Here is a 54,645-nt window from a genome sequence, read left to right on the forward strand (position 1 = left end):
CGCCGGATTCCGGCGGGCGGGGGGCCTCTTCGCGGCTCGGGGTTACTTCTTGCCCTGGTTCTTGACGGCCTCGATGGCGGCCGCGGCGGCGGTCGGGTCGAGGTAGGTGCCGCCCGGGGTGAGGGGCTTGAAGTCGGCGTCCAGCTCGTAGGAGAGCGGGATGCCGGTCGGGATGTTGAGGCCCGCGATGTCGGCGTCCGAGATGCCGTCCAGGTGCTTGACCAGGGCGCGCAGGGAGTTGCCGTGGGCGGCGACCAGGACGGTGCGCCCGGTCAGCAGGTCCGGGACGATGGCGTCGTACCAGTACGGGAGCATGCGGACGACGACGTCCTTGAGGCACTCCGTGCGCGGGCGCAGCTCCGGCGGGATCGTCGCGTAGCGCGGGTCGTCCGACTGCGAGAACTCCGTACCGTCCTCGAGGGGCGGCGGCGGGGTGTCGTACGAGCGGCGCCACAGCATGAACTGCTCCTCGCCGAACTCGGCGAGCGTCTGGGCCTTGTCCTTGCCCTGGAGCGCGCCGTAGTGGCGCTCGTTCAGGCGCCAGGAGCGGTGGACCGGGATCCAGTGGCGGTCGGCGGCCTCCAGCGCCAGCTGCGCGGTGCGGATCGCGCGCTTCTGGAGCGAGGTGTGCACGACATCGGGGAGCAGGCCTGCGTCCTTGAGCAGCTCACCGCCGCGGACCGCCTCCTTCTCGCCCTTCTCGTTGAGATTGACGTCCACCCAGCCGGTGAACAGGTTCTTCGCGTTCCACTCGCTCTCGCCGTGGCGGAGGAGGATCAGCTTGTACGGTGCGTCGGCCATGCGTACGAGCCTAATGGACGGCCCGGGGCGCCCGCGCTCGGTGTCCACGGCGGTCGCGGGCCCGTTCACGCCCTTGCCGGACCCCGGTCGATTGACGCTCGGCGTCAATTGGGTGGCGGGTCGGGGACGCCCGCTCGTACGGTGCGGAGAGCTGTAGGGGCACTTACCTTCCGGGGGGAATCCGTATGTCGGTGGGCCGTTTGACGCGGGGGGCGCGGGAGAGCGTGACGGGGCTGCCGCGGGCCTTCTGGTGGCTGTGGACGAGCACGCTGGTGAACCGGCTGGGGGCCTTCGTCGCCACCTTCATGACCCTGTACCTGACCATCGACCGGGGCTATTCGGCCTCGTTCGCCGGTCTCGTGCTGGCCCTGCACGGGCTGGGCGGCGTGCTCTCCTCGCTGGTCGCGGGGGTGCTGACCGACCGGCTGGGGCGGCGGCCGACGCTGCTCGCCGCGCAGCTCTCGACCGCGTTCTCGGTGGCGCTGCTGGGGTTCATGGAGCACCCGGGGGCGATCGCCGCGGTGGCGCTGCTGGTCGGCATGACCTCGAACGCCTCCCGCCCGGCGGTCACGGCGATGATGGCGGACATCGTGCGGCCGGAGGACCGGGTACGCGCGTTCGCGCTGAACTACTGGGCCATCAACCTCGGCTTCGGCGTGAGCGCGATGGCCGCCGGGCTGGTGGCGGAGTACAGCTACCTGGCCGGGTTCCTGGGCGAGGCGACGCTGACCCTGCTGTGCGCGGTGCTGGTGTTCGCGAAGCTGCCCGAGTCCCGGCCGGTCAGGGACGCGGCCGCGGGCGGGGACGACGAGCCGGAGACCGGGCTGGGGACGGTGCTGCGCGACGGGCGGTTCATGGGGGTCGTCGGACTGTCCTTCCTGATCTCGCTGATCTTCACCCAGGGCTCGGTGGGACTGCCGGTGGCGATGGGCGCAGCCGGGTTCTCGGCCGGTGACTACGGGCTGGTCATCGCGGCGAACGGGCTGCTGATCGTGCTGCTCCAGATCCCGGTCACCCGGTTCATCGAGCACCGGGACCCGCAGCGGCTGCTGGTGGTCTCGGCGCTGCTCGCGGGCTACGGGTTCGCGTTGACCGCCTTCGCGGGGTCGCTGTGGGCGTACGCGCTGACGGTGTGCGTGTGGACGCTGGCCGAGATCGTGAACTCGCCGACGCAGATGGGGCTCGTGGCGCGGCTGTCACCGGTGCACGGTCGGGGGCGCTACCAGGGGATGTACACGCTGTCGTGGGCGGTGGCCTCGCTGGTGGCTCCGCTGATGGCCGGCTACGTGATCGACCGCCTGGGGGCCGGGTGGCTGTGGGGGGCGACCGGGGTGCTGGGGACGGTGGCCGGGCTCGGTTACTGGCTGCTGATGCGGCGGCTGCCGGCGGAGGCTCCGGCGCCCGTGGCAACGGCGGCCCCCGTTCAGTCCCGGCCGGACCCGGCCGTCGCCTGAAACGGGAAGACGGCCGTCAGGCGGGGCGTGTCAGGTGCCGGAAGGCGTCCAGGTTCCGGGTGGACTCGCCGCGCGCGACGCGCCACTCGTACTCGCGCCGGATCGCGCTCGCGAAGCCCAGCTCCAGCAGCGTGTTGAACGCTCCGTCCGCCGCCTCCAGGACCGTGCCGAGGAGGCGGTCCAGGTCGGCGGGGGTGACCACGCTCAGCGGGAGCCGCGCCGTCAGGTAGACGTCGCCGAGGCCGTCGACCGCGTACGCCATCCCGTACAGCTTGAGGTTGCGCTCCAGCAGCCAGCGGTGGACGCCCGCCTCGTTCTCGTCGGGGTGGCGGATGACGAAGGCGTTCACCGACAGGGAGTGCTTGCCGACCCGCAGCGAGCAGGTGGTGCTCAGCTTGCGGGTGCCGGGCAGCTGGACGACGTACGAGCCCGGTGACGGGCTCTCCCAGTCCAGACCGGCCTCGGACAGGGTGCTCTCGACGATCGCGGCGGTGTCAGCGTCAGCCATGGTGGGAGCGTACGCGACGGCGATGATCATGCATCGCCGCGGTGTAGACGTCCGCCGTGCCGCTCGCCGCCGTGTCCCAGCCGAAGAACTGCGCGTGCCGTGCGGCCTCGCCGCCCATGCGGCCGGTGAGCTCCGGTTCGTCCAGGAAGCGGCGCAGCTCCCGCGCGTAGTCGACCGGATCGTGTCCGGGTACGAGGATGCCCGTCACGCCGTCGTTGACGGCGACCGGCAGCCCGCCGACCGCTGCGGCGAGCACCGGGGTGCCGGTGGCCTGCGCCTCTATCGCGACGAGCCCGAAGGATTCGTTGTACGAGGGCATGACCAGCACCGACGCCGCCCGGAACCAGTCGGCGAGCCGGTCCTGCGCCACCGGCGGGTGGAAGTGGACCACGTCCGCGATGCCGAGCTTCGCGGCGAGCTTCTGCAGCCCCTCGGGCTTGGCGAGGCCGCTGCCGCTGGGGCCGCCGACGACGGGTACGAAGAGCCGCGCGCGCAGCGACGGATCCCGGTCGACCAGCTCCGCGACCGCCCGGAGCAGGATGTCGGGGGCCTTGAGCGGCTGGATCCGGCCCGCGAAGAGGGGGATCACGGCGTCCTGCGGGAGTCCGAGGCGGGCGCGGGCGGCGGCCCGGCCGTCGCCGACGGTGAAGCGGTCGAGGTTCACGCCGGGGTGGACGACGGCGACCTTGCCCGGGTCGGCGTCGTAGTGCCGGACGAGTTCGTCGGCCTCCTCGGCGGTGTTCGCGATGAGCCGGTCGGCGGCCGCGACGATCTGGGTCTCGCCGATGACGCGGGCGGCGGGCTCGGGGGTGTCGCCCTCGGCGAGCGCCGCATTCTTGACCTTGGCCATGGTGTGCATGGCGTGCACGAGCGGGACGCCCCAGCGTTCGGCGGCGAGCCAGCCGACGTGGCCGGAGAGCCAGTAGTGGGAGTGGACGAGGTCGTAGTAGCCGGGGCGGTGCCCGGCCCAGGCCTGCATCACGCCGTGCGTGAAGGCGCACAGCTGGGCCGGCAGCTCCTCCTTGGCCAGGCCTTCGTACGGGCCGGCGTCCACGTGCCGGACGAGGACACCGGGCGCCAGCTCGACCCGGGGCGGCAGGCCGCCGGTGGTGGCACGGGTGAAGATCTCGACCTCGACGTTGATCGCGGCCAGCCGCTTGGCCAGCTCGACGATGTACACGTTCATGCCGCCGGCGTCGCCGGTGCCGGGCTGGTGCAGCGGTGAGGTGTGCACGCTGAGCATGGCGACGCGGCGGGGCTTGCGGGAGTGGCCCACGGCCGGGAGCCGCAGCCGGGGCGACTCGTGGCGGGTCGAGCGGGCAGCGGCGAGGCGGCCGCTGATACTGCCGCCGAGGCGGGACACGTACTGGCTCAAGGGAGCAGTTCCTCTCGCTCGGACGGCGCGCTGGGGCTTGACGTAGGGCATGGCTCGTAGAGCGCGGTCAGCGCCCTGCTAGGAGTGCAACCCGGACGGACGCGTCCCGCATTCCGGGGTGGACGGATTTCCTGCGGGTCTTTTCGGGGACGGCGGAACCGGCCGGCGGGTCGGCAGGTCAGCGGCGGGGCGCCCGGCGGGTCGGCAGGGGTGCCCCGCGGGTTTTCCGCTCCCGCGCCCGCTCCGCATACGCTCGGCGCATGGCTTCCCGCAGCGCCCCACCGCCCCCCAGACGCCCCGTGGGCACGGTCACGCGCGGGACCACCAACCCGAACCGGCTGCGCCGGATGGACCGCTGGATCGCGGCCACGCACGGGGCCGCCCTGCGGCGCGTGCAGGCGCCGGTCGCGGTGGACCTCGGCTACGGGGCCGCGCCCTGGACGGCGGTCGAGCTGCTGGCCCGGCTGCGGGAGGCGGCGCCGGCGGTACGGGTGGTCGGGATCGAGATCGAGCCGGCCCGGGTGGCGGGGGCGAAGCCGTACGAACGGGACGGGCTCAGCTTCCGGCACGGCGGCTTCGAGGTCCCGCTGGACGGCGGGGCCGCCCCGATGCTGATCCGCGCGGCGAACGTACTGCGCCAGTACGACGAGGAGCAGGTCGAGGCGGTGTGGCGGCGGCTGTGCGGCCGGCTGGCCCCGGGCGGGCTGCTCGTCGAGGGGACGTGCGACGAGATCGGGCGGCGCCACGTATGGGTCGCACTCGGCCCGGAGGGGGCGCGCACGGTGACCTTCGCGACCCGGCTGGGCTCCCTGGAGCGCCCCTCGGACCTGGCGGAGCGACTGCCGAAGGCGCTGATCCACCGGAACGTGCCGGGCGAGCCGGTGCACTCCTTCCTGCGCGACTTCGACCGCGCGTGGGCGGCGGCGGCTCCGTACGCCTCGTACGGGGCCCGGCAGCGCTGGATCCGCACGGCGCGCGCGCTGGCCGTCGACTGGCCGCTCGCGGACGGCCCGGTGCGGTGGCGGCAGGGGGAACTGACCGTGCGCTGGGAGGCGTTGCGCCCGACGGGGTGAACATCGCCCACCGGGGAACCGGTGTTGGGGACCGGCCGTTGAGCCGTGAGGGGTGAGGGTGCCGCGGCGCGGTACGGCCGGGGCGGTCGCAGGTGGTGCGGGGGTTGTCCACAGAGGGTGTCGGAATCCGCGCACTCGTGGCACCATCCCGAAGGCGGCAATAAGTTACTGATGGATAGTCAGATGTGATGTCGAGAGATGTCCCGTCTGTCTCGGGGTGCGTGGGGGGAACCATGGGGACCGTGAAGCGAGCGCGCCGATGGGGCGCATCCGCTCTCACGCTGCTGTGCGCGATGGCGGTACTGGCGAGCGCGCCGGTCCTCGGCCTTTCGGGGACCGCCTCCGCGGCGCCGGTCGCGCCGGCGGCGCCCACGGCGCCCACCGCGCCGGAGCCCGGGACCAAGTCCCTGGAGCAGGTCCGCAAGGAGATCGACGACCTTTACCGCCAGGCCGGATCGGCCACGGACGCCTACAACCAGGCGGAGAGCGAGGCCAAGGCCCAGTCCGAACGGGTCGTGGAGCTCGCCAAGCTGATCGCGGCCGGCCGGGAGCGGATCGCCTCGCTGAAGGACCGCGCGGGGGCCGCCGCCCGCGCGCAGTACCGCTCCAGCGGCCTGCCGCCGGGCGCGCGCCTCGCGCTGAGCGGCAGTCCGAGCCAGTACCTGGACGGCGCGGACCGGTTGCGCCAGGGCGAGAAGGCCACCGCGGACCTGCTCGCCGGCCTGAACCGCACGCAGAACGACCTCCAGCGGTACGCCAAGGACGCGAGCGCGCTGTGGCAGACGCTGGAGGCGAACCGGATCAAGCAGGAGACCGCCAAGAAGCAGGTCGAGGAGAAGATCAAGGCGGCTCAGGAGCTGGAGAGCAAGCTGGAGGCCGAGGAGAAGGCCCGGCTGCTCCAGCTGGAACAGGACGCGCAGCGCCAGGCGCAGACGGCCTGGCTGTCGTCGGGCGTCCTGAAGGAGATCAACGGCACGGCGTCGGAGGCGGGGAAGAAGGCGATCCAGTTCGCCACCGCCCAGATGGGCAAGCCGTACGTGTGGGGCGCCGTGGGGCCGCTCTCGTACGACTGCTCCGGACTGACCTCGCAGGCGTGGCTGGCGGCGGGCCGCGGCATTCCGCGGACTTCGCAGGAGCAGCTGCGGCTGCTGCCGAAGGTGGCGATCAAGGACATGCGTCCGGGCGATCTGATCATCTACTTCGACGACGCCAGCCATGTCGCCCTGTACGTGGGCGACGGCGCGATCATCCACGCCCCGCGCCCGGGACGCAACGTCACGCTGGCGGGCGCGGGCTCGATGCCGATCAAGGCGGTGGTCCGCCCGGACGCGTGACGGACGGGCGCGGGCCGGGCCGGCACCTGCCGTCCCGGCATCCCCGTGTACCCGCCTACCCGCGTCCCGGCGTCCCCGTGTACCCGCGTCCCGGCGTCTCGGTGGGCGGGACGCCGGCCGGTCGCGTCGTGACGTTGGTCATCCCGGCGTCCGGGCTTTCCCCGCGATAACGGCATATGACGCGGGCTCCTCTCCGCGCCGCCGTTCCCCCGCCCGCACCGGCCCGCTAGGGTCGACCGCATGAGCGCACCCTCGGGGGGAGCGAAGGAACCGGAGACGATGCCCGCACCCGTACCGCGGCAGCGGGACACCCTTGTCACACCGGCCGGCCGGCCGGTCCGGCCCGCCGCCCCGGCGGCCCAGGCGGCCCCCGCGCCCTCCCTGACCCTGCTGGTCATCGAGGACGACCCCACCGGCGACCTCACCGTCCCGGAGATCCTCCACGGCGACGGCCACCGCATCCGGCTCCGCACCGCCCGCAACCTCACCGAGGCGGCCCGGCTCCTCACGCCCGACGTGCACTGCGTCCTGCTCGACCTCTCCCTGCCCCAGCCCGGCGGCGCCAAGGACGACCCGCTCGCCACGCTCCGCGAGGTGCTGCGCATCGCCCCGCGCCACGCCGTGCTCGTCCTCACCGCGGAAGCGGACGCCGAGCGCGCCGCCGAAGCCGTCCGCGTGGGCGCCCAGGACTTCCTCTTCCGCGACGAACTCGACGGCCGTCTCCTCAGCCGCGCGATCCGCTACGCCGTGGAACGCAAGCGGGCCGACATCGCCCAGTACAAGCTTGCAGAATCGAAACTGCGCGCCCAGGAGAACGCCCGTCTGGAACGCGGGCTGCTGCCCAACCCGCTGCTCGACGGCTCCGACCTGCGCTTCGCCGCCCGCTACCGGCCGGGCCGCAGCCGCGCCCTGCTCGGCGGGGACTTCTACGACACCGTCCGCACCCCCGACGGCACCGTGCACGCCATGATCGGCGACGTCTGCGGCCACGGCCCCGACGAGGCGGCCCTCGGCGTGGAGCTGCGCATCGCCTGGCGCGCGCTGACCCTGGCCGGCATGTGCGGGGACGACCTGCTGGCCACCCTCCAGCAGGTCCTGGAGGTGGAGCGCCCCTGTGACGAGATCTTCGCGACGCTGTGCACGGTGGACATCTCCCCCGACGGCCGCCACGCCGGTCTGTGCCTGGCCGGCCACCCGGCGCCGCTGATCGTCCGGGCGGACGGCCCGGCCCGGCTCCTGCCGTACGAGAGCAGCGGTCCGGCGCTCGGCCTGCTTCCCAAGGCCCGCTGGCCGCGCCGACAGGTGGAGCTGGGCGGCGCGTGGAGCCTGATGCTCTACACCGACGGCCTGATCGAAGGCCGCGTCGGCGAGGGCAGGGAACGCCTCGGCCAGGACGGCATGATCGAGATGATCAACCGGCACCTCGATGCCGGCCTGAGCGGCGAGAGCCTGCTGGAAGCCTCCGTCACGGAAGCCCGCCGGCTCAACGGCGGCGAGCTGACCGACGACGTCGCGGTGGTGCTGCTCTCGCGCGACGGCGGCTGACGAACGGGCGGCCGGCTACCGGCCGCCGTTGTACGGGCCGTACGGCCCGTCGCTGCTGCTGCCGCCACGGCGCCGGCCGCCGCCGCCCGAGACCTGCTTGAGGGCCGGCCGGACGTCGACGAAGAAGACGATGGTGGCCACCAGTCCGGCGATCTCCAGGAACAGCATCCCGAGGAAGAAGTCCACGAGGACGGTGATGCCGAGGATGACCAGCCAGAAGGTCTTGGTCTGCTTCTCCGCGGCCCGGTAGGCGTCCTCGCGCGCGATCAGCGCGAGGACGAACGCCACCACGGCGAGCGCCAGCATGGCGAACCCGAGCAGCGGGAGCACCCCGTTGTCGAAACCGTTCATCAACATCGCCCGACCGCCTCTTCCCGCGTACGCCGTCTGATACCGCCCGATACCGCCTGCCTCCACGCTACTGGCAGGGCCGCCCTCACAGCGGACAACGGACCGGGCACCTTCCAGGTGCCCGGTCCGTCATCACCCCACTCGTCCCGCGATCAGCTCTCGTCGCCGGGCGTGGCGGCGGTCTTCTTCGTCGGCGCCTTACGGACGCCGGGCTTCCGCGCGCCGGACTTCTCCTCGTCGGCGGAGGCCGAGGGGGAGGCGGACTCCGACGCGGACGACGCCTGCGCGTCGGTTCCGGCGCCGGGACCGGCCTGCGCCGGGACGTCCGGCTCCACGGCGGCGGCGATGTCGACGATCTCCTCGGAAACCTCGCCGCGCCAGGCGCGGACGGCCTGCTCACCGTGCTCGGCGACCTTGTCGTAGGTCTCCTTCGCCCGCACCGCGTACTCGGCGGCCACGCCCACGCCGCGCAGCGCCAGGTCCTGCGCGGTCTCGCCCAGCTTCTTCGGGTCGATCGCGCCGAGGACCTCGGCGAACTTGGCGGCGACGACCTCCTGCGCCTTGTTGGCCTTCTCCTGCACGATCTTCGTGTCGGTGTTCCGGACGGCCTCGATGCGCGCGGGGGCCTCGGTGCGCAGCTGCTCGATCAGTCCGGGCACCTTCTTGGCCTGCTGCACGGCGAGGTCGGCGGTGCCGGCGGCGAAGTAGAGGGGGGTCGGGTCGGTGAGGGTCTTCTTCAGGTCATCGGCGATGGCCATGTGCTTGGTCCTCCCGGATCACAGTCAGTTCGTGTGGGGCTTCTCGTCGTCGGCACCGGCCGGATCGGCCTCGAAGGCGTTCTCCTTGCGGAACGACTCGTAGATCTGCAGCAGCACCTGTTTCTGCCGCTCGTTTATCGAGGGGTCGGCGAGGATGACGGACCGCGTCTCCACCTCGTCGCGATCCCGCTCGTCCAGGATCCCGGCCTGCACGTACAGCGTCTCCGCGGAGATCCGCAGCGCCTTGGCCAGCTGCTGGAGGATGTCCGCGCTCGGCTTGCGCAGCCCGCGCTCGATCTGGCTCAGGTACGGATTCGACACCCCCGCCGCCTCGGCCAGCTGCCGCAGCGAGAGCTGCGCCTGCCGCCGTTGCTCACGGAGGTACTCGCCGAGGTTTCCGACGTTGAGCGATGCCATGCCCCCATGCTGCCGCAGCCCGCTAACTATTGCAAGCAGGCGCTTGCAATAGCTCCCAGTGATACCTTCGGGAGATGGATCCCCAGGAGCTCGCCAACCTCGCGCACCTGCGCCGGGCGCGGGACCTGATCGACCGGGAGTACGCCCGCCCGCTCGACGTGCCCACCATGGCGCGCCACGCGCTGATGTCGCCGGCGCACTTCTCCCGCCGGTTCCGGGCGGTCTACGGCGAGACCCCGTACAGCTACCTCATGACCCGCCGGATCGAGCGGGCGATGGCGCTGCTGCGCGGTGGCATGAGCGTCACCGACGCGTGCATGACCGTCGGCTGTACCTCGCTCGGCTCGTTCAGCTCGCGGTTCACCGAAATCGTGGGCGAGACCCCCAGCGCCTACCGCAGCGGGGAGCACAGCGCGGTGTCGGCGATGCCCGCCTGCGTGGCCAAGGTGTACACGCGCCCCACCAGGGAAACGCCGAGCAGGATCCGAGAAGCGGGCCCTTCGGCCGCCCCCTAGCGTGGGCGGCATGAACATCTCTCTCCAGTACTGCCACATCACCGTCAACGACGTGGACGAGGCGCTCGGCTTCTACCGCGACGCGCTCGGCCTCGAGGTCCGCAACGACGTCGCCTCGGGCGACCACCGCTGGGTCACCCTCGGCAACGCCGCGCAGCCGGGTCTCGAAATCGTCATCTCCGACCCGCACGCGGGCCGTTCCCCGGCCGACGGCGACGCGCTCCAGGAGCTGCTCACCAAGGGCGTCCTGCCGATGGTCGTCTTCCGCAGCGACGACCTCGACGCGACGTTCGAGAAGGTCCGGGCATCCGGCGCCGAGGTGCTCCAGGAACCCATCGACCAGCCGTGGGGACCGCGCGACTGCGCGTTCCGCGACCCGTCGGGCAACCTCGTACGCATCAACCAGGCGCCGGCCGCGGCCTAGCGGGCCGGCTGGCCGACCGCCTGACCGCCCGCCCGACCGGCCGCAGGGGCGGTGCCGATCAGCACCGTCGCGTGGAACTCGTCCGAGCTGACCGCGCGCACCGCGAGGCCGCCCGAGGTCAGGGCCGACGCCGTCAGCGGGGACTGGCGGGCACTCGTCTCGATCAGCAGGAGGCCGCCCGGGGCCAGCCACCGGGCGGCCTGCGCCGCGACCCGCCGGTGGACGGCCACGCCGTCCGGGCCGCCGTCCAGCGTGGCGGCCGGCTCGTGGTCGCGGGCTTCCGCCGGGAGGAAGGCGATCTCCTCCGTCGGCACGTACGGGGCGTTGACCACAAGCACGTCCACCCGACCCCGCAGCGCGGCGGGCAGCGCCGCGTACAGGTCGCCCCGGTGCACCCGGCCCCCGTACGGCGCCACGTTGCGCCGCGCGTACACCAGCGCCCCCGCGTCGATGTCCGCCGCGTGCAGCTCGACCCCCGGGACCCGGGAGGCCACCGCCGCCCCGAGCGCGCCCACCCCGCAGCACAGGTCCACGACGACCGAGCCCGGACCGGTCCGTGCCACCGCCTGCCCCGCCAGGAACTCGCTGCGCCGGCGCGGTACGAAGACCCCCTCGCCCACCTCCATGCGCAGCCCGCAGAACTCCGCCCAGCCGACGACCGTTTCCAGCGGCTCGCCGGCCACCCGGCGCGCCAGCAGCTCCGCCAGGTGCCCCTCGTCCCGGGCGGCCGCCGTCAGCAGCTCCGCCTCCTCCTCCGCGAACACGCAGCCGGCCGCGCGCAGGAGTTCCACCAGTGTGGCCACGTACTCAGTCCTCAGTGTCGATGTCGTCGGCGACGATACGGGCGCCGCCCGCCCGCCCTGCCCGCCGGGAGCCGGTCAGAACATGTCCGGGCACCACGGCCTGCGTGCCGTGCGGAACACCGCGTCCGCCAGCGCCACCGCCCCCGGCCGCTCCTCCGCGACCAGGCCGAGCGCCGCCAGCCGGACCGCCGACTCGTCGCCGAGGTACAGCGATCCGAGCGCGGAGACGTCCAGCCGCAGATCGGCCGGCTCCCGGGTCCGGGCGCACTCGCCACTGCCCGCGTCCAGCCGGTAGCGCCCGTCGGCCAGGCCCGCCGGGTCGGTCACCTCCAGGACCAGCACCCCCGGCACGGCATACGTGCGCGCCGCCAGCGCCCGTACGACGTCCAGCACCCGCACCCACAGGAAGTCCGCGGCGGTGACCAGGCGGGCGGCGCGCGGGTCCGGCAGGAACCGCGCCAGCAGGTCGTCGGGGGCCCGGTAGCCCGTTCGCACCTTCTGCACCCAGTCGATCGAGCACAGGAAGTGCCACAGCGCCCGCTCCGCGGCCGGGGTCAGCGCGATCAGATCCTGTACCTGCAGGGTGTTCTGCGGGATCTTCGCGTCCGACCAGTGGTCGTCGACGCGGTAGGTGGCCAGGCCCGCCACTTCGCCCTCCGCAGTGCGGTGGACGGCGTGGAACTTCGGCCGGTACGGGCGGAAGGAGGTCTCCTGCACGCCGGTGAACAGGTCCCACCAGCGGTCCCCCCGGTCGACCGCGCCGGGCGTCGCCGCGCGCAGCCGCTCGTGCAGTTCGGGCCCCACCCGCCGCACCTCGGCGCCGTCCACGAGGTCGATCCGGCCGCCGTCCGCGGGCCCGGACAGGTGCGGGTCGAGCCCGCTGCGCGGTACGTCGACCTCCCACTCGGAGGTGTACGTCGCGGGCCCGAACCCGTAGCGCCCGTAGATCGGGAACTCGGCCGCGAGCAGGGTCGCCACGACGTCGCCCCGGTCCCGGGCGGCCGCCAGCTCGGCGGCCATCATCCGGGTCAGCAGGCCCTGGCGGCGGTGCGTCGCCAGCACGGTGACGTTCGTGACCGCGCTGGCGGGCACGGCCGCCCCGCCGGGCACCGTCAGCTGCTGGGCGAAGGAGCGGAAGGTGGCCACGCAGCGGCCGGTGCCGGTGTCGAAGCCGCCCTGGGTGCGGGCGAGGTCGCCGTACTTGGCGCGCTGGGCGACGTCCGAGTCGCTCACCCGGGCCGCCATCAGGAACCCGGTGTTCACGGTCTGGACCCACTCGCGGAGTTCCGCTTCGGCTATCGGCCGGATGTCAGCGCTCATAGCCGCCCACGCTAACCGGCCGCCCGGCCGGGGTCGCCCGATTTTCCGCGCGGTCGCCGCCCCTGCCCGAGCAGCGCGCCGCGCTACGCCAGCAGGTCGTCCACCTGCGCCTCGCCCTCCCGGTAGCGCCGGGTGATCTCCGCGATGGAGTCGTCCGCCATGCGCTGCAACTGCTGTCTGCGCCGCGAGACCTGCTGCTCGTAGCGGATCAGCCGGGCCATCGCCTCGTGCAGTTCGGCGTCCGTGCGGGCGCCCAGGTCCGACAGCTCCACGTCCGACAGCATCTCGGCCGCCAGCAGCCGGGACTCCTCGCTCTGCGGGGTGCCGAGCGTGACGTGCCGGGCCGAGGCGCTGCGGCTGGACGGGGCGTCCGCGAGGATCTCCGAGAGCCGGTCCACCACCGGCGCCTCGGGATCCGTACGCCGCGCCAGCTCGGCGCGCAGGATGTCGATGCGGCCGTGCAGGAGTCTGCGTACGTAGCTCAGATCGGCCTCGTCGCGCTGTGCGTCACGCCGCAGCGCGCGCAGCTCCGGCAGCCCGAGCGCGGTGGCCGGGATGGTCGGTCCCGGGTCGTCGCCGTTGCGCTGGACGGGCGGCCGGGCCGCCGATGACGCGGGTACAGGTACGGAGGTACCAGAGATGTTCATGCGTTGTGTGTCCGTCCCCTCGACCGGTGCTGGTGGCACCGCCTTCCAGCATCGTGCCACTGACCGCGGTGCCGACGCAGTCCCACGCCACCCGATCGGCCCCGGACGGGTGCACGCCTGGTACACAGGTGGTATGCGAGCAGTGGTGCAGAGGGTGGACGGCGCGAGCGTCGTGGTGGCCGGCGAGACCGTCGGGGAGATCGTGGGCGAGGGCCTGTGCGTCCTGGTGGGGGTGACGCACGACGACACGCCGGAGAAGGCGGCGCTGCTGGCCCGCAAGCTGTGGTCGGTGCGGATCCTGGAAGCGGAGAAGTCCTGCAGCGACGTGAACGCCCCGCTGCTGGTGATCTCCCAGTTCACGCTCTACGGGGACGCGCGCAAGGGCCGTCGGCCCACCTGGAACGCGGCCGCGCCCGGGCCGGTGGCCGAACCGCTGGTCGACGAGGTGGTGGCGCAGCTGCGCGCGCTGGGCGCGACGGTGGAGACGGGCCGGTTCGGGGCGGACATGCGCGTCTCGCTCACCAACCACGGCCCGTTCACCATCGTCATCGACATCTAGCGGACCGGACGGCTACGGCGCGACGACGACCTCCTGGGCGGCGGCCGTCGTACCGACCAGCAGCGGCGCGTCCACCGGCACGTTCCGCTTCACCAGCGCCAGCGCGATCGGCCCCAGCTCGTGGTGGCGGACGGCGGTGGTCACGAAGCCGAGCTGGCGGCCCTCCTCCCCGTCCGCGGCGAGCCGTACGGGCGTCCCGTGCGCCGGGAGCAGCACCTCGGAGCCGTCCAGGTGCAGGAAGACGAGACGGCGCGGGGGCTTCCCCAGGTTGTGGACGCGGGCCACCGTCTCCTGGCCCCGGTAGCAGCCCTTCTGGAGGTGCACGGCGGTGCCGATCCAGCCCAGCTCGTGCGGGATCGTCCGGTGGTCGGTCTCCTGGCCGAGCCGCGGCCGGTGCGCCTCGACGCGCAGCGCCTCGTACGCGAGCAGCCCGGCGGCCGGACCGTGCGATGCGTCGAAGGCCTCCAGCTCTCCGCGGGGCAGGAACACGTCGCGGCCGTGCGCGGTCTCGCGTACGGCGAGCTCCTTGGACACCTCGGCGATCGAGCCGGCCGGCAGGTGCACGACCGCGAAGTCCTCCGTCCGGTCGGCGACCTCGACCCGGTAGAAGAACTTCATCGACTCCAGGTAGCCGATCAGCGCCTCCTGCGTGCCGGGCTCGACGTGCGCCCACACCGTCTCGCCGTCGTCGACGAGGTACAGCGCGTGCTCGATGTGCCCGTTGGCGGAGAGGATCAGCGCCTCGGTGGCCTGCCCGGGCGGCAGGTCGGTGACGTGCTGGGTGAGCAGCAGGTGCAGCCAGCTCAGCCGGTCCGGCCCGGTGACGGTGACGACCCCGCGGTGGGAGAGGTCTACGAAGCCCCGGCCGTCCGCGAGGGCGCGCTGTTCGCCGTACAGCTCTCCGTAGTGGGCGGCGACGCCCTCGTCGCGGCCTTCGGCCGGTACGGCGCCGGGGAGATGGAGCAAGGGGCTGCTGGTCATGGCTCCAAGCGTACGGCCCCGTCAGGCGGAGCCGGAGCGGCGCTTGGCAGCGCAGTCGGCGCACAGCCCGAAGATCGCGAAGTGCTTCATGTCGGTCTCGAACCCGAAGGTGGTGCGGAGCTTCGCGGTGAACTCGGCGGCGACGTCCAGATCGGCCTCGATCACCTCGGTGCAGTCGCGGCAGACCAGGTGGATGTGGTGGTGCCGGTCCGCGAGGTGATAGGTGGGGGCGCCGTGCCCGAGGTGCGCGTGCGAGACCAGACCGAGCTCTTCGAGCAGCTCCAGCGTGCGGTAGACGGTGGAGATGTTGACCCCGGAGGCGGTCTTGCGCACCTGGGCGAGGATCTCGTCCGGGGTGGCGTGCTCCAGGGCGTCGACCGCTTCCAGCACCAGCTGGCGCTGCGGTGTCAGCCGGTAGCCGCGCCGGCGCAGGTCGGTCTTCCAGTCGGTGCCTTCGGTGCTCTCGGTGCTCACCACCCGGCCAGTGTAAGCGCGCGAAGGGGACCGCGGGCTCGGCCCGCGGTCCCCTTCTCGCACGGTCTGCGGCTGCCCGCTCAGCGGAAGAAGGCGATGCCGTCGTCCGGCATGTCCGGGAGGTTGCGCGCCATCTCGGCGACCTCCTCGGGCGTGACGACCTTCTTGAGCTGGGCCGACATGTACGGGCGCAGCTCGATGTCCGGGGTCGCCTTCTCGCCGACCCACATCAGGTCGCTCTTCACGTACCCGTAGAGCCGCTTGCCGCCGCTGTACGGGCCGGAGGCGGCGGTGCGGGCCACGGCGTCCGTCACCAGGTCGATCTGGGGCTTCTGGTCGGCGAGCTCGCCGTACCAGATCTCGACGACGCCCTGGTCCCGGACCATGACGACCTCCACCTTGCGGTCGGCGTCGATGCGCCAGTAGCCGCTCTCCGCCTCCAGCGGCCGCACCTTGTTGCCCTCGGCGTCGAGCACCCAGGTGCGCGAGCGGTACTCCAGGAAGTCCCGGCCGTCGTGGCCGAAGACGACTTCCTGGCCGAAGTTGCACTTCTCCTCGCCGGGGAAGTCGAAGACGCCCGCGCCCTCCCAGGTACCGAGGAGGAAGGCGAGGGGGACGAGGCCCGGGTTCAGGTCGGACGGGATCTGGATCATGGGTGGCTGCTCAGACGATCTGTGTGAGGGGTTCCGGGGACGGGGTCGGTCAGCGCTGGCCCTGGTACAGCTTCTTCACGGCGAGGCCGGTGAAGGCGAGGACGCCGACGCAGACCAGGATGAGCAGGGAGGTGAAGACTGCCTCAAGCACGGGGTGCTCCTCGGAGTTTTGTGGGCGGTACGGGGCCGGTCCCCAAGCCTACTGGCCCGGGAACCGGCGCACTGTGTGAGGTAGCCCGTACCGGCGCTCAGCCGAGCAGCTGCCGCTGCAGGACCACCGTCTGGTGGAAGGGCACGAGGGCAGCGCGTCTCGTACCCCGACTGCGCGTCCTGCGCCCCGGCCGGGGCGTCCAGGAGCTTCTTCGCCAGGTCCTCGTCCGCCTTGTCCCACCGGCTGGCGTTGATCGTCCGGTCAGTCGTCGCTTCGTTGGCGGCGACCGGGGCCGGCATCGCCAGGTCCTGCCGGGCCAGCGGCGGGAGCGGCGTGGGCGGGCGCCCCTACTGGACGGCGTAGCCGTCACCGTACCGGCGACGACGCCGAGCACGAGGGCGCCCGCGACGAGCAGCGCGGCGCGCCGCCCTCCCCGTATCCGGGGCGCGGGCGGCGTCTGTTCTCGTTCCAAGGGTGGTCCCCCCACGGGACGTGAGGCGGCGGTCCGATACCGGCGCGCGGAGGGGAGACAGCCCGTGGCGGGGACCAGTTGTGCGCACCCTTATTACATTTTGATACCGCGAGGTTCTACTCTTCCCGCCGGTCCTCGTGGGGGTCCTGCCGACGGCGCTTCCCGTCCAGTTCGTCCCACCACTCGTCGGACTTCGGATCGCCCGAGGGGTCGTCCCACCAGCGGTCGTCCGGGCCGCGCCGGTTCGCGGTCATCGCGGCGACCGGCGGGATCACCATGGCCACGACGCACAGCGCCACGGCCGCCTCCACCGACCACAGGCGCACGAACGCCCAGGCGGAGACGAAGAGGAACAGACAGCCGCCCATCATCAGGAAATAGACGCGGCGCCTCTTGGCGTACATACCTCCAGAATAGGGCGGTCCCCGGACGGCGCGAAGGGCCGCACCCCGTTCCAGTGGCGTCCAACCCCCTGGGGTGCGGCCCTCCGGCCGGTCGTACGTGGAGCAGCGGTCAGACCGCGATCGCCACGTCCGTCACTCCGCCGGCCTGGGCGACGACGACGGCACGGTCCGCCTGGGCACCCGGGACGAGCGCCCGCAGCGTCCAGGAGCCGGTGGCGGCGTAGAAGCGGAACTGGCCGGTGGCCGAGGTCGGGACCTCGGCGGTGAACTCGCCGGTCGAGTCCAGCAGCCGTACGTAACCGCTGACGGGCTCGCCGTCCTTGGTCACCTGGCCCTGGATGGCGGTCTCACCGGGCTTGAGCGTGGCGAGGTCGGGCCCGCCGATCTGTGCTCCACACATGTTTCTCTGTCCTGTCCTAGAGAGAGCTGGTTCCGCGTACGGGGCGACGCGTGCCGCTGGTTACTTGTTCGCGCCGAGCTCGATCGGCACGCCGACCAGCGAGCCGTACTCGGTCCACGAGCCGTCGTAGTTCTTGACGTTCTCCTGGCCCAGGAGCTCGTGCAGCACGAACCACGTGAGCGCGGAGCGCTCACCGATGCGGCAGTAGGCGATGGTGTCCTTGGACAGGTCGACCTGCTCGGCCTCGTAGAGGGCGGTCAGCTCTTCGTCGGACTTGAAGGTGCCGTCGTCGTTGGCGTTCTTCGACCACGGGATGTTGCGGGCGCTCGGCACGTGGCCGGGGCGCTGCGACTGCTCCTGCGGGAGGTGAGCCGGGGCGAGCAGCTTGCCGGAGAACTCGTCGGGCGAGCGGACGTCGACCAGGTTCTGGTTGCCGATCGCGGCCACGACGTCGTCGCGGAAGGCGCGGATCGAGGCGTCCTGGGGCTTGGCCTTGTACTGGGTGGCCGGGCGGTTCGGGACGTTCTTGCCGTCGACCAGGTCGCGGGAGTCGAGCTCCCACTTCTTGCGGCCGCCGTCGAGCAGGCGGACGTCCTGGTGGCCGTAGAGCTTGAAGTACCAGTAGGCGTAGGACGCGAACCAGTTGTTGTTGCCGCCGTAGAGGACGACGGTGTCGTCGTTGGAGATGCCCTTGGCGGAGAGCAGCTTCTCAAAGCCCTCCTGGTCCACGAAGTCACGGCGGACCGGGTCCTGGAGGTCGCTCTTCCAGTCGATCCGGACGGCGTTGGTGATGTGGTTCTTGTCGTAGGCGGACGTGTCCTCGTCCACCTCGACGATGACGACGTTGGCGTCGTTCAGGTGGGCCTCGACCCAGTCGGCGTCAACGAGGACGTCGCTGCGGCTCATGGTGTTCTCCTCCGGGGCAGTGTGCGGCGGGACGGTGCTGGTGCTGCTGCGGGGTGGTGCTCGTGCGCGGCGCTCCGGCCGGCGGCCGTCGAAGCCCTGCGCGGGGAGGCGTCAGGGGGCAGCGGGGCGGGTCGCGGATGCGGTCACGCGGGGAAGGCCGTCGGCGGCCGGTGGAGCGGAAGGGCTCACACCGCTAGATGGAGCGACAGAGCATGGCGGCGACGCGACACAGGTCTACTGCCCGCCGCTTCGTGAGGTCCGCCTGCTGATGCTTCATAGGTAGGGATCGTAGGGACGAATCGGCCGCCCTGTCACCGTTGTGTCATATGGCGAGACAGGATCGTCCGAATGGCGGGACGCGAAGAGCCCCGGCGGCCGTCGCAGGCCCTCCGGGGCTCCCTTTGCCGGTCCGCCATCTGCGGGTCGGACCGGGTTGTCTCACGATCCGGCCAGCACCACGTCCGTGCCCGTCAGCGACAGGCGTACGCCCTCCTCGTCCGAGGTCAGCGTGGAGAGCTGGAGCCCGGCCGGCAGGCCGCCGTCGATGCTCCGGTCGAAGTCGGTCTCCTTGCGGATGACCCGCTCGATGCCGGGGATCCCCTCGCCCGGCACCTCGTCGGCGTGCACCCGGACGATCTTTCCCTTGCCGGACGGGGCGTCCGCGAGGCTGACGGTCGAGATGACACTGCGCGTCAGGCTCTGGCCGAGGATCTGCAGCCGCGCGGTGACCTTCACCTTCCCGGGCTTCCCGCCGTAGGCGACGGTGACACCGGTCTGCGAGGCCTCGGTGAGGTCCGCGTACGAGACGAAGGCGGTGCCTTCCGCGCGCCGGGCCGTGCCGCCGCTGTAGTCCCCGTTCAGCTTCACCCCGTGGAAGGCCGCGTCGAGCCGGGTGAGGCGGGCCTTGCGGCCGTCGGCGGTGGCGTCGACGCCCTTGAGCGTCACGTCGACCTGTTCGAGGTCGTGGCTGAGCGCCTGCGTCAGGAAGGGGAACCCGCGGATGTGCACGTCCGCACTGCCCGCCAGCCCCTGCCGGGCCTGTATGCGCTCGGCGAGCCGGTTATCGGCGTAGCCGACCGCCCAGCGGTCGGCGCCCACGAAGAGCCCGCCCAGGATCACAACGATGATGACGACGGCGCGTAGAAAACGCACGTGCCCCTCCCCCTACTGATCGGTACGTGCGCTCTAGTTGACCATGTCCCGACATGTGGCCGCCGTCAGCACGGCGGTCAGCCGACCACCCGGCCCATCAGGTAGACGGCCGGGGCGGCGGCCGCGAGCGGCAGCGCGACACCGGCCGTCATGTGGACGAACTTGGACGGGTAGTCGTACGCGGCCACCCGCAGGCCGACGAGCGCGCACCCACCCGCGGCCAGACCGACCAGTGCCCCGCCTGCCCCGAGACCGTTCAGCGAACCGACCGCGATGCCCGCGCCGGCCGCGGCGGCCAGCGAGACGGCGACGGAGGCCTGCGTCGGCAGCGGCAGCGCGCGGGCGAAGACGGCCACCGCCACGGCGGCTGCGCCGACGCTCACGGCGTGCGGGTCGGCGGCCAGGTACCCGGCGCAGACGATGGCGAGCGCGGCGGAGGCCACCGAGGCCATCAGGCCGTACATCCGCTCGTCGGGGTCGGCGTGGCTGCGCAGCTGGAGGACCAGCGTGAGCAGCACCCACGCGCCGAGGGTGCCGATGATCGCGCCGGGACCGTACGTGTCGTCCACCGCGAGCACCGCCGCGTCGGCGACGACCGCTCCGGCGAAAGCGAGGACGATGCCCTGGCGGGCGGGCCACATGCCGTTGAGACGGAACCAGCCGGCCGCCGTGAGCCCCTGGAGGGCGATCAGCGGCACGAGCAGCGCGAGGTCGCCGAACGCGGCGGCGACGGCCAGCAGCAGCCCGAGGGCCGCGGTCAGCACGGCCGACTGCGGGCCCGGGTCGATGATCGGCGACCGGCCCTCGGCGCGGGCCTGCGCGGGGTCGACGGCGCGCAGCGTGTTCCCCGCCAGGGTGGGCGGCGAGTACTCGGGCTGCTCACCGGGCGCGGCGGCGACCTGCGGAGCGGCGTGGGCCCCGGCCGGCGGGACCGTCGCGTCCGTGATCGGCGGCAGATAGGCGGTGGCCCCGGCGTCCTCGTTCCGGACCGGCGGCAAGTACGCGGTCGCCGCGGCGTCCTCGTTCCGGACCGGCGGCAGGTACGCGGTCGCCCCGGCGTCCTCGTTCCGGACCGGCGGCAGGTACGCAGTCGCCCCGGCGTCCCCGGCCTGGGGCGGGAGGTAGCCGGTGGACCCGTCCCAGTTCCCGCCCGGGGCGGCGGGCTGGGCCGCCTCGCGGAACCAGTCCTGCGGGACGGCGTCCTCCCGCACCGGCGGCAGGTACGCGGTCTCCGCGGCCCACCCCGACGCGGGCGCCTGGGCCGGGGCCTCCTCGCGGAACCACCCCTCGGGCGCCACCGACCGCTGCGGCGGCTGCGGCTGTACCGGGGGCTGCTCCTGGTAGGGCGGAAGGTAGGCGGTCTCGGCGGCGCCGGCCGCCTGCGGCCACGGGGCACCGCCGTCGTAACCCTGCGGCTGGGCGGGGGCCTCGTCGCGGAACCACCCCTCGGGCGCGACGTGCTGCTGCCCCGGCACCGCGCCCAGCGGCGGAGCGGGCGGCTGCGGAACCTGCTGCACCGGCTGGTAGCCGGTCTCCCAGGTGTCGGACTGCCAGGTCTGGGTCCCGTACGGGTCCTGCGGGGCGCCCTGCGGCTGCTGTCGTTCGTCGGAGTTGCTCATCGGCTCCCGCTCACCCGCCCGCGAACGGCGGGAGCACCTCCACGGTGCCCCCTTCCGTCAGCAGGACGGCATCGTGCGGGCGCTTGCCCACAGGCTCGTCGTTCACGAGGAAGGAGCAGCGCAGCAGGACCCGGGTCAGTTCACCCGGGTGGCGTTCGCGCACGCCGTCGAGCGCCTCGGCCAGCGTGCGCGCCGAGTACGGCTCCTCCGCCGTCTCGGCGGCGGCCTTGGCCGCCGCCCAGTAGCGGATGGTTCCGGTTGCCACTGCTGCTCCCATCGTCGGCTCTCTACCGTCGGCCTCCATGATGACGCCTCCCGGCGCCTGTCCGGCGTGGCGGGAACCACAGAAGCGGGATCTGCCGAGACCTCGGCCGGGAAAGGCCCGGTGGGCTATCCTGGCGGTGCAGAGGATCCGGGCAACGTAGCCCCCGGGTCCTTTTGTGCTTTCAGCACGTTGAACGGAACGAGAACAGGTGCCGTCCGGGCCTCAGGGCGCGGGGCCGGGCGGGCGCCACCCGAAGTCGTACGAAGCAGTGCCGCGAAAGTCCTCGACGGGACCGAGGAGGAACCGAGTGATGGACCAGCGAACCGTGCGCGCACACGCGCACGCCGTGCACGACCACCCGACCCGGGCAGGTGGTCGGGCATGAGCTCGCTCCTGCTGCTCACCAACGCCCTGCAGCCCTCCACCGAGGTGCTGCCGGCCCTCGGACTGCTGCTGCACAACGTCCGGGTCGCCCCCGCCGAGGGCCCGGCCCTCGTGGACACGCCCGGCGCCGACGTGATCCTCATCGACGGCCGCCGCGACCTTCCGCAGGTGCGCTCGCTGTGCCAGCTGCTGCGCTCCACCGGGCCCGGCTGTCCGCTGATCCTCGTGGTGACCGAGGGCGGCCTGGCCGCCGTCACCGCCGACTGGGGCATCGACGACGTCCTCCTCGACACCTCCGGACCGGCCGAGGTCGAGGCCCGGCTGCGGCTGGCCACAGGCCGTCAGCAGCTCGGTACGGACGACTCCCCGATGGAGATCCGCAACGGTGACCTGTCGGTCGACGAGGCGACGTACTCCGCCAAGCTCAAGGGCCGGGTCCTGGACCTCACCTTCAAGGAGTTCGAGCTGCTGAAGTATCTCGCCCAGCACCCGGGCCGGGTCTTCACGCGCGCCCAGCTCCTCCAGGAGGTGTGGGGCTACGACTACTTCGGCGGCACCCGGACGGTGGACGTCCACGTACGGCGGCTGCGCGCCAAGCTGGGTCCCGAGCACGAATCGCTGATCGGCACGGTGCGCAACGTCGGCTACCGCTTCGTCACGCCGGAGAAGGTGGAACGGGCGGCGGCGGAAGCGGCGGCCCAGGCCGCCGCGGCCCTCCCCCGTACGGAGGAAACGCCGGTAACGGCCCAGTCGGCAGGACGCCCTGCCCAGAGGTAGGTCACCCCGCGTAGACTGCCGCGCGTGGCCAAGGTGACGCGGGATGACGTGGCGCGACTTGCGGGTACCTCTACCGCCGTCGTGAGCTACGTCATCAATAACGGACCCCGGCCGGTTGCCCCGGCCACGCGCGAGCGTGTACTCGCCGCGATCAAGGATCTGGGGTACCGGCCCGACCGGGTCGCCCAGGCGATGGCCTCGCGGCGCACCGACCTCATAGGCATGATCGTGCCGGACGCGCGGCAGCCGTTCTTCGCCGAGATGGCGCACGCGGTCGAACAGGCCGCCGCCGAGCGCGGGAAGATGGTGCTGGTCGGCAACTCCGACTACCGGGACGAGCGCGAGGTCCACTACCTGCGGGCCTTCCTCGGCATGCGCGTGTCGGGCCTGATCCTGGTCAGCCAGGGCATGAGCGAGCGTGCCGCCTCGGAGATCGAGGCGTGGGACGCCCGGATCGTGCTGCTGCACGAGCGGCCCGAGGCGATCGACGACGTCGCGGTCATCACGGACGACATCGGCGGCGCGCAGCTCGCGACGCGGCACCTGCTGGAGCACGGGCACCCGTACGTCGCCTGCATCGGCGGCGTCGAGAACACCCCGTCGGTCGGCGACCCGGTCGCGGACCACGTCGAGGGCTGGCGCCGGGCGATGCTGGAGGCCGGGCGGTCGGTGGAGGGCCGGCTGTTCGAAGCCCCGTACAACCGGTACGACGCGTACAAGGTCGCCCTGGAGGTGCTGTCGGGCCCGGACCGGCCCCCGGCGATCTTCTGCGCGACGGACGACCAGGCGATCGGTGTGCTGCGGGCGGCGCGGGAGCTGCGGATCGACGTGCCGGGGGAGCTGGCGGTGGCCGGCTTCGACGACGTGAAGGAAGCGGCGCTGACGGACCCGCCGCTGACGACGATCGCCTCGGACCGCCCGGCGATGGCCCGCGCGGCGGTGGACCTCGTCCTGGACGACGCCCTCCGCGTGGCCGGCTCGCGCCGTGAGCGGCTGAAGCAGTTCCCGTCGGCCCTGGTGATCCGCCGCTCCTGCGGCTGCCGCCCGCCCTCTTAACGCGCCCCTCGCACCACTCGGCCCTGGCGGGCCTCGCGGGCTTCGGCGCGCTGCGCCGGACTCCGTCCGTCATCCCCCCGCGCGGGGCCCGACCTGACGGAGCCACCGGGCCGGCACTATCCAGCCCCGCCGGCGGTTGAGGCGCGGGGCGCGGGGGCCGGCCCCCGGCAACGGCGCCGCACCGGACCCCGGGCTGAGGCGCGGCCGGGCTTATATCGGGCATACGCGGTTCTGTCGGGCTTCTCAGCCGGGACTCAGAGTGCTCTCATGAACCGGGGACATAGTCCGAGACATGACCGACAGCTTCCGCCGCGAAGGCGACTACCCCCAGGAGTACCCCCCGCCCCCCGCGTACCCCCCGGCGGCACCCGCACCGGCACCCGCCCCGCCCAAGGCCCGCCGGCCCCTCGCGCTCATCGCCGCCGTCGCGCTCGTCGCCGCCCTCGTCGGCGGCGGGACCGCCGCCGGCGTCGAGGAGCTGCTCGCCCACCACGGCACCGGCACCGGCGTCTTCGCCGGCACCAACGTGTCGCAGTCGAGCTCCGGCACCGTCTCCGGCGTCGCCGAACAGGTCAGCCCCTCCGTCGTCCGGATCGACACCAGCACCGGATCCGGCCAGGGCACCGGCTCCGGCATCGTGCTCAGCGCCGACGGCGAGATCGTCACCAACAACCACGTCGTCAGCGGCGCCACCCAGATCCAGGTGACGACCAGCGACGGCAAGAAGTACACCGCCAAGACCCTCGGCACCGATCCCGCCAAGGACCTGGCCCTCATCAAGCTCCAGGGCGCCTCCGGCCTCAAGGCCGCCAAGCTCGGCAACTCCGACAACCTGCGCGTCGGCGACCAGGTCGTCGCCATCGGCTCCCCCGACCGCCTCACCGGCACCGTCACCAGCGGCATCGTCTCGGCGCTGAACCGCGACGTGAGCGTCCCGAAGTCCGAGCAGCAGTCCCCGCAGCGCCGCCAGGGCGGCGGCGGCTGGCCCTTCTCCTACGACGGCCAGCAGTTCAACGGCGACACCGGCAAGAACACCACCTCGTACAAGGCCATCCAGACCGACGCCTCCCTCAACCCGGGCAACTCCGGCGGAGCCCTCGTCAACATGAACGGCGAGATCGTCGGAATGCCCTCCGCGATCTACTCCCCCTCCGCGGACAGCTCCAGCGCCGGCAGCGTCGGCCTCGGTTTCGCCATCCCGGTCAACACGGTCAAGGGTGAGCTGTCCTCGCTCCGCCAGGGCGGCACCGGCGGCGACACCGGCACCGGCGGTGACGACGGCGGCCGCAGCGGCGACAGCGGCCTGAACTCCTTCTGACGGCCTAGCCTGGGGAAGCCGCCGATCACCGACCGACCACCACCCTGGGGGACCCGACCATGGCTGCAACGACTGCCGGGAGCGCCGAAGGCGACCCCCAGCGCGTCCTCGTCGTCGATGACGAGCCGGCCGTCCGCGAGGCCCTGCGCCGCAGCCTCGCCTTCGAGGGGTACGCGGCGCAGACCGCCGTCGACGGGCTCGACGCCCTCGACAAGGCGGCCGCGTACGCCCCGGACCTGATCGTCCTGGACATCCAGATGCCCCGCATGGACGGTCTCACCGCGGCCCGCCGGCTGCGCGCCTCCGGCAGCACCACCCCGATCCTGATGCTGACCGCCCGCGACACCGTCGGCGACCGCGTCACCGGCCTCGACGCGGGCGCCGACGACTACCTCGTCAAACCCTTCGAGCTCGACGAGCTCTTCGCCCGGGTCCGCGCCCTGCTGCGCCGCAGCGGCTACGCCGCCCCCGCGCCCGGCAGCGCGGCGCCCGAGCACAGCCTGGCCTTCGGCGACCTGCGCATGGACCTCACCACCCGCGAGGTCACCCGGGCCGGCCGGCCCGTGGAGCTGACCCGTACCGAGTTCACGCTGCTGGAGATGTTCCTCTCCCACCCCCGCCAGGTCCTGACCCGGGAGCAGATCCTGAAGACGGTCTGGGGCTTCGACTTCGAGCCCAGCTCCAACTCCCTGGACGTGTACGTCATGTACCTGCGCCGCAAGACCGAGGCGGGCGGCGAGCCCCGCCTGGTGCACACCGTGCGCGGGGTGGGTTACGCCCTGCGCGCGGGCGAGAGCGGACCCGAATGAGCCCGGTCGCCCGGTTCCGTGCCCTGCCGCTGCGCTCCCGACTGGCCCTGCTGGTGACGGTGGCGGTGGCGGTCGCCGTGGCGGCCGTCGCCGTCGTCAGCTGGTTCATGGTCCGCACGCAGCTGGGCGACCAGCTCGACAGCTCGCTGCGTTCCACCAACGCGAGCGCGCAGGCCAACCAGACGCTCTCCGAGGTCGGCTGCCGCGAGAAGGTGCCCGGCGCCATCGTCAACAACCTGAGCGCCCAGGTGCAGATCGTCCTGCCCTCGGGCGGCCGGTGCTGGGTCGACGGCAAGAACACGCTCCCGGTGACCGGGTACGACCTCCAGGTCGCCCAGGGCCGGCGCGGACCCGTGCTGTACGACGGCCGCACCACCGAGGGCATCCCGGTACGGGTCTACACCCAGCCGGTGAACGTCAGCGGGCCGGTGGGCGGCACCGTCGCCATCTCGGTCGCCAAGCCGCTCGCCGACATCGACAGACCGCTGTCCACCCTGGCCTGGGTGCTGCTGTTCGTCTCGGGCGTCGGCGTCGTCGGCGCGGGCGTGGCCGGGCTGTGGGTGGCCCGGACGGGGCTGCGGCCGGTCGACGAACTCACCGGCGCGGTCGAGCACATCGCCCGCACCGAGGACCTGACCGTACGGATCCCCGACCACGGGGACGACGAGATCGCCCGCCTGTCGAGGTCGTTCAACTCGATGACGGCGGCCCTCGCCTCCTCCCGCGACCGGCAGGCCCAGCTGATCGCGGACGCCGGGCACGAACTGCGCACCCCGCTGACCTCGCTGCGGACCAACATCGAACTGCTCGCGCGCAGCGAGGAGACCGGCCGGGCCATCCCGCCGCAGGACCGCAAGGAGCTGCTGGCCTCGGTCAAGGCGCAGATGACGGAGCTGGCAGCGCTGATCGGGGACCTCCAGGAGCTGTCCCGGCCGGACGCCGCCGCGCACGTACGGCTGGAGGTGGTGGCCCTGCACGACATCGCGGAGACCGCGCTGGCCCGGGCCCGGCTGCGCGGTCCCGAGCTCACCTTCGCCTCGGACCTGCGGCCCTGGTACGTCCGGGGCGAGGCGGCCGCGCTGGAGCGGGCGGTGGTCAACCTGCTGGACAACGCCGTGAAGTTCAGCCCGCCGGGCGGCGGGGTGGAGGTGGCGCTGCGGGCCGGCGAGCTGACCGTACGCGACCACGGGCCAGGTGTCCCGGCCGACGACCTCCCGTACGTCTTCGAGCGGTTCTGGCGCTCCCCCTCGGCCCGCGCGCTGCCCGGCAGCGGGCTCGGCCTGTCGATCGTGGCCCGTACGGCGCAGGGTGCGGGCGGGAGCGCCGAGCTGCGGGGGCCGGCGGACGGCGGCCCGGGCACGGAGGCGGTGCTCCGCATCCCGGGGGCGCCGACCCCGCCGCCCGCGCCGCCCGCTCGGCCGTCCTCGTCAGTTGTGCCGGATCAGTGAGGCGACCAGGCCGGAGCGGGTGGCCGGGAAGTCCATCGGGACGATGCCGAGCCCGGTGCGGCCGGCCAGCTCGGCGCCGTCTACGAAGGCGTGGACCTGCGGGTTCAGCCGGTCGGAGTTCCAGCGCGGCGGCAGGTACGCCGAGGTGCTGGTGTAGTTGACGTACAGCTTGCCGGGCTGCTGGACGCAGCGGCGGAACTGGTCCTCGATCTTGCCGCGTTTGGCGAACGGCTCGGCGTTGTAGTCGTCCTGGATGTCGAAGACGTTCCCGTCACCGTAGCGAAGGCCGGGCAGACCGCCGTTGTCCGCGAGCAGCACCACCCTCCCGCGCGCCGGTCCGAGCGAGCCCGGCAGGGTGTCGGCGATCCGGAACAGCGGGCGCCAGCCCCGGTTGTCCAGGTAGTCGTCGAAGACGGCGCGGAAGGCGGCGTCGCTGTCGGTGGAGTACTCCTGCTTGACCCGCATCAGGACGGTCTCGGAGGGGTGCGCGGCGAGGAAGTTCCAGCAGGCCACGAGGACGTCGCCGAACATCAGGCCCTGGTAGAAGGAGCCGTGGTGGATCGCGAAGGACCCGCCGGTGACCCGGCAGCGGACGTCGAGGAACCGGATGCCGGCGTCGAGCTGCTCGGCGACCGAGGTGTTCTGGCAGGCGACGTAGAGGCCGCCCTGGCGGGCCCCGGAGTCGTGGGTGCCGGGGATCGTCATCCGCTGGAGGGGCGTGGAGTCGGCGAGGCCGGCCATCCAGTCCTGGGTGCCGAGCGCGACGGGGGCCGCCGTGCGGGCGGAGGCCGGGGCCGCCGTGCCCAGTGTCAGCGCCGTGCCCGCGCCCGCCGCCAGTGCGCCGGTGAGAAATGCCCGCCGATCCAGTGCCATGCCCGCCCCTTTTCCGGTCCAGTGGTCGGACCGGAGTATGGCGTGGGGCGGCGGCCATTACTACCCGTCGGTACGGGTCATCTTTCGAGCAACTCGGCCATCGCGCGCAGGCCTTGGGCGAGCTCCCGGCCGTTCGGCGCCTGCTCGGGATCGGTGAGGACCTGCACCATCACCCCTGTCAGCAGCGCCAGGTGCACCGACCCGAGGCCCCGTACGTCTTCCTCCGCGGCCTCGTCCCCGGGCACGCCCCGCCACTGGGCGGCGACCATCCGGCGCGAGCGGCGCTGGCCGGCGGCCAGCACCGCGAGCAGCTCGGGCGAGGACTGCGCGTGCACGAACGCCTCGACGGAGGCCGTCCACAGCCAGCGCATCTCGCCGAAGTCCGCGATCTTGCGGTCCCACATGTCGGCGTAGCGCTCCGCGGCGGTGTCCCCCTGCCCGGCGAGCCGGCCGGCCGCCGCCGACCACTCGTCCATGGCCGCGAACAGCGCCTGGTTGAGCAGGGCCTCGCGCGAGCCGAAGTGGTAGCCGATCGCGGCCATGCTCACCCGTGAGGCCGAGGCGATGTCGCGCACGGTGGTGCGCAGGTATCCCTTCTCCTCCAGGCAGCGGCGCGCTCCGGCCAGCAGGTCCTCGCGATTTCCCATGCCGGGATCGTATCCGCGCCGACTTTTGGGCGGCCGCCCAAGACGAACGTATTGCGCACTCGCCCAATTACTGGCAGGCTCGTCCCCATCACCGCCGGACATCCAGAGGGAGCGAAAAACCATGCGCCACGAGCTGACCATCGACGGCCGCACGCTGTCGTACCGGGATTTCGGCGGCCCCGGCCGCCCGCTGCTCGCGCTCCACGGAGGCCTCTCCGAGGGCATGGCCTTCACCGGCCTCGCCGACGCCCTGGGCGAGACCTGGCGGGTCATCGCCCCCGACCAGCGCGGCCACGGCGACTCCGACCGGGCCCCCGACTACCGCCGGGCCGGATACGTCGCCGACGCCGTCGCACTGCTGGACCACCTCGGCCTCGACGCGCCCGTGGCCGTCCTCGGCTACTCCCTCGGCGGGCTCAACGCCTGCCACCTGGCCGCCGCCCACCCCGGCCGGGTCGCCGCCCTCGTCAACGTGGACTCCGCCGTGGAGATCCAGCCGGCCGCCGGCGACTGGACGGCCTTCCTGCACGCCATGCGGTACACCGCCGCCACCCGCGAGGAGCTCCTGGAAGCGGCCGGGCCGGTGGGCGCCCAGATCGTCGGGCCCGCACTGCGGCCGCTGCCCGACGGCGGCTGGCGGCTCCCCTTCCACCCGCAGGACATGCTCGACTCCGTCGAGTCCTGCCGCGGCGACCACTGGGACGCCTGGCTCGGCAGCACCTGCCCCGCCGTCCTCGTCCACGGCACCCGCAGTCTGTCGCTCCCCCGGGCGCAGGCCGACGCCATGGTCGCCCGGCGGCCCGGGACCTCGTACGCGCCCCTGGACGGCGACCACTTCCTGCCCTTCACCGATCCGCAGGGGTTCCACGAGGCCGTCGGGAAGTTCCTGGCCACCCTGTGACCGCGCGGACACGCCCGAGGGGCGGCGGGCCGCCCGGCCCACCGCCCCTCGGGACTGCCTGCTCGCCGCCGCGCGCTACTTGACGACGGTGATCCGGTCCGCGGCCGGCGGGGCGATCGGAGCCGCCGCCGAGGACTTGTTCAGGTACGCGTTGAAGCAGTCCAGGTCGGACGCGCCGACCAGCTTGTTCTTGTGCTCCTTCAGGACGGTGAAGCCGTCACCGCCGCCCGCGAGGAACTCGTTCATCGCGACCCGGTAGGTCTTGGCGGGGTCGATCGCCGCGCCGTTCAGCCTCACCGAGTCCACGACGACCCGGTCCGCGCCCGACTTCGTCATGTCCAGCGTGTACGTGAAGCCCTTCGAGACCTGGAGGATCTTCGGGTTCGGCCCGTTGACCGGACCGGAGACCTGCTGCTGGAGCGCGGTGATCAGCTGAGCACCGGTCAGGTCGACCACGTTCATCATGTTGGTGAACGGCTGGACGGTGTACGACTCCCCGTACGTCACCACGCCGTCGCCCTCGGCCCCGGCGGCCTTGTAGGCGAGGTCCGCGCGGATACCGCCCGGGTTCATGATCGCGAGCTGAGCCCCGCCCTTGTCGGCCGGTGCGGTCGCCTCCAGCTGCGCGTCGGCGATCAGGTCGCCGAGCGGCTTCTCCGGCGCCTCCGAGCCGCGGCCCGGCACGTCCGCCGAGATGTAGCCCTGGGGGCGGTTCGCGATCGGCGCCGCGAGCGCGTTCCAGCGCTGGATCAGCTCGGTCATGTCCCCGGCCTTCGGCAGGTCACGGCCGACGATCTTCTGGACCGGCTTCGGCGAGCTGACCGGCGTACGGACGATGTCCTTGGTCTGCCGGTCGTAGGTGAGGGTGGTGTCCGTGAACAGCCGGCCGTAGGAGGCCGCCGAGGTCACCGTGCGCGGGTTGCCCGCCGGGTCGGGGATGTTGCAGGAGTACGCCTGGTGCGTGTGGCCCGTCACCAGCGCGTCGACCTTGGGGTCGACGTTCTTCGCGATGTCGACGATGGCACCGGAAATGCCCGCACCCGCACCGGGCACGTTGCAGTCGTAGTTGTACGCGCCGCTCGCGGGCAGCCCGCCCTCGTGGATCAGCGCGACGATCGACTTCACGCCCTGCTTGTTCAGCTCGTTGGCGTACTTGTTGATCGTCTCGGCCTCGTCACCGAACTTGAGGCCCTTGACCCCTTCGGCGGTCACGACGTCCGGGGTGCCCTCCAGGGTCACCCCGATGAAGCCGATCTTCACGTCCCCCTTCTTCCAGATGAAGGTGGGCGACATCAGCGGACGCTTGGTCTTCTCGTCCGTCACATTGGCCGCGAGGTACTGGAACTCCGATCCACCGAAGGTCTTGCCGTACTCGAAGCAGCCGTCGACGGGGTGGCAACCGCCGTACGCCATCCGGCGCAGCTCGGTCTTGCCCTCGTCGAACTCGTGGTTGCCGACGCTGGTGACGTCCAGCTTCAGCTTGTTCAGCGCCTCGATGGTCGGCTCGTCGTGGAACATGCCGGACAGCATCGGGCTGGCGCCGATCATGTCGCCGGCCGCGGCGGTGACGGAGTACTCGTGGCCCTTGCGGGCGTCACGCAGGGCGGTCGCCATGTACTCGACGCCACCTGCGGGTATGGCCTTGGTCGTGCCGTCCGCCTGGCGTTCGCTCACGGTGCCGGACGAGCCCTGCGGGGCCTCCAGCGTGCCGTGGAAGTCGTTGAACGACAGCATCTGCACGTCGACGGTACGGCCCTTGGCCGCACCGCCACCACTGGCGGCACCGGCCGGAAGGGCAGCGGCGACCATCGCACCGGCCCCGGCCGTGAGGGCGAGGGCGGCGAAGGTCAACCGGCGGGCGCGGCGGTGCCGTTGTGGCGTCGCTGACATTTAGTCCCCTTTGCGGACAGCGATACAACTTGGGAGGTCCGCCGAAGCCTAAGGTCAACGCGCGTAGCGTGTCAGGCCCTAATCGGTTACGGGCAGGTTGCGGTCGTACGGTGGAGTCATGACTGACGCAGCAGCGGCCCTTGAGCCGGGACGCCAGATTGAGATCCTCGACGAGCTGACGGAGGAACAGGCCGACACGGTACTGGCCCTGATCGCCGACGCGGCGCGGACCGACGGCACCACAGCCGTATCCGAACAGGGCCGGCTCCAACTCCGCGGCGGACGCCGCGAGGGCATCCGGCACTTCCTCCTCACCGACAAGGGACGCCTCGCCGCGTACGGGCAACTGGAGGACACCGACCCGGTGGAGGCACCGGCCGCCGAACTCGTCGTGGACCCCTCGCTGCGCGGCCGCGGCCACGGCCGGGCCCTCGGCTCGGCCCTGCTCGCCGCCTCCGGCAAGCGGATCCGGGTCTGGGCGCACGGCGGCAAGTCCGCCGCCCGCCACCTCGCGCAGGTACTCGGCCTGACCCTCTTCCGCGAGCTGCGCCAGCTGCGCCGCCCCCTCGGCCCCGAGGCGCCGCCGCTGCCCGAGCCGGTCCTGCCGCCCGGCGTCACCGTCCGCACCTTCGTTCCCGGCGCCGACGACGCGGCCTGGCTCGCGGCCAACGCGGCCTCCTTCGCCCATCACCCCGAACAGGGCGCCCTGACCCAGCGGGACCTGGACGACCGGATGGCGCAGCCCTGGTTCGACCCCAAGGGCTTCTTCCTCGCCGAGCGCGACGGCGAGCTGATCGGCTTCCACTGGACGAAGGTCCACGCCGACGAGCGGCTCGGCGAGGTCTACGTCGTCGGCGTCCGCCCCGGCGCCCAGGGCGGCGGCCTCGGCAAGGCACTCACTGCGATCGGCCTGCGCCACCTCGCCGAGGCGGGCCTGCCCACCGCCATGCTCTACGTCGACGCCGACAACCCGGCGGCCCTGGCCGTCTACGAGGGCATCGGCTTCACCACCCACGAGGTGGACCTGATGTACCGCACCGAGAGCTGACCCGCGGCCGGCGCGCGGTACGGCTCCCGCGCGCCGGGCCCCGTACCGCGCGCCGGCGGGCGCCGTCGTAGGCGTACCGCGCGTACGCGGACGGCGACGTACTCGTGTGCCAGGCAGAGCCTGGAAGCCATGCGCCATTCACCGCGCATTAAGCGGCGCTTGCCAGTCTCCCCCCATGCACCCCCGACTCCGACTGACGGCCGACCCGTCCGACGCGCCTGTCCTTCCGCTTGCGCGGAAGAATGGAGTCATGAGCCACAAGCCCAGCGCGGGCCCCACCGAGGTCCCCGCCCAGCACCCGTCTCACACGTCCCCCACGGCGAAGGCGCACATCGGCTCCATAGCCGCGCACCGCCCCCACGTCGATCTCGCGCCGGACCTCGCGCCCGATCTCGACTCCGACCCGGACGCCTACGACGGCAAGGACAGCGACGAGCTGCCCGCCGGGCGGTTCCTCGACCGGGAACGCAGCTGGCTCGCCTTCAACGAGCGGGTCCTGGAACTCGCCGAGGACCCGGCCACCCCGCTGCTGGAGCGCGCGAACTTCCTCGCGATCTTCGCCAGCAACCTGGACGAGTTCTTCATGGTCCGCGTCGCCGGCCTCAAGCGCCGCATCGCGACCGGCGTCGCCACCCGTTCGGCCTCCGGCCTCCAGCCCCGCGAAGTCCTCGACCAGATCTGGACCCGCTCGCGCGAGCTCATGGCCCGGCACGCCGCCTGCTACCAGCAGGACATCGCCCCGCAGCTCGCCGAGGTGGGCATCCACCTCATCCGGTGGCCCGACCTCACCGAGAAGGAGCAGGCGCGCCTCTTCACCCTGTTCCGCAACCAGATCTTCCCGGTGCTGACCCCGCTGGCCGTGGACCCCGCGCACCCGTTCCCGTACATCTCCGGCCTCTCCCTGAACCTGGCCGTCGTCGTGCGCAACCCCGTGAGCGGCCACCGCCACTTCGCGCGCGTCAAGGTCCCGCCGCTGCTCTCCCGCTTCCTGGAGGCCTCGCCGCAGCGCTACGTCCCGCTGGAGGACGTCATAGCCGCGCACCTGGAGGAGCTGTTCCCCGGCATGGAGGTGCTCGCGCACCACATGTTCCGCGTCACCCGCAACGAGGACCTCGAAGTCGAGGAGGACGACGCCGAGAACCTCCTCCAGGCCCTGGAGAAGGAACTCATGCGGCGCCGCTTCGGCCCGCCCGTGCGCCTGGAGGTCGAGGAGTCCATCGACCCCGGCGTACTGGACCTGCTGGTGCAGGAGCTCAAGGTCAGCGCCGCCGAGGTGTACCCGCTGCCCGGCCCGCTGGACCTCACCGCCCTCTTCGGGATCTCCTCCCTGGACCGGCCCGAGCTCAAGTACCCGAAGTTCATCGCCGGCACCCACCGCGACCTCGCCGAGGTGGAGTCCGCGTCCGCGCCCGACATCTTCGCGGCGCTGCGCGAGCGGGACGTCCTGCTGCACCACCCCTACGACTCCTTCTCCACCTCCGTACAGGCCTTCCTGGAACAGGCCGCCGCCGACCCGGACGTCCTCGCGATCAAGCAGACGCTGTACCGGACCTCCGGCGACTCACCGATCGTCGACGCCCTCATCGACGCCGCCGAATCCGGCAAGCAGGTCCTCGTCCTCGTCGAGATCAAGGCCCGCTTCGACGAACAGGCCAACATCAAGTGGGCGCGCAAGCTGGAGGAGTCCGGCTGCCACGTCGTCTACGGCCTCGTCGGCCTCAAGACCCACTGCAAGCTGTCGCTCGTCGTCCGTCAGGAAGGCGACCAGCTGCGCCGCTACTCGCACGTCGGCACCGGCAACTACCACCCCAAGACCGCCCGGCTCTACGAGGACCTCGGCCTGCTCACCGCCGACCCGCAGGTCGGCGCGGACCTCTCGGACCTCTTCAACCGGCTGTCCGGCTACTCGCGGCGCGAGACCTACCGCCGGCTGCTGACCGCGCCGAAGTCGCTGCGGGACGGGCTCATCGCCCGCATCGACAAGGAGGCCGACCACCACCGGTCCGGCCGCCCCGCCTACGTGCGGCTCAAGATGAACTCGATCGTCGACGAGGCCCTCATCGACGCCCTCTACCGGGCCGCCCAGGCAGGCGTCCCCGTGGACATCTGGGTCCGCGGCATCTGCGCCGTACGGCCCGGGGTACCGGGGCTTTCGGAGAACATCAGGGTCCGCTCGATCCTCGGCCGCTTCCTCGAACACTCCCGGGTCTTCGCCTTCGGCAACGGCGGCGAACCCGAGGTGTGGATCGGCAGCGCCGACATGATGCACCGCAACCTCGACCGCCGCATCGAGGCACTGGTCAGGGTCGCCGACCCGGCCCACCGCGCGGCACTGGACCGACTGCTGGAGACCGGGATGTCCGACGACACCGCCTCCTGGCACCTGGGCCCGGACGGCGAATGGACCCGGCACGGCACGGACTCCGAAGGCCAGCCGCTGCGGCACGTACAGGAGATGCTCATAGACGCCCGGAGGCGCCGGCGTGGCTCAGCCAAACCATGACCTTATGACGGGGACCGGAACGGCAGGCGACGTGCTCGGCGCGTACCTGCGCTGCCAGGCCACCGCCTTCCTGCGCGCGCTGCGCCTGCACGACGAGAGCGCGGCGGGCGGAGCCGGTCCGGCCGAGGGGAGTGACGCGGCGCGCGGCCTGCGGGGGGCCGCGCGCCGCATCGCCTCCTCCCTGAGCACCTTCCGCGCCGTGGCCGAATCCTCCTGGGCGGACGGGCTGCGCACCGAGCTGGTCTGGCTGTCCTCGACCCTGGCCGACGAGCACGCGTACGCCGCCCGGCTGGCCCGGCTGATGGAAGCCCTGCACCGGCTTTCGGGCGCCTCGGAGGTGCCTTCGCAGCGGGGCGGCGCCGGGTCCCTGACGGTGGGCTCGGCGCGGGCGGGCGCGCTGCTGGAGCGCCAGCTGACCCTGGCCCGGACCCGGGCCCACTCGGCGACCCTGTCTGCGCTGGGCTCCTCCCGCTTCCACGCGGTCGCGGACGCGGTGGCGGTCCTCGCCTCGGAGGTGCCGCTGGACCCCGTCGCGGCCCGGGGGCGGGTCGAGGACGTACTCGTACCGCTGGCGCAGACGGCACGGACCCGGCTGGACGCGGCGGTGGAGGCGCTGCCGCCCCGGCGCTCGCCGTACTCCGCGCAGGACGACGCGGCCTGGCACGAGGTGCGGCGGCTGCTGCGGGTGCACCGGTACGCGCGGGAGGCGCTGGGCGGGGACGTGACCCTCCTGGCGGCGGCCGGCGAGGCCCTGGACCGCCACCGCGAGGCGTCCGAAGCCGCGGCCGCCTCGGCGACGGCGGCCCGCACCCCCCGCATCGCCCCGGCGACGGCCTACGCCCTGGGCGTCCTCCACGCGGACCAACGCCACGCGGTGGAGGCGGCCCGCCACTCCTTCGAGGCCGTAGCCCCTTTCTGACGCGCCCCACTCTCCTTTGACGCGCCCCTCGCACGGCTCGGCGCCAGAGCGCGCCTCCCCGGCTTCGGGCCGCTGCGCCGGACTCCGTCTCCCCCGGGGCGGGCCCCCACCCCTGCCGTCTTGGCGGTGGGCGGCCTGCGGGGCTGTCCCCTACCCGCCCTTCCACACTGTTCCCCGGGGCTCCGTCCCGGAGCCCACAGGCTCCTGGGGGCCCGCCATCCCATCCCGGCGACTGCCCCCAGGGACCCGGGGCCGGCCATTTTCAGCCCCGGGTCGGGTTCGAGGCGTAGGGCCCAAGGCCCGGCCCCCGGCAACGGCGCCGCACCCGGCAGCGGCGAAATCCGGCCACCCCACACCCACCCCCGGACGGCAGGGCAAAGTCACGGCGGCATAACGTGCGGATAACGTCCCGTTACGCCCAGGTACAAACCCCCCCATCCGCACCGGGCCGTCCGCCACGGTTCACTCCCCGTTCACCAACCCCCGTCGACCGCTTCACCTGTTCTGCCTAATTTCAGTACTGCAAGGTGCGAGCCGGCCCTGACCGCGCCCGCACCACCCCGACTCGTAGTCCTCTTCGCACGCCGCCCCGACACAGAAAGCGGCCGGCGGCTTCTGGAAGGAACACCCGAAAGTGAAGCTTCAGCGCAAGAGCATGCTTCGTGCCTCCGCCCTCGGGGCGCTCGTCGTGTCCGGCGCCCTGGTCCTCACGGCGTGCGGCTCGGACAACAACACCAAGGCCGACTCGACCGCCAGCGGCAAGGCCTCCGCCCCCGCCGCCGGCGACATCAAGTGCGACGACGCCAAGGGCAAGCTGCTCGCCTCCGGCTCCTCCGCGCAGAAGAACGCCGTCGACCTGTGGGTCAAGGCCTACATGTCCGCCTGCTCCGGCGTCGAGGTCAACTACAAGTCGTCCTCCTCCGGTGAAGGCATCGTCGCCTTCAACCAGGGCACCGTCGGCTTCGCCGGTTCGGACTCCGCGCTCAAGCCCGAGCAGGTCGAGGACTCGAAGAAGGTCTGCACCGGTGGCCAGGGCATCAACCTGCCCATGGTCGGCGGCCCCATCGCCATCGGCTTCAACGTCGCCGGCGTGGACAAGCTGAACCTCGACGCCCCCACCCTCGCCTCGATCTTCAACGACAAGATCAAGAAGTGGGACGACGAGGCGATCAAGAAGCTGAACCCGGGCGTCACGCTTCCCTCCACCGCCATCCAGGCCTTCCACCGCTCCGAGGACTCCGGCACCACCGAGAACCTCGGCAAGTACCTCAAGGCAACCGCCCCCGACGCGTGGAACTACGAAGCCGCGAAGAAGTGGCCGGCTCCCGGTGGCCAGGCCGCGTCCGGTTCCGCCGGTGTCGCCTCCCAGGTCAAGGCCGTCGACGGCGCGATCGGCTACTTCGAGCTCTCCTACGCCGCCTCGCAGAACATCAAGACCGTCGACATCAACACCGGCGCCGCCGCCCCGGTGAAGGCGTCCGCCGACAGCGCCTCCAAGGCCATCGCCGCCGCCAAGATCGCCGGGACCGGCTCCGACCTCGCGCTCAAGCTGGACTACACGACCAAGGCCGAGGGTGCGTACCCGATCGTCCTGGTCACGTACGAGGTCGTCTGCGACAAGGGCAACAAGGCCGAGACCCTGCCCACCGTCAAGTCCTTCCTGAACTACACCGCCTCGGACGCGGGCCAGAAGGTCCTCTCCGAGAACGGCTACGCGCCGATCCCGGCCGAGATCAACACCAAGGTCCGCGAAGTCATCAAGTCGCTGTCCTGACCCTGAACGAGTGAGCCTGGGAGTGCGGTGTCCGGTCCCCGTCCGGAGCGGACCCGCACCCCGAGGCCCCTTCCCCTCCACCCGGGGGATCCGGTGCACCGCCGCCAGGGGGCTCGCCCCCGTCCAGACCGGAAAGACCATGGCTTCCACCACACCCACCCCGATAGACACGGCTCCGCCGGTCTCCTCGAAGGCAGGATCCACCGGCCGCGCCGGTGACAAGATCTTCGCCGGGCTCTCCAAGGGCTCCGGCATCCTGCTCCTGGTGATCATGGCGTCGATCGCCGTCTTCCTCACCTACCGCGCCTCGCTCGCGCTGTCGAAGAACGAGGGCAACTTCCTCACGACCTTCGACTGGAACGCGTCGGCCAACCCGCCCGTCTTCGGCATCGCCGTCCTGCTCTTCGGCACCGTCGTCAGCTCGATCATCGCGATGGCCATCGCGGTTCCGATCGCCGTCGGCATCGCCCTGTTCATCTCGCACTACGCGCCGCGCAAGCTGGCCGCCCCGCTCGCCTACGTGGTCGACCTGCTGGCCGCCGTGCCGTCGATCATCTACGGCATCTGGGGCGCGCTCTTCCTCGTCCCGTACCTCGGCGGCCTGAACCTCTGGCTCGACGAGTACCTGGGCTGGACCTACGTCTTCGACAAGACCCAGGTCGGCGTCGCCCGCTCGCTCTTCACCGTCGGCATCCTGCTCGCGATCATGATCCTGCCGATCGTGACCAGCGTCAGCCGCGAGGTCTTCCTCCAGGTCCCGCGCATGAACGAAGAGGCCGCCCTGGCCCTCGGCGCCACCCGCTGGGAGGTCATCCGCATGTCGGTGCTGCCCTTCGGCCGCTCCGGCGTCATCTCCGCCTCCATGCTCGGCCTCGGCCGCGCGCTCGGCGAGACCATGGCCGTCGCCACCGTCCTGTCCCCGAGCTTCCTGATCTCCGGCCACATCCTCAACCCGGGTGGCGGCACCTTCGCGCAGAACATCGCCGCGAAGTTCGACGAGGCCAACGAGTTCGGCCGGGACGCACTGATCGCCTCGGGCCTGGTCCTCTTCGTCCTCACCCTGCTGGTCAACGGAGCGGCTCGCATGATCATCGCCCGCCGCAAGGAGTACTCGGGGGCGAACGCCTGATGAGCCACACGATCCAGGACCAGCGGCCCGCCCGGGCCCCCAAGTCCGTCGCACCCTCCCGGCTGACCCGCGGCGGCCTGCCCCGCTGGGCGCCGGCCGGCATCGCCGTCGTCTCGATCGCACTCGGCTGCGGCAGCGGAGCCGTCCTCGGCCTCCAGAGCAAGATCCAGTGGGGCCTGATCGCCGCCCTGCTGTTCGTCACCATCACCTACGTCGCCAGCGCGGTCGTCGAGAACCGCCGCCAGGCCAAGGACCGCGTCGCGACCTCCGTCGTCTGGGTCTGCTTCGTCCTCGCGGTCATCCCGCTGCTCTCGCTGATCTGGACCACCGTCAGCCGCGGCATGAACGCCCTCGACGGCGACTTCCTCAGCCACTCGATGAACGGCATCACCAGCTTCGAGAAGGGCGGCGGCGTCTACCACGCGCTGCTCGGCACCATCGAGCAGGTCGCCCTGGCCACCGTGATCGCCGCGCCCGTCGGTCTGCTGACCGCCGTCTACCTGGTCGAGTACGGCCGGGGCTCGCTCGCCAAGGCCGTGACCTTCTTCGTCGACGTCATGACCGGCATCCCCTCCATCGTCGCGGGCCTGTTCATCCTCACGACCTGGAACCTGATGCTCGGCTTCGGCCCCTCCGGCTTCGCCGGTTCGATGGCCCTGTCGATCCTGATGATGCCCGTCGTGGTGCGCTCCACGGAGGAGATGCTCAAGCTCGTCCCGAACGAGCTGCGCGAGGCCGCCCTCGCCCTCGGCGTGCCGAAGTGGCGCACGATCCTCAAGGTCGTGCTCCCCACCGCCATCGGCGGCATCGCCACCGGCGTGACGCTGGCCGTCGCCCGCATCGCCGGTGAGACCGCGCCGATCATGCTGCTGGTCTTCGGCACGCAGCTGATCAACGGAAACCCCTTCGAAGGTGCCCAGTCCTCGCTCCCCCTGTACATCTGGGAGCAGTACAAGGTCGGCAGTGAAGCCTCCTACGACCGGGCATGGGCCGCCGCCCTCGTCCTGATCGCCTTCGTCATGATCCTCAATCTGGTGGCCCGCGGCATCGCCCGCTGGAAGGCCCCGAAGACCGGTCGCTGACCGGCGAGCCCGTCGGCGGCTCCGCCGCGCGCGACTGAATGAAAGCGAAGTGACCCCTCATGGCCAAGCGAATCGACGTCAGCGGCCTCTCCGCCTTCTATGGCAGCCACAAGGCCATCGACGACATCTCGATGACCGTGGAACCGCGTTCCGTGACGGCCTTCATCGGCCCGTCCGGCTGCGGCAAGTCCACCTTCCTGCGCACCCTCAACCGCATGCACGAGGTCACCCCCGGCGGCCGGGTCGAGGGCAAGGTACTGCTGGACGACGAGAACCTGTACGGCCCGGGCGTCGACCCGGTGGCCGTCCGCCGCACCGTCGGCATGGTGTTCCAGCGTCCCAACCCCTTCCCCACCATGTCGATCTTCGACAACGTGGCGGCCGGTCTGCGGCTGAACGGCAACTTCAAGAAGTCCGCGCTCGCCGAGATCGTGGAGCGGTCCCTCAAGGGCGCCAACCTCTGGAACGAGGTCAAGGACCGCCTGAACAAGCCCGGCTCCGGCCTCTCCGGCGGCCAGCAGCAGCGTCTGTGCATCGCCCGCGCCATCGCGGTCGAGCCCCAGGTCCTGCTGATGGACGAGCCCTGCTCCGCGCTCGACCCGATCTCCACCCTCGCCATCGAGGACCTGATCGGCGAGCTCAAGGAGCGGTTCACGATCGTCATCGTGACGCACAACATGCAGCAGGCGGCCCGCGTCTCCGACCGCACCGCCTTCTTCAACCTCGCCGCGGTCGGCCAGCCCGGCAAGCTCGTCGAGATCGACGAGACGGACCGGATCTTCTCCAACCCGTCCGTGCAGGCCACCGAGGACTACATCTCGGGCCGCTTCGGCTAAGGACACCCCCTGACCCGGACCCCGCGGATGTACTGAGCGTCCTGCGGTGCTGCATGGCGGTGCCACCGCAAGGCGAAAGGGCCGGCTCCCCCTGGGTGGGGGGAGCCGGCCCGCTTTCGTACCGCCCGCCGGTCAGCCGGCGAAGGCGTCAGCCGATGATCGCCAGGTCCACGATCCAGAAGCACACCGCTGCGACCATGGCCGCGGCCGGCATGGTGATGAACCAGCCGAGAATGATGTTCTTCGCGACGCCCCAGCGGACCGCGTTGACCCGCTTGGTCGCACCCACACCCATGATCGCCGAGGTGATCACGTGGGTGGTGGAGATCGGCGCCTGGTACAGGTACGAAGCGGTGTACATGATCGACGCGCCGGTCGTCTCGGCGGCGAAGCCCTGCGGCGGGTCCAGCTCGATGATCTTGCGGCCGAGGGTGCGCATGATGCGCCAGCCGCCCGCGTACGTGCCGAGCGACAGCATCACCGCGCACGCGAACTTGACCCACACCGGGATCGGGTCGCCGGCCGACTCCACATCGGCGATGACCAGCGCCATGACCACGATGCCCATGGTCTTCTGCGCGTCCTGGAGGCCGTGGCCGAGGGCCATGGCCGCCGCCGAGACGGTCTGCGCGATCCGGAAGCCGCGCTTGGCCTTGTGCGGGTTGGAGCGGCGGAACATCCACATGATCGCGACCATCACCAGGTAGCCCACGATGAGGCCGACGACGGGCGACAGGAACATCGGGATGACGACCTTCTCCAGCACGCCGTGCCAGATCACGCCGATCCCGCCCGCGAGCGCCGCCCCGACCATGCCGCCGAACAGCGCGTGCGAGGAGGACGACGGCAGGCCGAAGTACCAGGTGACGAGGTTCCAGACGATCGCCCCGACCAGCGCGGAGAACAGGATCCACATGCCCCGGGTGCCCTGCGGCGTCTCGATCAGCCCCTCGCTGACCGTCTTGGCCACGCCGCTGCCCAGGAAGGCACCGGCCAGGTTCATCACGGCGGCCATGGCGAGCGCGGCACGCGGGGTCAGCGCCCGCGTCGAGACCGAGGTCGCGATCGCGTTCGCCGAGTCGTGGAAGCCGTTGGTGTACGTGAAGCCGAGCGCGACACCGATGGTCACGATCAGCGCGAAGGTGTCCACGAGGTTCAGGACTCCTTGACCGCGATGGTCTCCACCGTGTTCGCGACGTGCTCGAACGCGTCGGCGGCCTCTTCCAGCACGTCGACGATCTGCTTGAGCTTCAGCACCTCGATGGCGTCGTACTTGCCGTTGAAGAGCTGGGCGAGCAGCTTGCGGTGGATCTGGTCGGCCTGGTTCTCGAGGCGGTTGACCTCGATCCAGTACTCGGTCAGGTTGTCCATGGTCCGCAGGTGCGGCATGGCCTCGGCGGTCAGCTCGGCGGCCCGCGCCAGGACCTCGATCTGCTGCTCGACGCCCTTGGGCAGCTCCTCCACGTTGTAGAGGACGACCAGGTCGACCGCCTCTTCCATGAAGTCCATGATGTCGTCGAGGCACGAGGCGAGGTTGTAGATGTCCTCGCGGTCGAACGGCGTGATGAAGGAGGAGTTCAGCTGGTGGAAGATCGCGTGCGTCGCGTCGTCCCCGGCGTGTTCCGCAGCCCGCATCCGCTCCGCGATCTCGGCCCGGGCGGAGGAGTCCGCTCCGAGCAGTTCCATCAGGAGTTTCGAGCCCGTGACGATGTTGTCCGCGGATGCGGCGAACATGTCGTAGAAGCTCGTCTCCCTGGGGGTCAGACGAAATCGCACGTGAGGTCCTCGGGGTGCATTGGATTCGGTCAGGCTGATGCTAGGCGCATCCCCCGGCCACGGCTAACCGGCGGTTCCCCAGTGTCCTCCATCAGGCACAGTGGGGAGAACGGACCCCCGCCCCTCGGGCGCGGCCCAGTACCCTATACCCATGAGGGGTATATACATCCCTCGTCCGGACCACGGGAGGACGCATGACGACCATCGAGGCGGAAGGCCCCGGAGCCGGCGGCGTCGCCGCGGCGCCCGTCCACGGCTACCACCACCAGAAGGACGAGCACCTCAAGCGGCTGCGCCGGATCGAGGGACAGATCCGCGGTCTCCAGCGCCTCGTCGACGAGGACGTCTACTGCATCGACATACTCACCCAGGTCTCGGCGAGCACCAAGGCGCTCCAGTCGTTCGCGCTCCAGCTGCTGGAGGAGCACTTGCGGCACTGCGTCGCGGACGCGGCCGTCAAGGGCGGAACCGAGATCGACGCCAAGGTCGAGGAAGCGACGAAGGCGATCGCCCGGCTGCTGCGCACCTGAGCACCTGAGCACACCCCGAGGGCCCCGGCGGCCGACCGCCGCCGCGGCCGTTGCCCGGCCCGTTCCGGGGGGCTCAGAGCCCGATGCCCATCAGCACTTCGTCGATCCGGTCCTGGCTCAGCCGTTCCTCGCCCGCCGCCGAGGCCGCGATGATCAGCTCACCGCACAGCTCGATCTCGGCAAGCGCCACGTGGTCCTGCACCGTCGTACCGCACACGGGAGTCACGCGTGTCACCTCTCTCTGCCGCTCTCTTGCCGCCCGGCTTCCCAGCGTAGGGAGCACCCCTCGCGGCGCGCATGACACGGATGGACCATTTCCGGATACCGGGCCATGGCCCGATCGCGCGGCCGGCGCCGCACGGCCCGGCTACTCGGCGATCTTCCCGGCGTAAATGTCCCCGCTTGGCGGCAATTTCACCGTCACCGGCGTGCCGAACCCGTACAGCAGCGTGGTCGACGACACATCGATCACGCCATTGTTGACGTAGCTGAATCGGTGCCGGACCTTGCGCAGCCGCCCCTCCATGTCCAGATAGGCGTCGAACGGGACCGTGTCCTTGCTGAACCCTTTCGCCGCTGCCTCCAACGCGCCCCTGACCCCCGGCGAGGCGCTCCGCGCGGCCCGTGCGATGTCGGTGGTGCCCTGGTAGTGCCGCACCTTGGTGCCCGCGAGGTCGGTCTCGCCGACGTACGTGACCTGCTGCGCGCCCCGCAGCAGCTCAACCGCGGCCAACGGGTCGGTGGCACCGCCGGTGACGAGGTTCCCGTCGGCGAGGCTCGTCGTGTCCACGCGCACCCACTTGTCGGCGGGGACGCCCGCCCCCCGGTTCTTCATGTACAGCGCGCCGGGGACGAGGAGTTCGGTGATGGGCCGGTGCTCCGCCTTCCCGGTGACATCGGCCGGGAGCATCACCAGCAGCTGGCCCATCCGGCTCTTGAAGTTGACCCCGCCCTCGCCGCGGATGGTGACCCGGGTCCCGCCGGTCGCCATCTCCATCGCCGTACGGGCCTGCGCGCTGCCCGCGCCGGTGAGCGCGTCGGCGGCGCCGCGGACCACCGCGGCCGGGTCCTGCGGGGGCCTGTCGTCACCGCTCGCGGGGCCGCCGCAGCCGGCCGTCACGGCCACGGTCACCGCGATGCCGACGGCAAGCACCGCCTCACCCGCACGCCCTCGTCGCCGCCTGTGCTGGTGCACCACCATCGCCTGCCAACCCCCAACGCGTGCCCGCTGTTTGCCCGAGGCCCCACCCGTTCCGTTTAACGAGGTCCGGGATTTCCCGTCACGGGCTGCGGCGTTACCGGAGCGGGACCCGGCCGGGTACCGTGGTGGGGTGGACCCGCACACCGAAGCGAGCCTGACTCCTCCGCTTACCGCGGTGCCGCTGCCCCGCGATCCGGGGGAGCCCGCGCACACCACGAGCACCGCCGAACGCGGCGCGTTCTGCCTGGCCGTCTGCAGCTGCGGCTGGACCGGCCCGGCCCGGCGCTCCAGAGACCTGGCCCGCAGGGACGCCACCGGGCACGCGGCGGGGTAGCCGGGCGCGTCGCCCGTTCGGACGGCCCCGGCTGGCCGGGCCGCCCGCCACCGGTTGCCCTTGACTCATGCCAGCACCCCGACGGGGACTCCGTCTCGCGGCGCTCCTCTGGGCCCTGTCGCTCGTCGCCATGACCCCGGCCGCGGCGTGGGCCCGCCCGGTGGGCTCGGCGGACGGCCCGGCCGACGTGGCACTCGCCATCGGCGTCACCACGGCAGCGGCCGTGGCGACGGGCCTGTGGCTCCGCTCGCGCTACCGCCGTGACGACCCGGAAGACGAATGACCCGCCGCCGCCCCCCGGCCATCCGCCTCCTCTTCACGGCCGCCGCCCTCTGCCTCCTGCTGGCCACCGCCCTCACCCTCTGGCCTCCCCACCCCGGCTGACCCGCCCGCTCCCCAGCCCCTCCGGGGCAAACGGCGTTCGAGGCGGTCTTGTCAGCCCCGGCGGGGCAAAATCCAGCCCCGCCGGCCTTCGAGGCGCGGGGCCGGGGACAGAGCCCCCATCCCGCCGGCGTTTGAGGCGCGGGGCCCGGGGCGGAGCCCCCATCCAGCCCCGCCGGCGTTTGAGGCGCGAGGCCCGGGGCGGAGCCCCGGAAGGCCCGGCGCAGCCGGGGCCGCTCCGCGCAACGGCGCCGCACCCACCATCCCGGGGGCGGGGCCCGAGAACCCTCAGCCGCCTGCCCGGCAGGGCCTACGCCGCCAGGTCCTTCTCCCGCACCCCCGCCTCAACCCCGGCCCCCACCACCGGCCGCGCCACCACACCAGCCCGCCCGCGCCCCCGCAACACCGGCCCCAGCACCGCCATCGCCAGCGGCGCCGGCACCAGCACCACCGCCGTACCCAGCGCCAGCCCGCCCACCACGTCCGTCGGGTAGTGCACGCCCATGTACACCCGGCACAGGCCTTCCAGCAGCGCGAGCCCGATCCCGACCAGCCCGAACCGCCGGTTCGCCAGGAAGATCCCCACGCCCAGCGCCATCGCCAGCGTCGCGTGACCGCTGACGAACGAGAACCCGGCCCCGCCGAACCCCGCGCCGCCCGTCCCGCCCACCACTTCCAGGCCCTCGTGCTGGAGGTACGGCCGCGGCCGCCCCACGAGCTCCCGCAGCGGCACGTTCACCAGCAGCGCGATCCCCGCCGCCAGCGGCCCCCACACCAGCGCGGCCAGCGATTCGGCCGCGCTCGCCTCGTCCTGCCGCCGGACCCCGCGCCAGCACCACAGGACCAGCAGGACCAGCGCCAGCGGGATCCCGTAGTCGCCGATGACGCTCACCGCGCGGTCGATCCAGTCCGGCGCACGCCGGGCCAGGCCGTTGATCTCGTACAGCAGGCTTACATCCACGTTCGGCCCACCGGTCGTGAGTCCAGCCATGGTGATGCGGTCCCTTGCCCTTGCCTAGGTCCGTGCGGACGCACCCGGCGCACGCTCCGTCAACCTCCGCCGATCAGCTCCTGTGCCCATGGAACGCCCGTCGTGGCACGTACGTTCCACTCTCCACGGGATGATCACTCCAACGTTATCCAAGAGTGACTGATCGTCGCAGCTCAGGGCCCATGCTTAACGGACCGTCACGACGCCGCCCGGGCATCCGCCGCACGCTCCGGAAGCGCCTCGGCGCCGTCCTTCGTAACCCTGGTCGCACCGAAGTAGTCGGGGGTGTCGATCTTGTCGAAGCGGATCACCGCTCCCGTGTAGGGGGCGTTGATCATGTAGCCGCCACCCACGTAGATCCCCACGTGGCGGATGTCCCGAGAGTTCGTCAGATCGTCGGAGAAGAAGACCAGATCCCCGGGGAGCAGCTCCGCCCGCGAGGGGTGCGGTCCGGCGTTGTACTGGTCGTTCGCCACCCGGGGCAGCTCGACGCCCACCGACTCGTACGCCGCCTTGGTCAGCCCCGAGCAGTCGAACCGTCCGTCCTGGTCGGGCGTTCCGTTGCCACCCCACAGATACGGCGTCCCCAGCTGCTTCTGCGCGAAATACAACGCCCCTGAGGCCTGTTGCGACGGCGAGACCCGGCCGAGCGGCCGCTCGAAGCTCTTTGCCAGTGTGGTAATCGCCTTTACGTACCCTTGCGTTTCCTTGTACGGAGGCACCCCTCCGTACTTGATGACCGCGTAGGAGCCCGCGTTGTACGCCGCGAGCATGTTCCCCGTGGCGTCGCCGCCCACCCCGGCCACGTCCTTGGCGAGCTCGCAGTCGTACGAAGCCGCCGACGGGATCGCGTCGTTGGGGTCCCAGATGTCGCGGTCGCCGTCACCGTCGCCGTCCACCCCGTGCCCCGCCCAGGTGCCCGGGATGAACTGCGCGATCCCCCGGGCATCCGCCGGGCTGACCGCATTGGGGTTCCAGCCGCTCTCCGAGTACAGCTGCGCCGCCAGCAGTGCCGGGCTGATCGCCGGGCATAACGTGCCCCATTTCTGCACCAGCGCCTGGTACTTCCCCGGCACGGCGCCCTTCGCCAGCCCCAGCGCCCTGCCGCCCGCTCCCGCGCCCACCAGGCCCGCCGCCGCGGAATACGTTCCGACGACGAGCAGCACGAGGAAGCTCAGGGCCACTCCGATTCCGATCCCGCCTGCCATCCAGAATCTGCGCACCCGTCAACCCTCCCCCACCGCGCACGTTTTCGACGGGTCATTCCCGTCTCCCGCGCCGACAACCTGACTAACCCACCCGGAAGCCGGAACAGCCGACGCTCGCGTACCCGTTCCGGCCGTCCCCGACGTCGCAGGACGCCCCGTCCAGTCTCCGGGGTGGCCGGCGGGCGGAAAAGCCTTCCAGGCCTTCCCGGCCAAGTGCCAGGCGAAATCGTCCGGATACGTCGGCTCCCCGCCCCGCGCAGGACCCGCCCGGGTGCCCCTACCGCGGCGCCACGAACAGGCTCTGCGCGCTGCGCCCGATGGGTCCCTTCTCGTCGTGCAGCCGCGCGTCGGCGAGACCGATCCCGGCCGCGTCCACGCTCGTACGGGCCTCCACGCACGCCCACTCGCCCACCGGATGGCGGTGCAGGTGGACGCTGAGGTCACCGTTGACGAAGAGGTAGCTGCCGAAGTCCAGCACGGCGCTGATGCCGTTGCCCGAGTCGGCGGCGATCAGCACCCGGTCCAGCGGACGGGTCTCCTCCCCCGCGATCAGCGGCACCCTCATGCGCATCCAGCAGGTGCCCGGCCCCGGCTCGGCGAACGCGCCGGCGGCGAAGCGGGTCTCCATGGCCGTGTGGTAGCCCGTCTCCCACGGCAGCTCGAAGGGGGTCTCCGCCACCTCGCCGGGCGGAGGCAGCTCCGGCCCCGGCGCCACCGCCGGCACCGCCTCCGGCGCCACCCGGATCCGCAGCGCCCGCGCGAGCATCACCGGCGCGGCCCCCGCCGGAGCGAGGGCGGCCTCCACCACCTCGGTACCGCGGCCGGCGCGCACCACGCTGGTGGTGACCTCCAGCGCGCCGATCGGCACCGGCCGCAGGATCTCGTACGTGATCCGCGCGATCCGCATGTCCGCCCGGGCCCCGGGCCGCTCCTCGACTGCCCGCCCGAGCAGCGCGGCCGGCGGCCCGGCATGCTGGGAGCGCTCGTCCCACGGCCCGCGGGTGAAGGCGGTGGCCACGAAACGCCCGGTGTCGACCCGCTCGAAGAACCCCTCAGCAGCACCCATGCCCCGCACGCTACCCACAGGTAACCACCGGCACCACCCCTTCCCCGCGACCGGGGACAATGGACGGGTGCCGACCAACCCCACCCCCGCCCTGCACGCCGACTGCGCCGACTGCTTCGCGCTCTGCTGCGTCGCCCTGCCCTTCGCCAAGTCCACCGACTTCGCCGTGAACAAACCCGCGGGCACCCCCTGCAAGAACCTCCGGCAGGACTTCCGCTGCGGCGTCCACACCGGACTGCGCGACAAGGGCTTCCAGGGCTGCACGGTCTTCGACTGCTTCGGCGCGGGCCAGCAGGTCTCCCAGGTCACCTTCGGCGGCCGCGACTGGCGCACCCATCCCGGCACCGCCCGCCAGATGTTCGAGGTCTTCCCCGTCATGCGGCAGCTGCACGAGCTGCTCCGCTACCTCACCGAGGCCCTCGCCCTCCCGGCGGCCGCCCCCCTCCACGAGGACCTGCGCGCCGCGCTCGCCACGACCACGGACGCCACCTTCGCCGACGCGGACACCCTCGCCCCCTTCGACGCCGGCGTCCTGCGCCAGGAGATCAACACCCTGCTCCTCAAGACGAGCGAGCTGGTCCGGGCCAGCGCCCCCGGCCGGAAGAAGAACCACCGCGGCGCCGACCTGATGGGCGCCCGTCTCAAGGGCGCGGACCTGCGCGGAGCCAACCTGCGCGGCGCCTACCTGATAGCCGCCGACCTCTCCGGCGCCGACCTCCGCACGGCCGACCTGATCGGCGCGGACCTGCGCGACGCCGACCTCCGCGGCGCCGACCTGCGCGACGCCCTCTTCCTCACCCAGCCCCAGCTCAACGCCGCCCACGGCTCCCCCACCACCCGCATCCCCCCGTCCCTGACCCGCCCCTCCCACTGGAGCTGAGCCGGCCGCCCCCACCGCGCCCCACTGCGCCCCCCTCGCGCCGCTCCGCCGAACAGCCGCCACTCGATCGGGTCCGCCGCACGCCGGGACGGCAATCATTGCCCGGCGTCACCCAGCGTGATACACAGAGTGACCATACGTTCTTCCGTATACACACCGCCCCGCCCGGGTCAGGGCAACGAGACGGGGCCGGCCCGGGAGATCGGGTAAAGAGAGCCGCCAAGTCGACGACGAGGCCGGTTTCATCAGCGAAGATAGTGCGTAACCCCTGCCGTCGGGCACGGGCTACCGGAACTACCCATACTGGGGCGGTGAGTTACATGATCCTGGCAGCCGAAAAGGGCGACATCACCACCATCATCGGCGGAATCGCCCCGAACTGGGGGCCGTTCGGCAGTCTCGGCAACGAAGCGAAGGTCATGGTCGAGGTGGTCATGGCCGTCGCGATCCTCCTCTGCCTCGGCATCGCCATCTGGGGCGCGGCCAAACAGCGCATCGGCGCGACCGCCCTGCGCGACACGTTCAGCGCGGAACAGGGCAAGGGCCTGATCGTGGCCGGACTCACGGGCGTCTTCATCATCGGCTCCCTGGGCACCCTCTTCACGATCGTCTACGGAATGGCCGTCTAGCCGTGCCGCCCGGCGGCCGTCGTACCTGATGGCGAATCAACACACCGCGGCCACGCGGCCACGAGCGCTACCGTCGTACGACGCGGAGGGGGCGGACACGGAATGAGCAGCGACGACCAGTACGGTGGCGGCGGCCACGGCGAAGTCGGCGGCACGGGCCAGACCCGTACCCGCCTCCCGGACGCCCCCTCCGACCCCTACGGCACCCCCCGCCGCGCTCCCCGCGCCTCCCGCGGGCTGATCACGGTGGTCGGCGTCGTCGTCCTCCTCATCGCCGCCATCGCGTTCGCGAACCAGTCGGGGGACACCACACCGCCCCCCTCCTCCGACAAAGCCCCGGCCGCCACCCCCACCTCCGCCACGGGCACCCAACCGGTGGACACCAAGACCAACGGCATCCCCCGCGGCTTCGCCCACACCGAACAGGGCGCCCAGTCCGCGGCCGCCAACTACACGGTCGCCCTCGGCTCCGACGCCATGCTCAAGCGGGACCTCCGCCACGCGATCATGGACACCGTCTACACCCCCGCGGCGGCGGCCGCCCGCAAGGGCACCCAGGACACCGCCTACTCCCCCGCACTCCTCGCCGGCCTGGGCCTCGACGCCGACGGCAACCCGCCCCAGGGCAGCACCTTCGTCACCCGCGCCGTCCCCATCGGCACCCGCGTCGAGAGCTACAGCCCCACCAACGCGAAGGTCGCCGTCTGGTACACGGGCCTGCTCGGCATGTCGGGCCCCAAGTCGACCGACCCGGTGCGCACCACCTGGAAGACCTGGACGTTCGAGCTGACCTGGGCCGGCGAGGACTGGAAGGTCAACGCCGACACCCAACAGGACGGCCCCGCCCCCGTCCCCGGCGACGTCCCCGCCTCCACGTCCGACGACATCAGCAAGGCCGTCAAGGAGTTCGGAGGGTTCACCTATGCCCGGTAGCCGCGTCGCCCCCTCGGCCGGAACGTCCCTGGCAGCCGCCGCCGGCACCCGCACCGCAGCCCGCACGCCCTCGGGCCGCTCGCGCGCGGCCGGCCGTATCGGCGCCGCCGCGGCAGCCCTCCAGGTCTGCCTGGTCCTCCTCGCCGCCCGGGCCACAGCGGCACCCAGCCCCGCACCCACCCCCACTCCCAGCACGTCCGCCCCCGGGGCCGGCAAGTGCGAAGGGGTCATCGGCCCGCTCAAGGAATCCTGCGAGCGCAGCGTCGGCGGCAGCCCCACCGGCAGCCCCAACACCGGTCTCACCACCAACACCCCCGACGCCATCAACCCCCTCGCCTCCCTCGCCAAGGGCTGCGCCGACGCCGCCGCCTGGATCATCGGCAAGCTCGGCGAAGCCATCAAGGGCACGGCCACCGTCGACTTCACCAACCCCGCCTTCCTCCAGCAGTACGCGGTCGTCTTCGCAGCCAGCACCATCCTCACCCTCGTGCTGTGGCTCCTCGCCGTCGCCAAGCGCGCCATCCGCGGCGTCCCCCTCACCACCGCCATGTCCGAAGCCATCGGCTTCCTCTGGCTCACCGTCCTCGCCTCCGCCTTCACCCCCCTCATCCTCTACACCGTCGTCTCCGCCACCGACGCCGTCACCCAAGTCATCGCCACCGCCACCGGCGGCCAGGGCGACGTCTTCTTCGGCTCCTTCGCCGAGGCCCTCAAGAAGGGCGATGACATCGGCGGCGGCCCGATCATGCTGATCGTCGTCGCCCTCGTCACCGTCCTCGCCGCCGGCGTCCTGTGGCTGGAGCTCGTCATCCGCGCCGCACTCCTCTACGTCGGCGCCCTCCTCGGCACCGTCGTCTACGCCGGCCTCGTCGACCGCAACATGTGGGGCCACGTCCGCCGCTGGGCCGGCATCATGATCGCCGTCATCCTCGTCAAACCGGTCATCGTCATCGTCCTCGGCCTCGCCGGGGCCCTGGCCGGGGACAAGGGTCCCGACGCCTTCTCCGCCGTCGTCTCCGGCCTCGCCATCATCCTCCTGGCGATCTTCGCCTCCGCCATGATCTACCGCTTCGTCCCCGGCTTCGGCGACGAGATCGCCTCCGCCCGCTCCAACCGCAGCAAGGCCACCGACGGCGCCCAGGCGGCCGCCGTCATAAGCTCCCCGGCCTCCCTCGTCTCCCAGGGCATCAAGACACACAGCAGCCGCGGCGCCCACCGCGCCGGTGGCGAAGGCGGCGGCGCCCCCCGCCCCGCCAACCCCCTCTCCGGAGGCGTGGCCGCCCACAGCAGCCGCCCGACCTCCGGCGGCGGATCCGGCGGCGGAACTGTCCCCTCCGCCGCACCCGCGCCCCGCACTGGATCGAGTACGAGGAACACAGGAGGTGACGGGCGTTGACGACCCAGTCCCACCAGCTCCACCCGGTCGCGCCCCGCCGCACGTATCTCATCGGCCGTGCCCGGCCGAACGCGATCGTCGGCAAGAACCGCGAAACCGGCGAGATCGCCCTGATCATCGTCGGCGCGTTCTTCGGCATGATGAGCGGACTGCTCGTCCCCGACCTCGCCCTGCGCATCGTGAGCCTCGCCGGCTTCCCCCTGCTCGCGCTCGCCGCCGTGTACGTCCCCTACAAGGGCCGCACCTTCTACAAGTGGTTCGAGATCAACCGCAGCTACAAGCGCACCCTGCGCCGCGGCGCCGCCTACCGCTCCGGCGCCATGGAAGCCGGCGTCCGCGCCGCCGACGGCCGCGAGGTCGAGGTCGGGCCGCCCCCCGGCATCGGCCGCATCAACTGGCTCGCCGCACCCTTCGGCCCCGACGAGATCGCCGTCCTCCTCCACGCCGACCGCAGGACCGTCACCGCCGCCATCGAAATCGAAGGACCCGGCGTCGGCCTGCGCGACAGCGAGGACCAAGAAGCCCTCGTCGACCGCTTCGGCACCCTCCTCAAGCACGTCGCCAACGGCGACGGCTTCGTCACCCGCCTCCAGATGCTCGCCCGCACCCTCCCCGCCGACCCCGACGCCCACGCCAAGGACGTCGCCCAGCGCGGCGACACCAAGGCCCCCGCCTGGCTGCGCGACTCCTACGACCAGCTCCAGTCGATGGTCTCCACCTCCTCCGAGCAGCACCGCGCCTACCTCGTCGCCTGCATGCACTACACGCGCGAACTCGCCGCCGAGGCCCACACCATCGCCCGCGCCTCCACCCCCCACAAGGGCCGCAAACTCGACCGGGACGCCGGACTCGCCATCGTCATGGCCCGCGAACTCACCGACATCTGCGCCCGCCTCGCCGAAGCCGACATCCGCGTCCGTCAGCCCCTCGGCCAGGGCCGCCTCGCCTCCCTCGTGCACTCCATGTACGACCCGGACCACCCCATCGACCACATCCAGGCCATGACCAAGCGCAACGCCTGGCCCGCCGAACTCGACGCCGTCGAACCCACCTACCTCCAGGCCAAGACCCGCGAGTCCTCCACCCGCGCCCCCTGGTGCCACGCCACCGCCTGGGTGAAGGAATGGCCGATGACCCCCGTCGGCGTCAACTTCCTCGCGCCCCTCCTCGTCCACACCCCCGACGTCATCCGCACCGTCGCCGTCACCATGGACCTGGAGCCCACCGAAGTGGCCATCGAGCGCATGCTCACCGAGAAGACCAACGACGAGGCCGACGCCAGCCGCGCCGCCAAGATGAACCGCACCGTCGACCCCCGCGACATCGCCGCCCACGGCCGGCTCGACCAGAGGGGTGAAGATCTGGCCAGCGGTGCGGCAGGAGTCAACCTCGTCGGGTACATCACGGTGTCCTCGCGTTCACCCGAGGCCCTCGCCCGCGACAAGCGGACCATCCGCGCCTCGGCCGGCAAGTCCTACCTGAAACTCGAATGGTGCGACCGCGAGCACCACCGCGCCTTCGTCAACACCTTGCCGTTCGCCACCGGCATCCGACGCTAGCTGGAGGGAAGTGCCGCCCATGCGAGATCCCATGTCCGCTCTGACGGACGCCTTCACCAGCTTCCTCTTCGGCAAGGTCGAAACCACCCGGCTGCCCGTCCGCACCTCCACCGGCCAGGCGCAGGCCGTCTACCTGCCCACCGCCGCCCCCGGCCTCGGCGACTCCGGCGTCATCATCGGCCGCGAGGTCTACAGCGGCAAGGGCTACATCTACGACCCCTTCCAGCTCTACGGGCAACAGCTCCCCGCCCCCCACTGGCTGGTCCTCGGCGAATCCGGCAACGGCAAGTCCGCCCTGGAGAAGACCTACGTCCTGCGCCAGCTCCGCTTCCGCGACCGCCAGGTCGTCGTCCTCGACGCCCAGGGCGAAGACGGCGTCGGTGAGTGGAACCTCATCGCCCAGCAGCTGGGGATAACCCCCATCCGCCTGGACCCCGTCGCCGCCAACGACGACGGGATCCGCCTCAACCCCCTCGATCCGGCCATCACCACCACCGGGCAGCTCGCCCTGCTCCGCACCATCATCGAAGTCGCCATGGGACACGGCCTGGACGAACGCTCCGGCTTCGCCCTCAAGGTCGCACACGCCTACGTCGTCGAAACGATCGTCGACCGCCAGCCCGTCCTCACCGACATCGTGGAACAACTGCGCCACCCGAAACCCGAATCCGCCGAAGCGATGAACGTCGACATAGACGATGTCCGGGCCTGGGGCCTCGACGTCGCCCTCGTCCTCGACCGCCTGGTCGACGGCGACCTCCGCGGCATGTTCGACGGTCCCACCACCGTCGGCATCGACCTCGACGCCCCGCTCATCGTCTTCGACCTGTCCCACATCGACCGCAACTCCATCGCGATGCCGATCCTCATGGCGATCGTCGGCGTCTGGCTGGAACACACCTGGATCCGTCCGGACCGCAAGAAGCGCATCTTCCTGGTCGAAGAGGCCTGGCACATCATCAACAGCCCCTTCGTGGCCCAGCTGTTCCAGCGCCTCCTCAAGTTC

The 54,645-nt window shown here is 72.0% G+C and carries 58 protein-coding genes (1 of these 58 only partly in view); 29 read left to right on the forward strand and 29 right to left on the reverse strand.

Annotated features, from left to right (window positions below; translation table 11 throughout):
* Positions 1-42 precede the first annotated feature (42 nt).
* Positions 43-801, reverse strand: a complete 759-nt coding sequence (locus ACWGH1_RS28910; RefSeq protein ID WP_190187208.1) for a phosphoglyceromutase — start codon at positions 799-801, stop codon at positions 43-45.
* Between the two features lie 185 nt (positions 802-986).
* On the opposite strand from ACWGH1_RS28910, the gene ACWGH1_RS28915 reads away from it, so the two are divergent.
* Positions 987-2,255, forward strand: coding sequence for an MDR family MFS transporter (locus tag ACWGH1_RS28915; protein WP_453354558.1), 1,269 nt, complete (start codon positions 987-989; stop codon positions 2,253-2,255).
* A 16-nt stretch (positions 2,256-2,271) separates the two neighbouring features.
* Here the strand turns inward: ACWGH1_RS28915 and ACWGH1_RS28920 are convergent, their stop codons facing one another.
* A complete protein-coding gene (locus tag ACWGH1_RS28920) occupies positions 2,272-2,763 on the reverse strand; it encodes a YbjN domain-containing protein (protein WP_453354559.1) in 492 nt (163 codons plus the stop codon).
* Positions 2,756-4,138 (reverse strand): D-inositol-3-phosphate glycosyltransferase, encoded by a 1,383-nt coding sequence (gene mshA / locus ACWGH1_RS28925; RefSeq protein ID WP_453354560.1) that lies wholly within the window; start codon positions 4,136-4,138, stop codon positions 2,756-2,758. Before mshA ends, ACWGH1_RS28920 begins: the two co-directional genes overlap by 8 nt.
* 260 nt (positions 4,139-4,398) lie before the next feature.
* Between mshA and ACWGH1_RS28930 the strand changes: the two genes are divergently transcribed.
* From ACWGH1_RS28930 to ACWGH1_RS28940, 3 genes are all read left to right on the forward strand, one after another.
* Entirely contained in the window at positions 4,399-5,211 is an 813-nt protein-coding gene (locus tag ACWGH1_RS28930) for a class I SAM-dependent methyltransferase (RefSeq protein ID WP_453354561.1), read from the forward strand.
* A gap of 233 nt (positions 5,212-5,444) precedes the next feature.
* Positions 5,445-6,545, forward strand: a complete 1,101-nt coding sequence (locus ACWGH1_RS28935; protein ID WP_453354562.1) for an NlpC/P60 family protein — start codon at positions 5,445-5,447, stop codon at positions 6,543-6,545.
* Between the two features lie 240 nt (positions 6,546-6,785).
* A complete protein-coding gene (locus tag ACWGH1_RS28940; protein WP_453354563.1) occupies positions 6,786-8,090 on the forward strand; it encodes a PP2C family protein-serine/threonine phosphatase in 1,305 nt (434 codons plus the stop codon).
* A 15-nt stretch (positions 8,091-8,105) separates the two neighbouring features.
* Here the strand turns inward: ACWGH1_RS28940 and ACWGH1_RS28945 are convergent, their stop codons facing one another.
* The 3 genes from ACWGH1_RS28945 to ACWGH1_RS28955 all read right to left on the reverse strand — a co-directional run bounded on the left by ACWGH1_RS28945 (position 8,106) and on the right by ACWGH1_RS28955 (position 9,616).
* Positions 8,106-8,447 (reverse strand): DUF2516 family protein, encoded by a 342-nt coding sequence (locus ACWGH1_RS28945; RefSeq protein ID WP_453409147.1) that lies wholly within the window; start codon positions 8,445-8,447, stop codon positions 8,106-8,108.
* A 146-nt stretch (positions 8,448-8,593) separates the two neighbouring features.
* Complete coding sequence (locus ACWGH1_RS28950) at positions 8,594-9,199, reverse strand: hypothetical protein (RefSeq protein ID WP_453357415.1); 606 nt, start codon at positions 9,197-9,199, stop codon at positions 8,594-8,596.
* 24 nt (positions 9,200-9,223) lie between these two features.
* The gene (locus ACWGH1_RS28955; protein WP_453357414.1) at positions 9,224-9,616 is read right to left on the reverse strand and encodes a helix-turn-helix domain-containing protein; all 393 of its coding nucleotides are present in this window, start codon (positions 9,614-9,616) and stop codon (positions 9,224-9,226) included.
* A gap of 74 nt (positions 9,617-9,690) precedes the next feature.
* On the opposite strand from ACWGH1_RS28955, the gene ACWGH1_RS28960 reads away from it, so the two are divergent.
* The gene (locus tag ACWGH1_RS28960; RefSeq protein ID WP_453357413.1) at positions 9,691-10,131 is read left to right on the forward strand and encodes a helix-turn-helix transcriptional regulator; all 441 of its coding nucleotides are present in this window, start codon (positions 9,691-9,693) and stop codon (positions 10,129-10,131) included.
* 10 nt (positions 10,132-10,141) lie between these two features.
* Complete coding sequence (locus ACWGH1_RS28965) at positions 10,142-10,555, forward strand: VOC family protein (protein WP_453357412.1); 414 nt, start codon at positions 10,142-10,144, stop codon at positions 10,553-10,555.
* On the opposite strand, the gene ACWGH1_RS28970 is transcribed toward ACWGH1_RS28965, so the two are convergent.
* From ACWGH1_RS28970 to ACWGH1_RS28980, 3 genes are all read right to left on the reverse strand, one after another.
* Positions 10,552-11,358 carry a putative protein N(5)-glutamine methyltransferase gene (locus tag ACWGH1_RS28970; protein WP_453409148.1) on the reverse strand — a complete coding sequence of 269 codons (807 nt, stop codon included), beginning with the start codon at positions 11,356-11,358 and terminating at the stop codon, positions 10,552-10,554. The two genes, ACWGH1_RS28965 and ACWGH1_RS28970, sit on opposite strands and share 4 nt — an antisense overlap.
* A 75-nt stretch (positions 11,359-11,433) precedes the next feature.
* Positions 11,434-12,678 (reverse strand): GNAT family N-acetyltransferase, encoded by a 1,245-nt coding sequence (locus ACWGH1_RS28975; RefSeq protein WP_453356227.1) that lies wholly within the window; start codon positions 12,676-12,678, stop codon positions 11,434-11,436.
* An 83-nt stretch (positions 12,679-12,761) separates the two neighbouring features.
* Positions 12,762-13,325 (reverse strand): RsiG family protein, encoded by a 564-nt coding sequence (locus ACWGH1_RS28980; protein ID WP_453356228.1) that lies wholly within the window; start codon positions 13,323-13,325, stop codon positions 12,762-12,764.
* 133 nt (positions 13,326-13,458) lie between these two features.
* On the opposite strand from ACWGH1_RS28980, the gene dtd reads away from it, so the two are divergent.
* Positions 13,459-13,884, forward strand: coding sequence for a D-aminoacyl-tRNA deacylase (dtd, locus tag ACWGH1_RS28985; RefSeq protein ID WP_136213713.1), 426 nt, complete (start codon positions 13,459-13,461; stop codon positions 13,882-13,884).
* Between the two features lie 12 nt (positions 13,885-13,896).
* Here dtd and ygfZ read toward each other — a convergent pair whose 3' ends face one another.
* The 10 genes from ygfZ to ACWGH1_RS29035 form a co-directional block, all read right to left on the reverse strand.
* Positions 13,897-14,865, reverse strand: coding sequence for a CAF17-like 4Fe-4S cluster assembly/insertion protein YgfZ (gene ygfZ / locus ACWGH1_RS28990; RefSeq protein WP_453356229.1), 969 nt, complete (start codon positions 14,863-14,865; stop codon positions 13,897-13,899).
* Between the two features lie 21 nt (positions 14,866-14,886).
* Entirely contained in the window at positions 14,887-15,342 is a 456-nt protein-coding gene (locus tag ACWGH1_RS28995; protein WP_453356230.1) for a Fur family transcriptional regulator, read from the reverse strand.
* Positions 15,343-15,419: 77 nt separating this feature from the next.
* On the reverse strand, positions 15,420-15,992 hold the full coding sequence (locus ACWGH1_RS29000) for an FABP family protein (protein WP_453355568.1): 573 nt from the start codon (positions 15,990-15,992) through the stop codon (positions 15,420-15,422).
* 739 nt (positions 15,993-16,731) lie between these two features.
* On the reverse strand, positions 16,732-17,019 hold the full coding sequence (locus ACWGH1_RS29005) for a DUF3099 domain-containing protein (RefSeq protein ID WP_453355567.1): 288 nt from the start codon (positions 17,017-17,019) through the stop codon (positions 16,732-16,734).
* 109 nt (positions 17,020-17,128) lie between these two features.
* A complete protein-coding gene (locus ACWGH1_RS29010; RefSeq protein WP_453355566.1) occupies positions 17,129-17,419 on the reverse strand; it encodes a DUF1416 domain-containing protein in 291 nt (96 codons plus the stop codon).
* 60 nt (positions 17,420-17,479) lie between these two features.
* The gene (locus tag ACWGH1_RS29015) at positions 17,480-18,325 is read right to left on the reverse strand and encodes a sulfurtransferase (RefSeq protein ID WP_453355565.1); all 846 of its coding nucleotides are present in this window, start codon (positions 18,323-18,325) and stop codon (positions 17,480-17,482) included.
* A 193-nt stretch (positions 18,326-18,518) separates the two neighbouring features.
* A complete protein-coding gene (locus ACWGH1_RS29020; protein WP_359921537.1) occupies positions 18,519-18,602 on the reverse strand; it encodes a putative leader peptide in 84 nt (27 codons plus the stop codon).
* A 161-nt stretch (positions 18,603-18,763) separates the two neighbouring features.
* Positions 18,764-19,477: an LmeA family phospholipid-binding protein gene (locus tag ACWGH1_RS29025; RefSeq protein ID WP_453355564.1), complete on the reverse strand. Its 714-nt coding sequence runs from the start codon at positions 19,475-19,477 to the stop codon at positions 18,764-18,766.
* Positions 19,478-19,554: 77 nt separating this feature from the next.
* Entirely contained in the window at positions 19,555-21,096 is a 1,542-nt protein-coding gene (locus ACWGH1_RS29030; RefSeq protein WP_453355563.1) for a hypothetical protein, read from the reverse strand.
* Between the two features lie 10 nt (positions 21,097-21,106).
* On the reverse strand, positions 21,107-21,361 hold the full coding sequence (locus ACWGH1_RS29035) for a MoaD/ThiS family protein (RefSeq protein WP_453409149.1): 255 nt from the start codon (positions 21,359-21,361) through the stop codon (positions 21,107-21,109).
* Between the two features lie 381 nt (positions 21,362-21,742).
* Between ACWGH1_RS29035 and ACWGH1_RS29040 the strand changes: the two genes are divergently transcribed.
* The 5 genes from ACWGH1_RS29040 to ACWGH1_RS29060 all read left to right on the forward strand — a co-directional run bounded on the left by ACWGH1_RS29040 (position 21,743) and on the right by ACWGH1_RS29060 (position 27,153).
* A complete protein-coding gene (locus ACWGH1_RS29040) occupies positions 21,743-22,522 on the forward strand; it encodes a response regulator transcription factor (RefSeq protein ID WP_453354715.1) in 780 nt (259 codons plus the stop codon).
* A gap of 24 nt (positions 22,523-22,546) precedes the next feature.
* Entirely contained in the window at positions 22,547-23,578 is a 1,032-nt protein-coding gene (locus ACWGH1_RS29045; RefSeq protein ID WP_453354714.1) for a LacI family DNA-binding transcriptional regulator, read from the forward strand.
* Between the two features lie 292 nt (positions 23,579-23,870).
* Positions 23,871-24,896: a S1C family serine protease gene (locus tag ACWGH1_RS29050; RefSeq protein ID WP_453409150.1), complete on the forward strand. Its 1,026-nt coding sequence runs from the start codon at positions 23,871-23,873 to the stop codon at positions 24,894-24,896.
* A gap of 59 nt (positions 24,897-24,955) precedes the next feature.
* Entirely contained in the window at positions 24,956-25,705 is a 750-nt protein-coding gene (locus ACWGH1_RS29055; protein ID WP_453409151.1) for a response regulator transcription factor, read from the forward strand.
* Positions 25,702-27,153 carry a sensor histidine kinase gene (locus ACWGH1_RS29060; protein WP_453356352.1) on the forward strand — a complete coding sequence of 484 codons (1,452 nt, stop codon included), beginning with the start codon at positions 25,702-25,704 and terminating at the stop codon, positions 27,151-27,153. Before ACWGH1_RS29055 ends, ACWGH1_RS29060 begins: the two co-directional genes overlap by 4 nt.
* Here the strand turns inward: ACWGH1_RS29060 and ACWGH1_RS29065 are convergent.
* Together ACWGH1_RS29065 and ACWGH1_RS29070 are read right to left on the reverse strand one after the other, a co-directional pair.
* The gene (locus ACWGH1_RS29065) at positions 27,133-28,026 is read right to left on the reverse strand and encodes a phosphatidylinositol-specific phospholipase C (protein WP_453356353.1); all 894 of its coding nucleotides are present in this window, start codon (positions 28,024-28,026) and stop codon (positions 27,133-27,135) included. The genes ACWGH1_RS29060 and ACWGH1_RS29065 overlap by 21 nt on opposite strands.
* Before the next feature lie 77 nt (positions 28,027-28,103).
* Positions 28,104-28,673: a TetR/AcrR family transcriptional regulator gene (locus ACWGH1_RS29070; RefSeq protein ID WP_453356354.1), complete on the reverse strand. Its 570-nt coding sequence runs from the start codon at positions 28,671-28,673 to the stop codon at positions 28,104-28,106.
* Positions 28,674-28,794: 121 nt separating this feature from the next.
* Between ACWGH1_RS29070 and ACWGH1_RS29075 the strand changes: the two genes are divergently transcribed.
* A complete protein-coding gene (locus ACWGH1_RS29075) occupies positions 28,795-29,574 on the forward strand; it encodes an alpha/beta fold hydrolase (protein ID WP_453356355.1) in 780 nt (259 codons plus the stop codon).
* 75 nt (positions 29,575-29,649) lie between these two features.
* On the opposite strand, the gene ACWGH1_RS29080 is transcribed toward ACWGH1_RS29075, so the two are convergent.
* Entirely contained in the window at positions 29,650-31,464 is a 1,815-nt protein-coding gene (locus tag ACWGH1_RS29080) for a bifunctional metallophosphatase/5'-nucleotidase (protein ID WP_453357101.1), read from the reverse strand.
* A gap of 118 nt (positions 31,465-31,582) precedes the next feature.
* Between ACWGH1_RS29080 and mshD the strand changes: the two genes are divergently transcribed.
* The 7 genes from mshD (at position 31,583) to pstB (ending at position 40,755) form a co-directional block, all read left to right on the forward strand.
* Positions 31,583-32,512 carry a mycothiol synthase gene (mshD, locus tag ACWGH1_RS29085; RefSeq protein ID WP_453357100.1) on the forward strand — a complete coding sequence of 310 codons (930 nt, stop codon included), beginning with the start codon at positions 31,583-31,585 and terminating at the stop codon, positions 32,510-32,512.
* 250 nt (positions 32,513-32,762) lie between these two features.
* Positions 32,763-35,015, forward strand: a complete 2,253-nt coding sequence (locus ACWGH1_RS29090; RefSeq protein WP_453357240.1) for an RNA degradosome polyphosphate kinase — start codon at positions 32,763-32,765, stop codon at positions 35,013-35,015.
* 4 nt (positions 35,016-35,019) lie between these two features.
* Entirely contained in the window at positions 35,020-35,934 is a 915-nt protein-coding gene (locus ACWGH1_RS29095; protein WP_453409152.1) for a CHAD domain-containing protein, read from the forward strand.
* A gap of 634 nt (positions 35,935-36,568) precedes the next feature.
* A complete protein-coding gene (gene pstS / locus ACWGH1_RS29100; protein ID WP_453355635.1) occupies positions 36,569-37,708 on the forward strand; it encodes a phosphate ABC transporter substrate-binding protein PstS in 1,140 nt (379 codons plus the stop codon).
* A gap of 139 nt (positions 37,709-37,847) precedes the next feature.
* A complete protein-coding gene (gene pstC / locus ACWGH1_RS29105) occupies positions 37,848-38,837 on the forward strand; it encodes a phosphate ABC transporter permease subunit PstC (protein ID WP_453355636.1) in 990 nt (329 codons plus the stop codon).
* The gene (gene pstA / locus ACWGH1_RS29110) at positions 38,837-39,919 is read left to right on the forward strand and encodes a phosphate ABC transporter permease PstA (protein WP_453355637.1); all 1,083 of its coding nucleotides are present in this window, start codon (positions 38,837-38,839) and stop codon (positions 39,917-39,919) included. The genes pstC and pstA overlap by 1 nt, the downstream gene beginning before the upstream one ends.
* Before the next feature lie 59 nt (positions 39,920-39,978).
* Positions 39,979-40,755, forward strand: coding sequence for a phosphate ABC transporter ATP-binding protein PstB (gene pstB, locus ACWGH1_RS29115; RefSeq protein ID WP_453355638.1), 777 nt, complete (start codon positions 39,979-39,981; stop codon positions 40,753-40,755).
* A 148-nt stretch (positions 40,756-40,903) separates the two neighbouring features.
* Here pstB and ACWGH1_RS29120 read toward each other — a convergent pair whose 3' ends face one another.
* The gene (locus ACWGH1_RS29120; RefSeq protein ID WP_453356341.1) at positions 40,904-41,905 is read right to left on the reverse strand and encodes an anion permease; all 1,002 of its coding nucleotides are present in this window, start codon (positions 41,903-41,905) and stop codon (positions 40,904-40,906) included.
* Between the two features lie 5 nt (positions 41,906-41,910).
* Positions 41,911-42,531: a DUF47 domain-containing protein gene (locus ACWGH1_RS29125; protein WP_365924998.1), complete on the reverse strand. Its 621-nt coding sequence runs from the start codon at positions 42,529-42,531 to the stop codon at positions 41,911-41,913.
* A 194-nt stretch (positions 42,532-42,725) separates the two neighbouring features.
* Between ACWGH1_RS29125 and ACWGH1_RS29130 the strand changes: the two genes are divergently transcribed.
* A complete protein-coding gene (locus ACWGH1_RS29130; RefSeq protein WP_329196972.1) occupies positions 42,726-43,061 on the forward strand; it encodes a metal-sensitive transcriptional regulator in 336 nt (111 codons plus the stop codon).
* A gap of 73 nt (positions 43,062-43,134) precedes the next feature.
* Here the strand turns inward: ACWGH1_RS29130 and ACWGH1_RS29135 are convergent, their stop codons facing one another.
* Together ACWGH1_RS29135 and ACWGH1_RS29140 are read right to left on the reverse strand one after the other, a co-directional pair.
* Positions 43,135-43,287: a hypothetical protein gene (locus tag ACWGH1_RS29135; protein ID WP_453356345.1), complete on the reverse strand. Its 153-nt coding sequence runs from the start codon at positions 43,285-43,287 to the stop codon at positions 43,135-43,137.
* Positions 43,288-43,428: 141 nt separating this feature from the next.
* On the reverse strand, positions 43,429-44,262 hold the full coding sequence (locus ACWGH1_RS29140; protein ID WP_453356342.1) for a hypothetical protein: 834 nt from the start codon (positions 44,260-44,262) through the stop codon (positions 43,429-43,431).
* A 154-nt stretch (positions 44,263-44,416) separates the two neighbouring features.
* Between ACWGH1_RS29140 and ACWGH1_RS29145 the strand changes: the two genes are divergently transcribed.
* Positions 44,417-44,596, forward strand: coding sequence for a hypothetical protein (locus tag ACWGH1_RS29145; protein ID WP_453356344.1), 180 nt, complete (start codon positions 44,417-44,419; stop codon positions 44,594-44,596).
* Positions 44,597-44,663: 67 nt separating this feature from the next.
* Positions 44,664-44,879, forward strand: a complete 216-nt coding sequence (locus ACWGH1_RS29150) for a hypothetical protein (protein WP_453356343.1) — start codon at positions 44,664-44,666, stop codon at positions 44,877-44,879.
* Positions 44,880-45,287: 408 nt separating this feature from the next.
* Here the strand turns inward: ACWGH1_RS29150 and ACWGH1_RS29155 are convergent, their stop codons facing one another.
* From ACWGH1_RS29155 to ACWGH1_RS29165, 3 genes are all read right to left on the reverse strand, one after another.
* Entirely contained in the window at positions 45,288-45,968 is a 681-nt protein-coding gene (locus ACWGH1_RS29155; RefSeq protein ID WP_453355695.1) for a phosphatase PAP2 family protein, read from the reverse strand.
* A 197-nt stretch (positions 45,969-46,165) separates the two neighbouring features.
* Positions 46,166-47,176, reverse strand: coding sequence for a C40 family peptidase (locus tag ACWGH1_RS29160; RefSeq protein WP_453355699.1), 1,011 nt, complete (start codon positions 47,174-47,176; stop codon positions 46,166-46,168).
* 277 nt (positions 47,177-47,453) lie between these two features.
* Complete coding sequence (locus tag ACWGH1_RS29165) at positions 47,454-48,242, reverse strand: thioesterase family protein (RefSeq protein ID WP_453355696.1); 789 nt, start codon at positions 48,240-48,242, stop codon at positions 47,454-47,456.
* A gap of 67 nt (positions 48,243-48,309) precedes the next feature.
* On the opposite strand from ACWGH1_RS29165, the gene ACWGH1_RS29170 reads away from it, so the two are divergent.
* From ACWGH1_RS29170 to ACWGH1_RS29195, 6 genes are all read left to right on the forward strand, one after another.
* Entirely contained in the window at positions 48,310-49,122 is an 813-nt protein-coding gene (locus ACWGH1_RS29170) for a pentapeptide repeat-containing protein (RefSeq protein ID WP_453355697.1), read from the forward strand.
* Between the two features lie 320 nt (positions 49,123-49,442).
* A complete protein-coding gene (locus tag ACWGH1_RS29175) occupies positions 49,443-49,751 on the forward strand; it encodes a hypothetical protein (RefSeq protein ID WP_136213834.1) in 309 nt (102 codons plus the stop codon).
* A gap of 102 nt (positions 49,752-49,853) precedes the next feature.
* On the forward strand, positions 49,854-50,684 hold the full coding sequence (locus ACWGH1_RS29180; protein WP_453355698.1) for a hypothetical protein: 831 nt from the start codon (positions 49,854-49,856) through the stop codon (positions 50,682-50,684).
* Positions 50,674-52,080, forward strand: coding sequence for a hypothetical protein (locus ACWGH1_RS29185; RefSeq protein WP_453409153.1), 1,407 nt, complete (start codon positions 50,674-50,676; stop codon positions 52,078-52,080). The genes ACWGH1_RS29180 and ACWGH1_RS29185 overlap by 11 nt, the downstream gene beginning before the upstream one ends.
* Positions 52,077-53,639 (forward strand): SCO6880 family protein, encoded by a 1,563-nt coding sequence (locus ACWGH1_RS29190; protein ID WP_453356140.1) that lies wholly within the window; start codon positions 52,077-52,079, stop codon positions 53,637-53,639. The genes ACWGH1_RS29185 and ACWGH1_RS29190 overlap by 4 nt, the downstream gene beginning before the upstream one ends.
* Before the next feature lie 19 nt (positions 53,640-53,658).
* Positions 53,659-54,645, forward strand: partial view of an ATP-binding protein gene (locus ACWGH1_RS29195; RefSeq protein WP_453356139.1) — the 5' portion only. 429 nt of this gene lie beyond the right edge of the window; only the first 987 of its 1,416 coding nucleotides appear in the window; its start codon is at positions 53,659-53,661; its stop codon lies off the right edge, out of view.

This window comes from Streptomyces sp. NPDC054883 (assembly GCF_053610645.1).

What these genes read in the sequence shown, in the direction of transcription:
- ACWGH1_RS28910 (WP_190187208.1), bottom strand. Translation starts at nt 801, where the DNA reads ATGGCCGACGCACCGTACAAGCTGATCCTCCTCCGCCACGGCGAGAGC.
- ACWGH1_RS28915 (WP_453354558.1), top strand. Translation starts at nt 987, where the DNA reads ATGTCGGTGGGCCGTTTGACGCGGGGGGCGCGGGAGAGCGTGACGGGG.
- ACWGH1_RS28920 (WP_453354559.1), bottom strand. Translation starts at nt 2,763, where the DNA reads ATGGCTGACGCTGACACCGCCGCGATCGTCGAGAGCACCCTGTCCGAG.
- ACWGH1_RS28930 (WP_453354561.1), top strand. Translation starts at nt 4,399, where the DNA reads ATGGCTTCCCGCAGCGCCCCACCGCCCCCCAGACGCCCCGTGGGCACG.
- ACWGH1_RS28935 (WP_453354562.1), top strand. Translation starts at nt 5,445, where the DNA reads ATGGGGACCGTGAAGCGAGCGCGCCGATGGGGCGCATCCGCTCTCACG.
- ACWGH1_RS28940 (WP_453354563.1), top strand. Translation starts at nt 6,786, where the DNA reads ATGAGCGCACCCTCGGGGGGAGCGAAGGAACCGGAGACGATGCCCGCA.
- ACWGH1_RS28945 (WP_453409147.1), bottom strand. Translation starts at nt 8,447, where the DNA reads ATGTTGATGAACGGTTTCGACAACGGGGTGCTCCCGCTGCTCGGGTTC.
- ACWGH1_RS28950 (WP_453357415.1), bottom strand. Translation starts at nt 9,199, where the DNA reads ATGGCCATCGCCGATGACCTGAAGAAGACCCTCACCGACCCGACCCCC.
- ACWGH1_RS28955 (WP_453357414.1), bottom strand. Translation starts at nt 9,616, where the DNA reads ATGGCATCGCTCAACGTCGGAAACCTCGGCGAGTACCTCCGTGAGCAA.
- ACWGH1_RS28960 (WP_453357413.1), top strand. Translation starts at nt 9,691, where the DNA reads ATGGATCCCCAGGAGCTCGCCAACCTCGCGCACCTGCGCCGGGCGCGG.
- ACWGH1_RS28965 (WP_453357412.1), top strand. Translation starts at nt 10,142, where the DNA reads ATGAACATCTCTCTCCAGTACTGCCACATCACCGTCAACGACGTGGAC.
- ACWGH1_RS28975 (WP_453356227.1), bottom strand. Translation starts at nt 12,678, where the DNA reads ATGAGCGCTGACATCCGGCCGATAGCCGAAGCGGAACTCCGCGAGTGG.
- ACWGH1_RS28980 (WP_453356228.1), bottom strand. Translation starts at nt 13,325, where the DNA reads ATGAACATCTCTGGTACCTCCGTACCTGTACCCGCGTCATCGGCGGCC.
- dtd (WP_136213713.1), top strand. Translation starts at nt 13,459, where the DNA reads ATGCGAGCAGTGGTGCAGAGGGTGGACGGCGCGAGCGTCGTGGTGGCC.
- ygfZ (WP_453356229.1), bottom strand. Translation starts at nt 14,865, where the DNA reads ATGACCAGCAGCCCCTTGCTCCATCTCCCCGGCGCCGTACCGGCCGAA.
- ACWGH1_RS29000 (WP_453355568.1), bottom strand. Translation starts at nt 15,992, where the DNA reads ATGATCCAGATCCCGTCCGACCTGAACCCGGGCCTCGTCCCCCTCGCC.
- ACWGH1_RS29005 (WP_453355567.1), bottom strand. Translation starts at nt 17,019, where the DNA reads ATGTACGCCAAGAGGCGCCGCGTCTATTTCCTGATGATGGGCGGCTGT.
- ACWGH1_RS29010 (WP_453355566.1), bottom strand. Translation starts at nt 17,419, where the DNA reads ATGTGTGGAGCACAGATCGGCGGGCCCGACCTCGCCACGCTCAAGCCC.
- ACWGH1_RS29015 (WP_453355565.1), bottom strand. Translation starts at nt 18,325, where the DNA reads ATGAGCCGCAGCGACGTCCTCGTTGACGCCGACTGGGTCGAGGCCCAC.
- ACWGH1_RS29020 (WP_359921537.1), bottom strand. Translation starts at nt 18,602, where the DNA reads ATGAAGCATCAGCAGGCGGACCTCACGAAGCGGCGGGCAGTAGACCTG.
- ACWGH1_RS29030 (WP_453355563.1), bottom strand. Translation starts at nt 21,096, where the DNA reads ATGAGCAACTCCGACGAACGACAGCAGCCGCAGGGCGCCCCGCAGGAC.
- ACWGH1_RS29040 (WP_453354715.1), top strand. Translation starts at nt 21,743, where the DNA reads ATGAGCTCGCTCCTGCTGCTCACCAACGCCCTGCAGCCCTCCACCGAG.
- ACWGH1_RS29050 (WP_453409150.1), top strand. Translation starts at nt 23,871, where the DNA reads ATGACCGACAGCTTCCGCCGCGAAGGCGACTACCCCCAGGAGTACCCC.
- ACWGH1_RS29055 (WP_453409151.1), top strand. Translation starts at nt 24,956, where the DNA reads ATGGCTGCAACGACTGCCGGGAGCGCCGAAGGCGACCCCCAGCGCGTC.
- ACWGH1_RS29060 (WP_453356352.1), top strand. Translation starts at nt 25,702, where the DNA reads ATGAGCCCGGTCGCCCGGTTCCGTGCCCTGCCGCTGCGCTCCCGACTG.
- ACWGH1_RS29065 (WP_453356353.1), bottom strand. Translation starts at nt 28,026, where the DNA reads ATGGCACTGGATCGGCGGGCATTTCTCACCGGCGCACTGGCGGCGGGC.
- ACWGH1_RS29070 (WP_453356354.1), bottom strand. Translation starts at nt 28,673, where the DNA reads ATGGGAAATCGCGAGGACCTGCTGGCCGGAGCGCGCCGCTGCCTGGAG.
- ACWGH1_RS29075 (WP_453356355.1), top strand. Translation starts at nt 28,795, where the DNA reads ATGCGCCACGAGCTGACCATCGACGGCCGCACGCTGTCGTACCGGGAT.
- ACWGH1_RS29080 (WP_453357101.1), bottom strand. Translation starts at nt 31,464, where the DNA reads ATGTCAGCGACGCCACAACGGCACCGCCGCGCCCGCCGGTTGACCTTC.
- mshD (WP_453357100.1), top strand. Translation starts at nt 31,583, where the DNA reads ATGACTGACGCAGCAGCGGCCCTTGAGCCGGGACGCCAGATTGAGATC.
- ACWGH1_RS29090 (WP_453357240.1), top strand. Translation starts at nt 32,763, where the DNA reads ATGAGCCACAAGCCCAGCGCGGGCCCCACCGAGGTCCCCGCCCAGCAC.
- ACWGH1_RS29095 (WP_453409152.1), top strand. Translation starts at nt 35,020, where the DNA reads ATGACGGGGACCGGAACGGCAGGCGACGTGCTCGGCGCGTACCTGCGC.
- pstC (WP_453355636.1), top strand. Translation starts at nt 37,848, where the DNA reads ATGGCTTCCACCACACCCACCCCGATAGACACGGCTCCGCCGGTCTCC.
- pstA (WP_453355637.1), top strand. Translation starts at nt 38,837, where the DNA reads ATGAGCCACACGATCCAGGACCAGCGGCCCGCCCGGGCCCCCAAGTCC.
- pstB (WP_453355638.1), top strand. Translation starts at nt 39,979, where the DNA reads ATGGCCAAGCGAATCGACGTCAGCGGCCTCTCCGCCTTCTATGGCAGC.
- ACWGH1_RS29130 (WP_329196972.1), top strand. Translation starts at nt 42,726, where the DNA reads ATGACGACCATCGAGGCGGAAGGCCCCGGAGCCGGCGGCGTCGCCGCG.
- ACWGH1_RS29140 (WP_453356342.1), bottom strand. Translation starts at nt 44,262, where the DNA reads ATGGTGGTGCACCAGCACAGGCGGCGACGAGGGCGTGCGGGTGAGGCG.
- ACWGH1_RS29150 (WP_453356343.1), top strand. Translation starts at nt 44,664, where the DNA reads ATGCCAGCACCCCGACGGGGACTCCGTCTCGCGGCGCTCCTCTGGGCC.
- ACWGH1_RS29155 (WP_453355695.1), bottom strand. Translation starts at nt 45,968, where the DNA reads ATGGCTGGACTCACGACCGGTGGGCCGAACGTGGATGTAAGCCTGCTG.
- ACWGH1_RS29160 (WP_453355699.1), bottom strand. Translation starts at nt 47,176, where the DNA reads ATGGCAGGCGGGATCGGAATCGGAGTGGCCCTGAGCTTCCTCGTGCTG.
- ACWGH1_RS29165 (WP_453355696.1), bottom strand. Translation starts at nt 48,242, where the DNA reads ATGGGTGCTGCTGAGGGGTTCTTCGAGCGGGTCGACACCGGGCGTTTC.
- ACWGH1_RS29175 (WP_136213834.1), top strand. Translation starts at nt 49,443, where the DNA reads ATGATCCTGGCAGCCGAAAAGGGCGACATCACCACCATCATCGGCGGA.
- ACWGH1_RS29180 (WP_453355698.1), top strand. Translation starts at nt 49,854, where the DNA reads ATGAGCAGCGACGACCAGTACGGTGGCGGCGGCCACGGCGAAGTCGGC.
- ACWGH1_RS29185 (WP_453409153.1), top strand. Translation starts at nt 50,674, where the DNA reads ATGCCCGGTAGCCGCGTCGCCCCCTCGGCCGGAACGTCCCTGGCAGCC.